51 protein-coding genes, 6 pseudogenes and 1 riboswitch (1 of these 58 cut by a window edge) are annotated in these 57,671 nt (G+C 44.9%); of the genes and pseudogenes, 48 read left to right on the top strand and 9 right to left on the bottom strand.

Annotation, left to right across the window (positions count from 1 at the left end):
* The 11 genes and pseudogenes from ACFPYJ_RS32840 to ACFPYJ_RS32790 all read left to right on the top strand — a co-directional run.
* On the top strand, nt 1-1,435 hold the 3' portion of the coding sequence (locus tag ACFPYJ_RS32840; protein WP_379192757.1) for a CehA/McbA family metallohydrolase. Its footprint begins 56 nt before the window's first position; 1,435 of the gene's 1,491 nt are visible here — the last part of the coding sequence; its start codon lies off the left edge, out of view; the stop codon is at nt 1,433-1,435.
* Between the two features lie 11 nt (nt 1,436-1,446).
* Nucleotides 1,447-2,310 carry a DMT family transporter gene (locus tag ACFPYJ_RS32835; protein ID WP_379192755.1) on the top strand — a complete coding sequence of 288 codons (864 nt, stop codon included), beginning with the start codon at nt 1,447-1,449 and terminating at the stop codon, nt 2,308-2,310.
* A 130-nt stretch (nt 2,311-2,440) separates the two neighbouring features.
* Nucleotides 2,441-3,535, top strand: a complete 1,095-nt coding sequence (locus ACFPYJ_RS32830; protein WP_379192753.1) for a Gfo/Idh/MocA family protein — start codon at nt 2,441-2,443, stop codon at nt 3,533-3,535.
* Between the two features lie 13 nt (nt 3,536-3,548).
* Nucleotides 3,549-4,361 (top strand): sugar phosphate isomerase/epimerase family protein, encoded by an 813-nt coding sequence (locus ACFPYJ_RS32825; protein WP_379192751.1) that lies wholly within the window; start codon nt 3,549-3,551, stop codon nt 4,359-4,361.
* Between the two features lie 14 nt (nt 4,362-4,375).
* Entirely contained in the window at nt 4,376-6,511 is a 2,136-nt protein-coding gene (gene bglX / locus ACFPYJ_RS32820; protein WP_379192749.1) for a beta-glucosidase BglX, read from the top strand.
* Between the two features lie 131 nt (nt 6,512-6,642).
* On the top strand, nt 6,643-7,608 hold the full coding sequence (locus ACFPYJ_RS32815; RefSeq protein WP_379192747.1) for an ABC transporter permease: 966 nt from the start codon (nt 6,643-6,645) through the stop codon (nt 7,606-7,608).
* Nucleotides 7,609-7,630: 22 nt separating this feature from the next.
* Entirely contained in the window at nt 7,631-8,578 is a 948-nt protein-coding gene (locus ACFPYJ_RS32810; RefSeq protein ID WP_379192745.1) for a carbohydrate ABC transporter permease, read from the top strand.
* A gap of 45 nt (nt 8,579-8,623) precedes the next feature.
* On the top strand, nt 8,624-10,576 hold the full coding sequence (locus tag ACFPYJ_RS32805; protein ID WP_379192743.1) for a type 2 periplasmic-binding domain-containing protein: 1,953 nt from the start codon (nt 8,624-8,626) through the stop codon (nt 10,574-10,576).
* 368 nt (nt 10,577-10,944) lie between these two features.
* Nucleotides 10,945-11,112 (top strand): annotated as a pseudogene (locus tag ACFPYJ_RS32800) (ATP-binding cassette domain-containing protein); the annotation flags it as partial.
* Nucleotides 11,107-11,495: pseudogene (locus ACFPYJ_RS32795) on the top strand (saccharopine dehydrogenase); the annotation flags it as partial. The pseudogenes ACFPYJ_RS32800 and ACFPYJ_RS32795, both read left to right, overlap by 6 nt.
* 85 nt (nt 11,496-11,580) lie before the next feature.
* On the top strand, nt 11,581-12,366 hold the full coding sequence (locus ACFPYJ_RS32790) for a DeoR/GlpR family DNA-binding transcription regulator (protein ID WP_379192741.1): 786 nt from the start codon (nt 11,581-11,583) through the stop codon (nt 12,364-12,366).
* Nucleotides 12,367-12,471: 105 nt separating this feature from the next.
* On the opposite strand, the gene ACFPYJ_RS32785 is transcribed toward ACFPYJ_RS32790, so the two are convergent.
* Complete coding sequence (locus ACFPYJ_RS32785; RefSeq protein WP_379192739.1) at nt 12,472-12,957, bottom strand: hypothetical protein; 486 nt, start codon at nt 12,955-12,957, stop codon at nt 12,472-12,474.
* Between the two features lie 76 nt (nt 12,958-13,033).
* On the opposite strand from ACFPYJ_RS32785, the gene ACFPYJ_RS32780 reads away from it, so the two are divergent.
* Nucleotides 13,034-13,414 carry a DUF423 domain-containing protein gene (locus tag ACFPYJ_RS32780; RefSeq protein ID WP_379192737.1) on the top strand — a complete coding sequence of 127 codons (381 nt, stop codon included), beginning with the start codon at nt 13,034-13,036 and terminating at the stop codon, nt 13,412-13,414.
* A 163-nt stretch (nt 13,415-13,577) separates the two neighbouring features.
* Nucleotides 13,578-15,515: a putative bifunctional diguanylate cyclase/phosphodiesterase gene (locus ACFPYJ_RS32775; RefSeq protein WP_379192735.1), complete on the top strand. Its 1,938-nt coding sequence runs from the start codon at nt 13,578-13,580 to the stop codon at nt 15,513-15,515.
* A 48-nt stretch (nt 15,516-15,563) separates the two neighbouring features.
* Here the strand turns inward: ACFPYJ_RS32775 and ACFPYJ_RS32770 are convergent, their stop codons facing one another.
* Complete coding sequence (locus ACFPYJ_RS32770; RefSeq protein WP_379192733.1) at nt 15,564-16,112, bottom strand: hypothetical protein; 549 nt, start codon at nt 16,110-16,112, stop codon at nt 15,564-15,566.
* A gap of 203 nt (nt 16,113-16,315) precedes the next feature.
* Between ACFPYJ_RS32770 and ACFPYJ_RS32765 the strand changes: the two are divergent.
* Both ACFPYJ_RS32765 and ACFPYJ_RS32760 read left to right on the top strand, forming a co-directional pair.
* Nucleotides 16,316-16,447: pseudogene (locus ACFPYJ_RS32765) on the top strand (YunC family protein); the annotation flags it as partial.
* A 497-nt stretch (nt 16,448-16,944) separates the two neighbouring features.
* Nucleotides 16,945-17,187 (top strand): hypothetical protein, encoded by a 243-nt coding sequence (locus ACFPYJ_RS32760; RefSeq protein ID WP_379192731.1) that lies wholly within the window; start codon nt 16,945-16,947, stop codon nt 17,185-17,187.
* Nucleotides 17,188-17,441: 254 nt separating this feature from the next.
* On the opposite strand, the gene ACFPYJ_RS32755 is transcribed toward ACFPYJ_RS32760, so the two are convergent.
* Complete coding sequence (locus ACFPYJ_RS32755; protein ID WP_379192729.1) at nt 17,442-17,627, bottom strand: hypothetical protein; 186 nt, start codon at nt 17,625-17,627, stop codon at nt 17,442-17,444.
* Nucleotides 17,628-18,679: 1,052 nt separating this feature from the next.
* On the bottom strand, nt 18,680-19,897 hold the full coding sequence (locus ACFPYJ_RS32750) for an ROK family transcriptional regulator (RefSeq protein ID WP_379192727.1): 1,218 nt from the start codon (nt 19,895-19,897) through the stop codon (nt 18,680-18,682).
* Between the two features lie 245 nt (nt 19,898-20,142).
* Here ACFPYJ_RS32750 and ACFPYJ_RS32745 point away from each other — a divergent pair, with 245 nt between their 5' ends.
* The 15 genes and pseudogenes from ACFPYJ_RS32745 to ACFPYJ_RS32675 all read left to right on the top strand — a co-directional run bounded on the left by ACFPYJ_RS32745 (nt 20,143) and on the right by ACFPYJ_RS32675 (nt 35,990).
* The gene (locus ACFPYJ_RS32745) at nt 20,143-20,928 is read left to right on the top strand and encodes a sugar phosphate isomerase/epimerase family protein (RefSeq protein ID WP_379192725.1); all 786 of its coding nucleotides are present in this window, start codon (nt 20,143-20,145) and stop codon (nt 20,926-20,928) included.
* Nucleotides 20,929-20,994: 66 nt separating this feature from the next.
* Nucleotides 20,995-21,981 carry a Gfo/Idh/MocA family protein gene (locus ACFPYJ_RS32740; RefSeq protein WP_379192723.1) on the top strand — a complete coding sequence of 329 codons (987 nt, stop codon included), beginning with the start codon at nt 20,995-20,997 and terminating at the stop codon, nt 21,979-21,981.
* A 70-nt stretch (nt 21,982-22,051) separates the two neighbouring features.
* A complete protein-coding gene (locus tag ACFPYJ_RS32735) occupies nt 22,052-22,792 on the top strand; it encodes an isochorismatase family protein (RefSeq protein WP_379192721.1) in 741 nt (246 codons plus the stop codon).
* A 16-nt stretch (nt 22,793-22,808) separates the two neighbouring features.
* On the top strand, nt 22,809-23,237 hold the full coding sequence (locus tag ACFPYJ_RS32730) for an RbsD/FucU family protein (protein ID WP_379192719.1): 429 nt from the start codon (nt 22,809-22,811) through the stop codon (nt 23,235-23,237).
* Between the two features lie 30 nt (nt 23,238-23,267).
* Nucleotides 23,268-24,317: an aldo/keto reductase gene (locus tag ACFPYJ_RS32725; protein WP_379192717.1), complete on the top strand. Its 1,050-nt coding sequence runs from the start codon at nt 23,268-23,270 to the stop codon at nt 24,315-24,317.
* Between the two features lie 31 nt (nt 24,318-24,348).
* Entirely contained in the window at nt 24,349-25,497 is a 1,149-nt protein-coding gene (dgoD, locus tag ACFPYJ_RS32720) for a galactonate dehydratase (protein ID WP_379192715.1), read from the top strand.
* 306 nt (nt 25,498-25,803) lie between these two features.
* Complete coding sequence (locus ACFPYJ_RS32715) at nt 25,804-26,820, top strand: Gfo/Idh/MocA family protein (protein WP_379192713.1); 1,017 nt, start codon at nt 25,804-25,806, stop codon at nt 26,818-26,820.
* A gap of 374 nt (nt 26,821-27,194) precedes the next feature.
* Nucleotides 27,195-28,685 (top strand): extracellular solute-binding protein, encoded by a 1,491-nt coding sequence (locus ACFPYJ_RS32710; RefSeq protein ID WP_379192711.1) that lies wholly within the window; start codon nt 27,195-27,197, stop codon nt 28,683-28,685.
* A 98-nt stretch (nt 28,686-28,783) separates the two neighbouring features.
* A complete protein-coding gene (locus ACFPYJ_RS32705; RefSeq protein WP_379192709.1) occupies nt 28,784-29,731 on the top strand; it encodes an ABC transporter permease in 948 nt (315 codons plus the stop codon).
* Between the two features lie 45 nt (nt 29,732-29,776).
* Entirely contained in the window at nt 29,777-30,649 is an 873-nt protein-coding gene (locus ACFPYJ_RS32700) for a carbohydrate ABC transporter permease (RefSeq protein ID WP_379192835.1), read from the top strand.
* Nucleotides 30,650-30,832: 183 nt separating this feature from the next.
* Nucleotides 30,833-32,152, top strand: coding sequence for a carbon-nitrogen hydrolase family protein (locus ACFPYJ_RS32695; protein WP_379192707.1), 1,320 nt, complete (start codon nt 30,833-30,835; stop codon nt 32,150-32,152).
* Between the two features lie 253 nt (nt 32,153-32,405).
* The gene (locus tag ACFPYJ_RS32690) at nt 32,406-33,524 is read left to right on the top strand and encodes a GMC oxidoreductase (protein ID WP_379192705.1); all 1,119 of its coding nucleotides are present in this window, start codon (nt 32,406-32,408) and stop codon (nt 33,522-33,524) included.
* 531 nt (nt 33,525-34,055) lie between these two features.
* Nucleotides 34,056-34,606: pseudogene (locus ACFPYJ_RS32685) on the top strand (recombinase family protein).
* A gap of 333 nt (nt 34,607-34,939) precedes the next feature.
* Nucleotides 34,940-35,110 (top strand): annotated as a pseudogene (locus ACFPYJ_RS32680) (IS256 family transposase); the annotation flags it as partial.
* 220 nt (nt 35,111-35,330) lie between these two features.
* The gene (locus ACFPYJ_RS32675; RefSeq protein WP_379192833.1) at nt 35,331-35,990 is read left to right on the top strand and encodes a leucine-rich repeat protein; all 660 of its coding nucleotides are present in this window, start codon (nt 35,331-35,333) and stop codon (nt 35,988-35,990) included.
* 250 nt (nt 35,991-36,240) lie between these two features.
* Here the strand turns inward: ACFPYJ_RS32675 and ACFPYJ_RS32670 are convergent, their stop codons facing one another.
* Nucleotides 36,241-37,344 (bottom strand): hypothetical protein, encoded by a 1,104-nt coding sequence (locus ACFPYJ_RS32670; protein ID WP_379192701.1) that lies wholly within the window; start codon nt 37,342-37,344, stop codon nt 36,241-36,243.
* An 897-nt stretch (nt 37,345-38,241) separates the two neighbouring features.
* Here ACFPYJ_RS32670 and ACFPYJ_RS32665 point away from each other — a divergent pair.
* Entirely contained in the window at nt 38,242-40,173 is a 1,932-nt protein-coding gene (locus ACFPYJ_RS32665; protein ID WP_379192699.1) for a fructose-1,6-bisphosphatase, read from the top strand.
* A gap of 786 nt (nt 40,174-40,959) precedes the next feature.
* Here ACFPYJ_RS32665 and ACFPYJ_RS32660 read toward each other — a convergent pair.
* Nucleotides 40,960-41,076 carry an aminoglycoside 6-adenylyltransferase gene (locus ACFPYJ_RS32660; RefSeq protein ID WP_379192697.1) on the bottom strand — a complete coding sequence of 39 codons (117 nt, stop codon included), beginning with the start codon at nt 41,074-41,076 and terminating at the stop codon, nt 40,960-40,962.
* A 164-nt stretch (nt 41,077-41,240) separates the two neighbouring features.
* On the opposite strand from ACFPYJ_RS32660, the gene ACFPYJ_RS32655 reads away from it, so the two are divergent.
* The 12 genes and pseudogenes from ACFPYJ_RS32655 (at nt 41,241) to ACFPYJ_RS32600 (ending at nt 49,948) form a co-directional block, all read left to right on the top strand.
* The gene (locus ACFPYJ_RS32655; RefSeq protein ID WP_379192695.1) at nt 41,241-41,885 is read left to right on the top strand and encodes a cell wall hydrolase; all 645 of its coding nucleotides are present in this window, start codon (nt 41,241-41,243) and stop codon (nt 41,883-41,885) included.
* A gap of 30 nt (nt 41,886-41,915) precedes the next feature.
* Nucleotides 41,916-42,113, top strand: coding sequence for a hypothetical protein (locus ACFPYJ_RS32650; RefSeq protein ID WP_379192693.1), 198 nt, complete (start codon nt 41,916-41,918; stop codon nt 42,111-42,113).
* Nucleotides 42,114-42,171: 58 nt separating this feature from the next.
* A riboswitch (cyclic di-AMP (ydaO/yuaA leader) is annotated at nt 42,172-42,324 on the top strand.
* 3 nt (nt 42,325-42,327) lie between these two features.
* Nucleotides 42,328-43,203 (top strand): C40 family peptidase, encoded by an 876-nt coding sequence (locus ACFPYJ_RS32645; protein ID WP_379192691.1) that lies wholly within the window; start codon nt 42,328-42,330, stop codon nt 43,201-43,203.
* A gap of 1,424 nt (nt 43,204-44,627) precedes the next feature.
* Entirely contained in the window at nt 44,628-45,209 is a 582-nt protein-coding gene (locus tag ACFPYJ_RS32640; RefSeq protein WP_379192689.1) for a sulfurtransferase TusA family protein, read from the top strand.
* A gap of 31 nt (nt 45,210-45,240) precedes the next feature.
* The gene (locus tag ACFPYJ_RS32635) at nt 45,241-45,636 is read left to right on the top strand and encodes a DsrE/DsrF/DrsH-like family protein (protein WP_379192687.1); all 396 of its coding nucleotides are present in this window, start codon (nt 45,241-45,243) and stop codon (nt 45,634-45,636) included.
* A gap of 20 nt (nt 45,637-45,656) precedes the next feature.
* Nucleotides 45,657-46,805 carry an MBL fold metallo-hydrolase gene (locus tag ACFPYJ_RS32630; protein WP_379192685.1) on the top strand — a complete coding sequence of 383 codons (1,149 nt, stop codon included), beginning with the start codon at nt 45,657-45,659 and terminating at the stop codon, nt 46,803-46,805.
* 13 nt (nt 46,806-46,818) lie between these two features.
* On the top strand, nt 46,819-47,046 hold the full coding sequence (locus ACFPYJ_RS32625) for a sulfurtransferase TusA family protein (RefSeq protein ID WP_379192683.1): 228 nt from the start codon (nt 46,819-46,821) through the stop codon (nt 47,044-47,046).
* 292 nt (nt 47,047-47,338) lie between these two features.
* Nucleotides 47,339-48,121, top strand: a complete 783-nt coding sequence (locus ACFPYJ_RS32620; RefSeq protein ID WP_379192681.1) for a sulfite exporter TauE/SafE family protein — start codon at nt 47,339-47,341, stop codon at nt 48,119-48,121.
* A gap of 105 nt (nt 48,122-48,226) precedes the next feature.
* Nucleotides 48,227-48,709 (top strand): DsrE/DsrF/DrsH-like family protein, encoded by a 483-nt coding sequence (locus tag ACFPYJ_RS32615; RefSeq protein ID WP_379192679.1) that lies wholly within the window; start codon nt 48,227-48,229, stop codon nt 48,707-48,709.
* 73 nt (nt 48,710-48,782) lie between these two features.
* A complete protein-coding gene (locus tag ACFPYJ_RS32610) occupies nt 48,783-49,049 on the top strand; it encodes a metal-sensitive transcriptional regulator (protein WP_379192677.1) in 267 nt (88 codons plus the stop codon).
* A 43-nt stretch (nt 49,050-49,092) separates the two neighbouring features.
* Nucleotides 49,093-49,384: pseudogene (locus tag ACFPYJ_RS32605) on the top strand (rhodanese-like domain-containing protein).
* A 222-nt stretch (nt 49,385-49,606) separates the two neighbouring features.
* Complete coding sequence (locus tag ACFPYJ_RS32600) at nt 49,607-49,948, top strand: DUF302 domain-containing protein (RefSeq protein WP_379192831.1); 342 nt, start codon at nt 49,607-49,609, stop codon at nt 49,946-49,948.
* A 576-nt stretch (nt 49,949-50,524) separates the two neighbouring features.
* On the opposite strand, the gene ACFPYJ_RS32595 is transcribed toward ACFPYJ_RS32600, so the two are convergent.
* Nucleotides 50,525-50,800, bottom strand: a complete 276-nt coding sequence (locus tag ACFPYJ_RS32595) for a hypothetical protein (RefSeq protein WP_379192675.1) — start codon at nt 50,798-50,800, stop codon at nt 50,525-50,527.
* Between the two features lie 177 nt (nt 50,801-50,977).
* Between ACFPYJ_RS32595 and ACFPYJ_RS32590 the strand changes: the two genes are divergently transcribed.
* On the top strand, nt 50,978-51,241 hold the full coding sequence (locus ACFPYJ_RS32590) for a DUF4238 domain-containing protein (protein ID WP_379192673.1): 264 nt from the start codon (nt 50,978-50,980) through the stop codon (nt 51,239-51,241).
* A 5-nt stretch (nt 51,242-51,246) separates the two neighbouring features.
* Here ACFPYJ_RS32590 and ACFPYJ_RS32585 read toward each other — a convergent pair whose 3' ends face one another.
* Complete coding sequence (locus tag ACFPYJ_RS32585) at nt 51,247-51,918, bottom strand: response regulator transcription factor (RefSeq protein WP_379192671.1); 672 nt, start codon at nt 51,916-51,918, stop codon at nt 51,247-51,249.
* On the bottom strand, nt 51,918-52,970 hold the full coding sequence (locus tag ACFPYJ_RS32580) for a sensor histidine kinase (protein ID WP_379192669.1): 1,053 nt from the start codon (nt 52,968-52,970) through the stop codon (nt 51,918-51,920). Before ACFPYJ_RS32580 ends, ACFPYJ_RS32585 begins: the two co-directional genes overlap by 1 nt.
* Nucleotides 52,971-53,103: 133 nt before the next feature.
* Between ACFPYJ_RS32580 and ACFPYJ_RS32575 the strand changes: the two genes are divergently transcribed.
* The 4 genes from ACFPYJ_RS32575 (at nt 53,104) to ACFPYJ_RS32560 (ending at nt 57,258) form a co-directional block, all read left to right on the top strand.
* Entirely contained in the window at nt 53,104-53,883 is a 780-nt protein-coding gene (locus ACFPYJ_RS32575; RefSeq protein ID WP_379192829.1) for a sulfite exporter TauE/SafE family protein, read from the top strand.
* 98 nt (nt 53,884-53,981) lie between these two features.
* On the top strand, nt 53,982-55,169 hold the full coding sequence (locus tag ACFPYJ_RS32570) for an NAD(P)/FAD-dependent oxidoreductase (protein ID WP_379192667.1): 1,188 nt from the start codon (nt 53,982-53,984) through the stop codon (nt 55,167-55,169).
* A gap of 34 nt (nt 55,170-55,203) precedes the next feature.
* Entirely contained in the window at nt 55,204-55,812 is a 609-nt protein-coding gene (locus tag ACFPYJ_RS32565) for a helical membrane plugin domain-containing protein (protein WP_379192664.1), read from the top strand.
* A 30-nt stretch (nt 55,813-55,842) separates the two neighbouring features.
* Nucleotides 55,843-57,258, top strand: a complete 1,416-nt coding sequence (locus ACFPYJ_RS32560) for an MBL fold metallo-hydrolase (RefSeq protein WP_379192662.1) — start codon at nt 55,843-55,845, stop codon at nt 57,256-57,258.
* Nucleotides 57,259-57,671 lie beyond the last annotated feature (413 nt).

The following is a 57,671-nucleotide window of genomic DNA, read 5'->3' as shown; positions in this document are numbered from 1 at the left end:
CGACCAGCCGGCGGATTGGCTGGTCGTCCATTTTCATTATGAGCGGGCGCATACGTGGAGAACCTTGAATCTGCTGGATCCAGCAGGAAGGATCCGCTTGTCGCATCTGGACTGCTATAACAGCAGAACGGTGATCGTTCACCGGAGTCCGGTCTATTCCAGTTATCTAACCGTTCCAGGGAGCATTCCCGCCGGCGAATGGAAAATTGAGTTTGCCGATCAATCCGATCCGGCAGAGGAAGTCTTCAAGTTTGAATGGGAGGCTGGAAGCGGTGATTTGCCATCGGGTATTGAAACCGCTGCCAGTGATCGGCAATGCTGGACCGGCAGCACCGGTGACCAGGCACACTACGGGCTTCATCAGTACGACTGGCAGGCGGTCAGAGAGGAAGCGGCCAGGTGGTACAAAGGCGATTTTCATACCCATACGGTTCTCTCGGACGGGAAAATGACGCCGGAGCGCAATATGGAACAAGCGGAAATCATGGGACTGGATTTCTTCGTCGCTACGGATCACAACCTGTTATCCACTTCATGGCCGGCCGGGAAGGTGCTGGTTATTCCAGGGATTGAGTTTACTTCCGAATACGGTCACTGGAACGCGCTTGGACTGAAGCAGTGGATTGATTGGAGATATCGTGCACCGGATGGGGGAATCGGCACCCAGGAAGGTATGAACCGGGTGATGGAAGAAGCAAGGCGGCATGGAGCGCTGCGCTCCATTAATCATCCGATGCTGACTCCATGGGCTTGGATGTATGAGCTAACGCCGCTTGCGATGCTCGATGCCTTGGAAATCTGGAATGATCCGACGTATCATTCCAACCCTGCTGCAACGGAAAAGGCGCTGGCGCTGTGGAGCACATTATGGAATGAAGGTTACCGCGTGACCGGCATCGGCGGCTCTGACTCCCATATGCTTCCAACAGAAAGCTATGGGGACAATAATCCGCCTTCTTTAATTGGCGATCCAGCGACCTATGTGCATGCGGAACGTTTATCCGCTGCCGCGATATTGGAGGGCGTACGCGCAGGCCGGGTATATGTTTCGCGCGGGCCCGTGCTGGATCTTGCAGTCACAGTAGACGATAAAGCCTATCCGCTGGGCAGCGATTTGACTGAACCGGTGCAGCGTTCAAAGGAAGGTCGCGTTCACTGCAGATTGACTGTTTCGAATGCTTCGGAAGGCAGCCTTCATGTGATTGAGAACGGCAAAGAAATCGAAGCCTACGCGATATCGGATACAGCGCAGACGTTCGAAATTGCAATGGATTGGAAAGAGGCGCAATACGTGTGGAGGAGAATTGAGCTTCGTTCCATGAACGGTGAGCTTCTCGCCTTCACCAATCCCGTATCGTATGGCTCGAAGGAGCAGGAGATTACAACCTGGAAGCAGCTGCTGGACAGAGCTTCATTTGAAGTTCCGGTCAATTAAGCCGTTATTCCATGGATGCAGATCATTCTTTCCTGATATCGGTGCTGCTCGTTATCGGTTCCGGCTTGTTGAACGCGATATGCGGCTTTTTTACTAAAAAAAGTATGCATAAAGGTGTTTTTCTCGGTTCCATGATCTTCATTGCATCGATCCTATTATCGCCGCACCTGTTTATGGAGCTTGCTTCCGCTGTGCTCCCCGCAGAAGGTTATGCCCTTCTGGCGCTTTCGATGCTGATTCAATTTTGCAATGGATATTTATTATCCAGAGCGTATATGTTCGGCGATTTATCCCAGGTTTATCCGATTATGAGGGGAACGGGAGTTATATTCATTCCAATCATCGGCGTGCTGTTTTTGGATGAATCTCTCCAGATGTGGGGATGGGTCGGGGTTGCGAGTATTGCAGGCGGCATCTTTATGCTAAGCGGCTGGAGCGCCCGTGCCCGCGATCATTTGGCAATACGTCCCGTTCTCTTTGCTTTCATGGTTGGCTTGTGCATTACGTGCTACACCGTGGTCGATAAAATGGCACTGCACTACATTTCACCCGTATCGCTTTTGCAAATCGGCAATTTTGGTTTTGTGCTGGCTTTTCTCAGGCCGTTATCCAGCTGGAAGCAGGTGCGCGAGGAATGGTCTGTAAACTGGAAATTCATTCTGCTCGCATCGTTTTTTTCACCGGCTTCTTATCTGCTGTTCTTGATTGCCATGGACATGGCTCCGGTATCCCACCTTGCTCCGATCCGAGAGATCGGAACCGTGTTTGCGGCACTGCTTGGAATTTGGCTGTTGAAGGAAAGACAGGGCTGGAAGCGAATCGCGACAGCGGCCGTCATCGCGGCTGGAATTGTAATCATCGGCATCAGCGGATGATTGCTGAAGCTTCGGTGAGAAGAAACGATGCGGATACGGAGCATTCTTCCTTCGGGTTATGGTTCGCGCGCATGCTCTCTGAGTGAAAGGTCACGTTCAGTATTATAAATGAAAAATAAGAGGTGTATATATGAGATTTTATATAGTTGGAGCCGGTGTAATCGGCAGAACCCATGCCGAAGCGATTCAAAAGCTTCAAGGCGCGGAAGGATTTGAAGTTAAGGTTGCGGATCCGAATCCCCAGGCATTAGCCGGTTTCGCTGAACGTTTCCCTGAGGCGGTCACGCATTCCGACGCAAAAGCAATGCTTGCCGAAGCGGCAAAGGAAGATGATATCGTTATCATCGGAACGCCTCCTTTTACCCATTTCGAATTATCGCGGCTTGCTTTGGAGTCCGGGCGCCATGCATTATGCGAGAAGCCGCTTGTGATGAACCGCGGGGAAGCGGAGGAACTGCTTAAAATTGCTGAAGCCAATAACCGCCTGCTGGGATGCTGCAGCGTTCGTTTTCTAGGCCTTCCTAAAATGGAGGAAGTCAAGAAGCTGCTGGCTTCCGGCGTGCTGGGCGACATTTATAAAGTGACTTTTGTATACCGCGGTCAACGTGGGCGTCCGGGCGTTGAGTATCAACCGGAGAGCAAATGGTTCCTGGATCGCTCCAAGGCTGGCGGAGGTATCGTCATGGACTGGGGCCCGTACGATTTCTCTGTCCTCAACAATCTATTGATGCCGGCGGCAATTGAAGTAGCCGCGGCGTGGACAAGCAAGCCGCAAACGCAAGTCGATCCTGCAGATACGGTATATGACGTCGAAGGCCATGTCGGAGCGATGCTGAAGTATCAATTGAACGATGGCAAGCCTGTATGGGTTCAATATGAGCGGGCTCACTGTACGCATGGAGAAGCTTATCATTATGTTGAGATCGAGGGTACGCTGGGGGCTGTGAAATGGTCGCCGTATTTTGAATCGGACCAGATCGTTTACACATCCGATAAGAACGGGGAAATTGAGGCAAAAGAGAGCGAAGCGGTCAATCAAAGCAAGTTCGGCGTGATGGACCATCCGGTTTATTTCTTTTACCGCAAAGTAAAAGGCATGGATTCACAGGCAGTTGTCAATGATCAGGCTGTTTTTAATTTTCTGTGCCTGCAGGCGATTTACGACTGCGCAGAAACCGGCGAGCCGCAGTATATGCAGAGCAAGCAGCGGAATCTGATCGTATAGGAGAGAGGACGGTATGATCATGAACATTAAAGGCTTTTCCACAGGGATGTACGGTTGGCATGAAAGATATGGAATGGACGGCAAGGAGCCGACCTGGGAAGAGATATTCCGCGACTGCGCCGAGTCCGGCGTCGATGCGGTTGAAATCGACCCTACCCCCGAACTTGCAGCTGCAGCTAAAGCATGCGGTTTAACGATTTCCGGCACTTATGTGGGTCTGGCGCTGCATGAACCTTTTGAAGCGCTTGACATTGAGGCGTCTGTTTTGCCGGCAGCCAGGAGACTGGCGGAAGCCGGGGGGTCGGATTTGGTCATTAATGCGGATCCCAAAGGCGGCTGGGGAATTGCGGAGCTCAAAACGGAAGAGGAGTTCAAACGGCAGGGCGATAACCTGTCCCGTATTGAAGCTGCCGTCAGGCCGCTCGGATTAAAGGTGAGCCTGCATAATCATGCAGCGGACAAGCATAACGCAGAAGGAGATCTGCGTTCCGTTATTGATTACTCAAGTCCGGAAGTAGGACTTTGTATCGATATGGGCTGGGCGCATGTCGCCGGATGCGATCCGATCGAGTGGATACGGAGATATCCGGAGCGGGTAGCTGCCTTTCATCTCAGAAATCAAATGGGCGCGATTCCAACGGAGGATCTGCTGGAAGGGGAAATCGATATGCGCCTGTTGATGGAAGAACTCGCTGCAATCGGTTACCAGGGCTGGCTTGCATTTGAACTGTGGCATCGCGATGACAATCATCCCGAGCGTACCATGGTGGAGGATGTCCGGAGATCGGCCGAGTATTTGAAGCAGTGCATCAAGGAGCTTGCATAGAAAGGCGGCTGGACATGAACGTGAAGAACTCGCCCCGGCATTTTCACAAAAATCCGGAAACGGAAAAGAAAATCGATTCCCTGCTGTCGCAAATGACGCTGAGTGAAAAAATCGGGCAAATGACCCAGCTTGGGACATTCGCGGATCAAGACAGACAGATGATACAAGAGGGGCGGATTGGTTCCCTGCTTGGCGTCATAGGGGCAGATCATGTAAATGAGCTTCAACGTATCGCCGTAGAGGAATCCCGCCTTGGGATTCCCCTTCTGATTGCCAATGATGTGATACATGGTTACCGGACGATCTTCCCCATTCCGCTGGCCGAAGCATGCAGCTGGAACCTGACTTTAATGGAGGAGACTGCGGCGATTGCTGCGCGGGAGGCTTCAGCGGAAGGAATAAACTGGATACTTGCCCCCGTGGTGGATATTGCCCGCGATCCAAGGTGGGGAAGAATCGCCGAAGGGGCCGGAGAAGATACATGCTTAGGCTCCGAAATCGCAAGCGCCAGGGTGAAGGGGATTCAGCGCAACGATTGGGATGACCGCCCGCATATGATGGCATGCCCGAAGCATTTTGCCGGATATGGGCTTGCGGAGGCCGGGAGAGATTACAATACGGTGGACGTGTCCGAAACCAGATTAAGGGAGGTTTACTTCCCTCCCTTTCAAGCGGCTCTGGAAGCGGGCGCGGGAACGATTATGGCTGCCTTTAACGAGTTGAACGGCATACCGTGTTCGGGCAGCCGATGGCTGCTCACAGATGTGCTGCAGCAGGAATGGGGATTTGAAGGCTGCACCCTCAGCGACTGGGAATCCATTGATGAACTCGTTCAGCACGGTAATGCTGAATCGAGAGAGGCTGCGGCGCGGTTAGCGGTTGAAGCAGGCATGCATATGGATATGCAAGCGCTCATTTATCAGGAGCATCTAGCGGAGTTGATCCGCAGGGGGATCGTTTCAGAAGCGGCAATTGACGATGCGGTACGCCGGATGCGGGTGAAGTTTCAATTAGGCCTGTTCGAGCAACCTTACACGGATAACAGGCTTGCAAGCTCGATAATCCTTCACTCCGATCATGTGCGTACGGCGCGGGAAATAGCAAGGCAATCCATCGTTCTGCTAAAGAATGAAGACGACGTGCTGCCCTTACAGGAAACGGTCCATAAGCTGGCTGTCATTGGGCCGCTTGCGGATAACCATGAAGCTCTGCTCGGGTGCTGGAGCGGGCAGGGGAGAAACGAAGAGGTTGTTTCAATTATCCAGGGGATCCGCTCTTTGGCCGGCCGGCATACTAAAATTATGCATGCCAAAGGCTGCGGCGTGATCGAAGGCAGCGATGAGGAGATCGCTGAAGCTGTACAAATTACGCTGCAGTGTGAAGCAGCCGTTGTGGTTTTGGGCGAAACAGCGAATATGAGCGGGGAGAACAACAGCCGTGCTTCAGTGGATTTGCCTGCAAGTCAGCTTGACTTGTTAAAGGCGGTCTATGAAACAGGCGTTCCTGTCGTGCTGGTATTGGTTAACGGCAGGCCTTTATCGGTTCAATGGGCCGAGGATCATGTTCCTGCCATACTGGAAACATGGCAATTAGGTATACAAGCAGGCACGGCCATCGCCGATATCCTGTTTGGCCGCTATAACCCAAGCGGCAAGCTGGCAGTAACCTTTCCGAGGAATACGGGGCAAATTCCTATTTATTATAATGCCAAGAAAACCGGCAGGCCGCAGATGAAACGGTATGCGGACTCGGAGCATACACCGCTTTATCCGTTCGGTTACGGTCTCAGTTACACTTGTTTTGAATATAACGATCTGCGATTGAGCAGTTCCGTTATCGGCATGACCGAAACGCTGACCGTGTCCGTAAACGTTCGCAATTCCGGACAGCGGGACGGGGAAGAAATCGTACAGCTTTATCTTTGCGACGAAGCAGCGAGTATTACGAGACCAGTTAAAGAGCTCAAGGGGTTCCAGAAAATCCTTCTTCAGGCCGGTGAGAGCCGGAACGTATCATTCGAACTGTCGGCTAAGCAGCTAGGTTTTATTAACGGAAACAATGAGTTTGTGGTGGAACCCGGCATGTTTACCGTATGGGTCGGACCCCATAGTGCCGAAGGCTTGAAGGACAAGTTTGAGGTGAAGGGGTAAAGTCCCCGTATCGCTTCAGTTTTAAATAAATGCCAATCGACGAATCGCCGAAATCATTCTTTTGAAAGCGATATCAATGAATCCTTAAAATTCGATACGCTAATGCTTACCTGAAAATGGGAGGATTTCAAATGGCAATATTCAAGAGCACCATGCAAAACGCTACCCTGAATCCCAAAAAAAGAAAAAGTTATAAGGCTCAGAATATTCATGTGTTATATCTGTTTTTGGTCCCTGCCATCGTGCTTACCTTTATCTTTTCGTATTTGCCGATGTTTTCCAACTACATTGCTTTCTTGGACTATGATTTTAATAAAGGCTGGTTTGGCTTTGGCAGTAAATTTGTCGGCTTCGACAATTTCGCGAAATTTTTAGCCGATCCTAAATTTTATACACTGGTGGGGCGGACGCTTCTCTACAGCGTTACCATGATGGTCGCAACTTTTCCGGCTCCGCTTATATTGGCGCTGATGCTCAATGAATTGAGAGGCGAGCGTTTCAAACGAGTCGTGCAGACTACGTCATATATCCCGCATTTTGTATCATGGGTAACCGTTGCAGGGTTGTTTTACATGTTTTTGACGGTTGATGCCACCGGTATTATCAACAATATCCGTCAATTGATTGACCCGGGTGCAGAACGTATTTCTTATATGCAGGACGCGAAAAATTTTCTTCCCGTTCTTGTCATTTCGGAAGTCTGGAAAGAAACGGGATGGGGAACGATCCTGTATCTCGCAGCGCTGACCGGCATTGACCCGCAGCAATACGAAGCGGCGCAGGTGGATGGAGCAAGCCGAATACAGCGATTGATGTATATTACACTGCCGGGACTAATTCCTACGATGTGCATCCTTCTTATATTCTCTTTAAGCGGGCTGCTCGCAACCAATTTTGACCAAGTGTTTAACCTGCAAAATAAGATGATTCGTCTGGATACGGACACGATCGGCGTGTATACCTATTATCAAGGATTAGTAAGCGGACAGTATTCTTATTCCGCAGCAGTCGGTCTCTTTCAAGGCGTGATCTCCTTTATTCTGATTATGCTTACAAACGCCACTACGAAGCGCCTTAGTAATGTAGGCATCATATAAGGGAAGGGAGGTTACTTCAGATATGAAAGCAATCATAAGCAGAGTTCACAGCGGGAATAAAATCAAACGGACGTCAGGTGAACGGGTATTCGATGCGGTTAACGTGTTCATCATGATCATTTGGGCTGTTTCTGCCATTTATCCATTTTGGTATATATTGGTCATGTCTTTTAACACAGGAGCGGATGCGGCAGCCGGTCCGATCTGGTTCTTCCCCCGCGTGTTTACACTTGAGAACTATGCCTTTGTTTTTCAATATGACAGGCTGCACTCAGCGTTTATCGTGACATCGCTTCGCTGCATCGTTGGGCCTGTAATCTCTGTATTTGTGACCATGCTGGCGGCGTTCGCGCTGTCCAAGCGATTTTTGCCGGGACGCAAAACAGTGCTCTTTTTCTTTATGCTGCCGATGTTTATCGGGGGTACGATCATTTCGAATTACGTGGTTATCGCAAAACTCGGCCTGCTTAACAACTTTTTAGTATACGTGCTCCCGGGTGCTTTCGGATTTTTCAGTATGATCATCATGCGTACGCATATCGAGGATCTGCCACCCGAATTGCAAGAATCCGCTACGATTGATGGCGCAGGATATGTGCGTATATTTCTACAGATTATACTGCCGCTCTGTATGCCGATCATTGCCGCATTTTCGTTTTTCGCCGTAGTGGGCAATTGGCTGGATTATTACACCAACTTGATTTATGTAACAAACCGGAGTCTAAGCACCTTACAGTATGTGCTGTATGAAATTATCAATCGCGCAGAAGCCAATACGCTGATCGATTATACGAAGACATCAGGTGCCGCACAGCGCAGACTCATGTCGATGGCGAACAACACCGTTCCAACGCCTGAAGTGATCAAGATGACGGTCATGGTCGTAGTAACTTTTCCATTACTCTTTGTGTATCCTTTTTTCCAGAAATATTTCGTAAAAGGTATGTTAACTGGAGCAGTAAAGGCATAAAGCCTCTGCAAGTATAGGTAATGAAAAAGGGGAGGAATTTTGTTTATGAAACATAAGGTAATGGCACTCATGCTCGCTGTTTTTCTATCGGTATCTCTTATTGGCTGCAGCAATGACAATGAAGAAACAAGCAAATCGGGAAATTCAAAACCAAATGAAACGCAAGGAGCAGCGGAAACCGCAGGTGCATCAACCTCTGGCGATCCTAGCCAATTTAAAGAAATCCATTTGGAGGTATTGAGCCAATTACCGACAAACCCGCGTAAGCCGGTAGAGGACCGCTTAACTCCGATTTGGCGCGAAAAAACCAAAGTCATCCCTGACTTCGTAGAAATTCCGGCGGGTACGGACTATAAAAGCTGGCTGCAGATGCAAATCCTAGCCAATACAGTGCCGGCCGTTATTGCTAATCAAAATGGTATTGCTGATGATCCGGATAATATGGCTATGCTAAAAAAAGCGGGCATGGTGCGTGAAATTACGCTGGATGAAATGAAAAAAAATATGCCGCTTACCGCTGAACGACTGGCTGATTTAGGCGTTACAATGGAACAATGGTATAAAGCAAGCGTGGATCCGGGCGATGGCAAACTGTGGGCGATTCCTTCGCTGCCAAGTCCGCTTCTCAAAGAAGAATACCGCAAGTCGCCATACGGGAATTCCAGCCTCGGAAACGGCGGTTATGGCGTTTGGATGCGTGACGATATTTTGAAGAAAATCTATCCGAATGCAATGAGCGCAGCCGAGCTGAAAAAATTGGCAGTTGCAAACAAAGGCAAACTATCACTGGAGCAGGTGCTGGATATTCCAATCAAAAATCTGGATGATCTGTACGGCTATCTGAAAAAAGTACAAGACCTCAAACTAACAGAGAACGGTCACCCCATAACACCGGGTCACCTTCAATTAGAGAATTCCAGAGCCGCGCTATATTGGTCGTTGTTCTCCGCAACTGGATTGAGTTTGAGCCAGGCCTATCCGCTTATAATCAAGGAATCCCAAAATATGTATGTGGACTATGAGCTCACTCCCGAGTGGAAAAACTACATTTCGTTCATGAACAAAGGCTTTAAACAAGGTCTGTTCGGTCAAGAGTTCTATATTCAGAAGAATGAACAGCGCGATGCGAAAATCATTAACGGTGAATATGCTGTCGTTAATATGTGGGCTCCAATTGCAGCAAACCAAGAGAAAGCCCGCAAAGAAGGCAAAACCTATGATTGGAGATTCTACCCGATCTTTGCTAATGAAATAAACCCTGATTTTCAAGATGCTGCTAATCAATACTTTCCGTTAACAACAAAATGGAATTCGAAAGCCATTAATCCTAAAAAAGTGTCTGATGATATGATTCCTCAAATTCTACACTGGATTGATTGGAACAATTCGATGGAAGCGGCAGAACTGCGTGCTTGGGGTACACCTGACATGTATACAGGCGAAGGAATGAACCGCCGATACAAGCCGGAGTTCAAAAAGGTTGAAGAATATAAGCTGGTCGGCAAACAAGATGAAACCGGCGACGGCTGGTACTACGGTATCCAAGGTCAAGACGGGACAATGACGAACCCTGAAGTATACGGTTTTGCTATGGCGGGTGAAATGGGTTATGTGTACAGCCCGTCCGTTGTATATCCATTTAGCGAGAGCAACTATGATCAAAGTACAATCGTCAATACAGCATGGCAGCAGCACAACCTGAAAAATACGACGTTGTATGCGGAGCTGCCGGTTGATGAAGCGACGCTTAAAGCGAAAGCCGATTATGAAGCTGTATCCAATGAATTAAATAACAACCTCATCTCGCCGCACAATGATGAGCTCGATAACCTTATCGTTAAGGCGATTACAGGTCCGGTAGATAAGTTTGACAGCAACTTTAAAGATTATACGGATGTGTTGGCCAGCAGCGACATTGCTGAGGGCATAACCAAAGAAAAGGAAGCTTGGATGAAGTATTACAAGCTGCGTGCCACTTTCTTGAAGAAGTTGAATTAAGGCTTTAAATCCCGATGAAATAGACAAGCCCCTGCGAGAAGGAATCCATTCCTTCCTGCAGGGGCTTGTTTACTTGATCGTTGAGGCAATTCGCTGGATCTTGATCGAATTCGACTTTTCTTCAACTCCCAAACACAACTAAAAACAACAAAAAATATAATTAAAACAATTTATTAATATGCATTTAATATTTTGAATACAAAACTCTCTTATATTTAGTCTATCGAAGCTTGAATATTCCGAGCCAACCATTAAAAGGCCTTCCAGACTTTAAAGACACGAACAGTCCGGAGCATTGGGTAGGCATCGATGCTTGGGAAACAGCTATCGTCGTTAATAAAACTGAGCTTGAAAAGAAACAACTTCCAATCCCTCAATCTTCTTATCTGTCACTGCAGCGTATTTATAAGAAATTTGATGATTTTCAGGCTCTAAATGACATTAACCTTAACATTCAAAAAGGCGAATTTATATGTTTGTTAGGACCCAGCGGATGCGGCAAGACCACACTGCTGCGAATTATTGCAGGCTTGGAAGTAAGGGGGACCTGGCCGGATAAGAATATGCAGCTGGTCCGCGCCCTCTACGATTTTGGCTTCATGCGCAATGAATCGATCCAAGTAGGCGATACTCAAATTGGTATCATGGATTGCACTTCCCAATACTTATATCATTCCTCAGAGGGTCGGCAGACTGAGCTGTACGGTTATGCCCTTCATGTCGAAGTTACGGGCCGGGGGCAGGATGGCCGTCAGGTTAGCATTACAGTCACACATACGCATCCGGCATCGGACGAATCCGTGGAAGGCTGGGAGCATCTGGAGTAACGATTCCGGAGCATGCATTTGAGCCTGAAGATATCTTTAGGGAGCTTGCGAAAAGGCAGATTCATATTCAGGAAAAGAGAGAATTTTGCTAGATACGAGTCTTACAATCAATGCCTGCAGCTCTTATAATAGAATTAACCAGTGAGTTAAATCGCGTTCGACAGGAGGTCCGTACAGATGTCGCTGATCGGAGAGGAACGGAAGGATTATATCCTAAATACACTCAATCTCGAGGGGAAAATTAGGACAAGCGATTTGGTGGACCACTTGAAAGTTTCTTCGGAGACCATCCGTCGTTACATGGAAGAATTAGAGGAGCAGAATAAGCTCAAACGCGTCTATGGCGGTGCGGTCAAAATCAATTTAACCCGTGAGGAACCGTCTCATTTCAAGCGTGAAGTCATTCATGCGGATGAGAAGAGAAAAATCGGCCGAGCGGCGGCTTCACTGGTGGAAGATAATGATGTGATCTTTATCGACGATGGATCGACGACGCAGCAGCTGATTCATTATTTGCACAACAAGAAGAATATTACGGTGCTGACCATCTCTGCGCCAGTGATGTATCTGCTTGTGGATTATCAGAACAAAGGGCTTTTCTCCGGAGATATTTATTTTATCGGCGGGAAGGTTAATGCCAAGCACTCCAGGGTGAGCGGCTCGCTGGCCGAGAAAATGGTCGAGCATTTCTTTGCGGATAAAGCATTTCTCTCGATTGACGGGATCATGCTTGAGAAAGGCATATCGACCTTTGACGCGGAGAGAGGCCAGCTGGTGAGACAGATGATGAGTCACGCCAAGCAAAGCATCATCATGTCGGATCACTCTAAGATCGGCTCGGTTCAATTCTATAAAATATCCGATGTGAAAGATGTCGACATCATTGTGAGCGACGTGCAAGCGCCTGTGGAGTGGAACATCTATCTGGAAGAGAAAGATGTCAGCTGGATACATGCACTCTGACGCACGGCGGTTGATAAATAATAAAGAAGCCTGCTTAGGCCAAAGCAGGCTTCTTTATTGGAGGAACAGGAATGATCAAATGAACGCCTCACCGGAGTAAAATCATCATTGTCCGCCCAATAAAATTCCCGTCAGGAACAAACCGATAACACCGACAGGGAGCAGGACATTGAGTACGATTCCGAGGATGGAGAAAACTTTACGCTTATTTCTGCTGCATACGCCTACAATACCTAGAATCAGCCCGATGATGCTTATTCCCGCTGAGGCTATCATCATTAGCGCGCCAAGAACGAGTGGAACATAAGTTGAGAAGTCATTCTTTTCAATGCTATCTTGAATTTCACGCTGAAGGCTGTTGCTGTTACTGAAATTCTGGTCCATAATAAACGTTGATACGATGATGATGCCTATGACAAATAGTATAATGCTGATTAAACCGATGATAAAGGAAGCAATTCCGAGCTTAGATTGAGTTACTCTCTGTTCCTCCACATATGGCGAGAATGGGGGATAGCCGCTGGGCTGCGGATTGAAACTTTCTTCGTAATTGCTGCCTGCTTGCTTATTCTCGTTTTCATTTTCGCTCATCATCTGGTCTCCTTTACTTGCGTAACTACCGTACATTTTAACCGATTTGTCAGTCATTGGAAAGGATGGTGAAGAAATGTTTAGAAAATATGGTGCTTTTGGAGCCATACATGCACTTTTAGCGGTTACACTTGGCGCATTCGCAGCACACGGACTGAAGGATCGGCTTACCGCGGATATGCTGGAAGTATTTGAAACCGGCGTCCGCTACCATATGTACCATGGAATCGGGCTTCTGTTAATCGCGCTGGCTGCTGACCGGATTGGGGAAAGCAAAGGAATTCGCTGGGCGGGACGATTGATGCATATAGGTATTTTCCTGTTCTCAGGCAGTCTCTACGCATTAAGTATGCTGGATTCCAAATGGCTGGGTATCATCACGCCGTTCGGCGGCGTTGCGTTTATTATTGCATGGGCGCTGGCGGCTAATGCAATTTGGAAGTCCAAAAATCATTAGGAGCTGTATATAGGGTGACTGGATCTCCGGAGGCATCGTTGACTTCGGGGGCACCGGTCACTTTTTGCTTGGATGAAAGTTTGAAAGTATATCCATCTGGCTGAACAATGGGTTATAATAATTCCTGTTGAGAGATTATACCATATAGAAAGGAAGATGCTGCGTGTCTGCAACTACGAAGCTGTCTCCGAGGCAACCAGAGCAACCACATCATGTAAGCGGTATCATCTCAAGGGTGGTAGCAATTGGATTAAGCATATTAGCGGTCGCCTGGGCAGCTAGCGGACATTGGTGGCTTTCAACCCCACAATACTGGCAGAGTACACCTATACTGGTGCTGGCCGCATTGGTTTATGTTTTTTGTTTTCATTACCCGATCGTCCAGAGAACAAATTCGTTTGCGCAGGATAATTTACATACACTGATCGTGCAATCCTTATTGAAATATAGTCCTGTGGCACTGGCTGTCATTGATTCGGAAGGCAAGTTTCTAGAGCTCAATGAGTCCTCCAGCCAACTGCTTGGCTACGAGCGCCATGAATTGCTCGGCAAATCTTTTTTGCATTTATTTGATGCGGAGAACCACCAGGACGTGCTGCGAAGCTTCAAAAGCATGTTGAATGGGGTCACGCAGGCTATGTCTATTCGAGTCCTGCACCGCGTCGGTTACTCCTTCGAGATCAATGTCACTACAGCGCCGCTCATTCATGGGAATGAGAGTATAGGTGCGATTATCATCAGCTATGATGTCAGTGATCGCAATCGGAATGCGGAGCGGATCCGCTATATGGCTTATTATGACGACATGACGGGGTTGCCCAATCGGCGGACATTTATGCTTCAGCTTACAGACAGCTTAATAAGTGCAGGAGACGATGACAGTTCGATAGCCATTCTTTATTTGGATGTGGATCGCTTCAAGCTGATCAATGCCTCGTTTGGACGTGAATTCGGTGATATGCTGCTGATGCAGGTGGCGGAGAGATTAACCCGCAATCTGGATGAGCAGGATGTAGTGGCCCGAATGGAGGGGGACGAGTTCGCGATTATGTTCCGCAACGCAGGTGAGGAAGCTCAAATGCTTGCGAAGGCTAAGGAATTGTTGCATTCCCTTGATGAGCCCTTCGAGCTGCAGGGCTTTCCTTTGCATGTAACAGCGAGCATTGGCATAGCGTGGAATAGGTTGGATAAAGACGATGCCGGCATTTTAGTCAAGAAGGCGGATATGGCGCTCGCTAAAGTAAAGGAAAGCGGCAAAAACAACTGCCTGCTTTATTCCGAGGAATGGGACAATAGCTCATTGGAGAGGCTCAAACTGCAGCATGACCTGAAGCAGGCTGTTCAAAAAGGAGAGTTTATCCTTCACTACCAGCCTCAATATGATTTGAGCAGCGGCAGCATTGTCGGAGTAGAAGCGCTGGTTCGATGGCAGCATCCGGTGAGGGGACTTGTTCCGCCAAGCCATTTCATCCCGTTAGCGGAGGAGAGCGGAATGATTGTTCAGATCGGGGATTGGGTGCTGGAGGAGGCATGCCGGCAAAATAAAGCTTGGCAGGATGAAGAACTGCCTTTCATTCCGGTCTCCGTTAATCTGTCGATCAGACAATTCCTGCAGCAGAATTTAACGGAAAAGGTTGCGCATATTCTGGCCAGAACAGGTCTCGAAGCACGCTATCTCGACTTAGAAATTACAGAGAGCATGACGATGGATGTGAATCATGCGTCAATCTGTTTATTGGAGCTAACCAAGCTTGGACTTAATATTAGCATCGATGATTTCGGTACTGGCTACAGCTCCTTCCATTATCTCAAGAAGCTGCCAATTGGCAGACTCAAAATCGACCGGTCTTTTGTCCGGGATATTGAGCAGGATCCAGGAGATGCAGCAATCGTGGCAGCGATCATATCGATGGCTCACAATCTTAACCTTCAGGTTATTGCTGAAGGGGTGGAGAACGAAGCGCAAATGCATTTTTTGCAGAAGCATCAATGTGATGAAATGCAGGGTTTTATCTGGAGCGCACCCGTGGAGGGCAGCCGTATTGCCGAAATGCTGAAAAGTGTTGCCGCCGTTGAATATAAGAAACAGGAGCTCTCTTAGTAGGAGGCTCCTTTTTCTTATATTCATAAAGGAATCATTGTAAAATGCTTACACGACAAAGTCATCGATTTCGTTCAAGGTAAAGCTGTATACCTGTTTTTCATCGACGTGATAGACGGTCAGCATTTGCGTGTGCAGATCAAAATTAATGATCCGGCAAGGGATATTTAATTTGACGCCAAAGCCTTTGTTGATCATGAGGCGGATTAATCGATTATCGGCTATGCAGGCTTGAATCCGTTCGTTGACGAAGGTTAACTCAGCTGCTGAATCGGCTGTTTTCTTCTGCGTCTGATGGCTCTCTGCCGGTGCACTGCTTGAGACGGCCGGACCTGACTGTGAAGGAGCCGATGGTAAGCTGGCTTGTTTAGGCGCTGCTGGCTGCTTAGCTTCTAATTCTTCTATAAGGCGGCCGAGCTCCATGCCGGATTTAATCCGGTAATCTGCAAAGCCGCATTGGTTAAGCAGATGGAGCAGGCGCTCCATCGCAAGTGCGTTTGATTCACCGTGTACCAGCAAGTCTACATTAAACAAAAAAGTAGATTGTCCAAGGGAGATGCTATCGTTTTTCATCGTGTCTATTTTGAATGCCTCCATCGCTAGCTTGAGTACCTTTACTATACCATCAACCGGCAGATTAATGGAATTGTGTAAAGCAATTTTCGCAGTGAAAGTTGAAAGAAAGAGTAGAATTTGTCCATGACATCAATCCAACACCGTACATGAATAAACAGCATATAGTGAAGAAGCAATCTGATGCTCTACATTGGCTTTGGAATGACGGGAGGAGGTGGTTATCGATGATGCGTATGGTTCCCATAACTTTAGACGGGGGAGAAACCGTACTTGGCGTGGAGGTGAAATTACCTAAAACCACTCTAATCGCCGTAACGACTAATAAAGGCTACATTATGTGCGGAGCTTTGGCCATATCACATTTTTATGACCTATAAAAAATCCTTGTATATCACCCTATCCCATACGGGACAAGCTTTCATCACGTTTTCAATTTACTGAATATTTCTGAGTGTTACTATCTAAAACTATATAATGACTGTATTTTGTGACCGCAAATGTGACTCTTTTGACCAAAGAGGAGCTAATCTGTGATTCAATAATCCTTCGAGAAGTATGATCTTGATCTTCTTATCCCACTGGCACTGTTTTCTTTTAATGTTGATTTAATCAAAAAAAAAGACCGCCGAACGAACTCGGATGGTCGAATACTATTTATGAAGCAGACATTGACATCAATACTAGTTATCCTTGGGTGAACGGTTCGACTAATAATACATTTGTTCTGATGTAGAAGATGCAACAATGTGGGCTACAATTCCGTGGACTGGTGAAATTCAGAAAAGATCATTGCACACAGATGATATTAATGGTGCAAAAAAATATTTATTAATAGAAAGGAGAGTGAGAGTTCATGAAAAAGGTATTGATAACGACGGCAGTTGCGTTTGCCCTGGGAGTAGGGGTATATAATTTCCTTCCTACGTATACAACTATACATCAATCAGGCACCATCCCACTAAGCGATAAAAGGCAATTAATTAATGATGCGGCTGTCATTGTTAAAGGGACTGTCAAAGAAAGTTCCGATACAACTTCTTGTCTTTTATCGATATATGTTTTTGTCATCCGACATTATAACCCAGAAACCACATGATTTGTTTATGTATAAAATCCAACTTTTGCAAACATGTGTTCATAACATTGTTCCATAACGCAGCGCCGTGCCTCCCAGACTGCTTACAAGGTTACATTTAATACAAATCAAGACGAACTGTTTATGAAATCCGAAAAATCCGAGTTCGGTTAATGCGTATCGTATAGGAGCAGACCAGCAGCATACTGGCCATCACCACCATCAGGGGCGTTTGAGCAAAAAATTTCCGACTAGAAATTCGTCGTATTGCCTTACTATGACGAGGCATTCATATGCAGAAAAAACAGCAAGACGGCAGCCCCGATGATTTTACTCGGTATAAGGCCGACGATTTGCACGCTGTATTCCACCAATGTTTCTTGAGGGTAAAGTTTATGTAATGTAATGGCTACGTAAACAATGAGATAACCGGCGATCGAACGATTAGCCGAGTCATCCACATATCGCGGCCCGCCACTCGTTCCGAGATGCTCGGAACGAGTAGAACCCCTGTCGAGATAGTGGTCGGGAACATCAAGAAGACCATTTGAAACGCGGTACTTTTCACTCCTTTTGTGATTATTCTGGTTGATAGATGAGTTCCTAGTACCCGTAGGCACTGCCTTTCTTCAAATTGAAATCCGTAAAATCATGTCATTAAACATAACATTAATTTTGATACTTTTGTATTTTTAGTGATTGGTAAGCTCATAAAATCATTTTCTCTATTTTTTTAGCAGAATTTCGTAAGATCATAATATTTATGTTAGATATATTGACATGAAAAACGGAGCCATCTATAATGTGACTAAACCGCATCTCTATATTCCGCAATAGGACCAGGAATCCGTCCTGAATGCTGGCAGCTCGGAATAATCAACGGGTACCAGAATGTAACATTCCGTCCCCTTTCAGTGCCTAACAAACGAATACTGCATAAACACAACAAGACCGTCCGCAACAGCGGCGGTCTTGCCAATATGGAAGCAGTCTGGTTTCAGCCAGGCCATCACATTTCCTGCAATCAATCCCACTCGCCTGCAGACCCAAAAAGAGAAGCAGATGAGAAATTATATGGAATTTACGAGGCTCTTTCGTCTGTGAGGTTGGTAGAATCCTATGAGCTCCATGACGATGAGGAATATAAGATATATTGAAGAAATTGATAAAAAATTTATCGAGCTTATTTGATCCAAGTTAAATATACTCATCGAGACTTTCTTTTTTTATTTTGAAAGGAGACAAGCATGCCATCTTCCATAAAGATCAAAGGGCCATTGTTTGTATCCCCAAGCCTTATTCGTTGGGAGTACGGTACTGGTTGCAGAGCTATTTCCCTTATTACCGTTGATAGCATCCATCAATAACTGAAAACTGCGAAGTAGTAAGCACAAAAGAGGTCAACCATTAAATACTGGCTAACCTCATAATACGAAACAGTCTGAAGCGAGGTTTATAACCCTCGCCTCATCTTTGATGTCTCCCATCAAGTCGAAAGCTTTAATTACTTGATTTAACTTGTTCCCACTCCATTATTATTGAAAAAGGTCATGGACATATTTTTATCCAGAGCAAAATTAGCGGCCCCCAATGCGCCACCGATATCTTTAAACGAAGAGGTTTTGACTTTGGTGGCTGCGGAAAGGGAGCTCATTGCTCTTTGCTTCATGATTTTCGTGGCAGTCTCCACAAAGAGCCGGCTTGAATTAGGGATCGCTCCTCCCAGAATAATGGCTTCGGGATTAAATAGATTCACAAGGTTGGCCATGGCGATACCCAAATAAGCGGCCGCTTGATTCACTACTTTGATGGCAAGCGCATCTCCTTGATCAGCGACAGCACAAATATCATAAGTTTTAAGAAGCTGCATATCGAGACTGGGGTCGGAATAAATGACTGACTTTTCGCCTGAACGCAGGAGTCTGCGGAATTCTTGTTCTATAACGGGTCCTGAACATAAAGCTTGCAGGCAGCCTTGATTGCCGCATGGACATAACGGACCTTCCGGTTCTATAGTAAAATGTCCAATTTCCCCAGCTCCCCCTAACGATCCGGATAATAACTGCCGGTCAATATAAAGTCCGGCGGCTACACCTGTACCCACACCAATATATGCAAGATTACTGAAGCTCTGACCGGATCCGTATCGGCATTCGGTGAGCCCTCTGGCACGATAGCGGTTGAGCACCACTGTGGGCCAACCAATTTCCTCTCTCATGATCTTTTCCACATCGATATGATACCAATTCAACTGTGCGGCACTCGTAATAATTGAATGACTCTCACTGACAAGTCCAGGTACGCCTATACCTAGAAGCGGAATCGGATCCCTGTCCAATGTTTTGATAAAGTCTTTAATTTCACCGGATAAAACTTTGAATGTCATTTCCGGAGAAGAAGCATTCACAGGAATTGTGATGGTTTTGATGACATTGCCTAGTAAATCGAATGCTCCGATGGTCCATAAATTATGATCAAAATCAACCCCGATAATGATGTTCGAGTACGGAACCAATTCCAAAGAAGTGGCGGGCCTGCCGCCTGTGGTCTGTCGATTGTCGGTTTCGTACACAAGATTGTATTCCATTAATTCAGCAATAGATGTTGAGATAGTTGCTCGGCTCAATCCGGTGATCCGGGTGAGTTCGATACGTGACATACTGCCTTTCATCCTTAACGTTTGCAATATGCTAGTTTTGCTTCCTTTTTGATCTCGAATTTCATTGTTCATCATTTAGGCACCTTACATTTACATAGTAGTAAGAACGTATATTATAGAATTGTAAAATAACAAATTAAGTATAAAACAATTTGTATAAAAACTCAATGAAAACATTTTAAAAGTAACAAAAAAGTGTCCTAGTTAAAGGAACTAAATTATATGGATTTTTTGTTAATTAGAATCTTGACATAAGAGAGGGTGTGACTTAATATGAAAATTGTAATTGTTAAGAGAATATATGAGGAGGAAGAGGAATGGTCAATATTGAATTTTCTGTATTTACTAAGCCTTGGAAAGATTTATCTGTATGGGCGTTGGGCAAATTTGTCAGCGAGTTAGGGTTCGACGGTATTGAACTTCCATTAAGAGACGGATACCAGCTTGAACCGCAAAATGCCAGTAAGTTACCTCAATTAGTGAAACAATTTGAGGAACACGGTTTAAAAATCTTTAGTGTGGCCAGCGGCACGGATGAGAAAATATTTGCCGGATGCGCGGAGGCGGGCATTCCGTTAATTCGCATTATGCCGGAAATTACATTAGAAGAGGGTTATATGGCATCTGAAAAGAGAGAGCGGGCCCATCTGGAGTCGTTATTGCCGTTATGCGAAAAATACGGAGTTAAAATTGGAGTTCAACAGCATTATGGAAATAATATAGTAGATTCCATAGGAATGCTTCATTTAATGGAAGAAATGGATCCGAAATATATAGGAGCTATTTGGGACTCTGCACATGATGCGCTTGCCGGACAACAGCCTGAATTTGGGCTTGATATTGTTTGGTCTCATTTGTGTATGGTGAATTTTAAAAACGCCTATTACAAGCGGGTTAATGGTCCGGAAGCGTTAACCGCAGAATGGAAGCGTTATTTTACATCAGGAAGGCAGGGGTTGGCACTTTGGACCCGGGCGGCAGAGTACTTAAAAAAGAGAAGTTATGGCGGGGTCATATGTTTGACGGCGGAGTATACGGATGAACCTGAGGTAAATCGTTTGATTAAAGAAGATATCACCTATGCCAAATCATTATTTAATTAATGTTGGGATGATCTGTCTATGAAATTAATAGTGAGCCTGTAATTTTTATTCTAAGGAGGTAAGAGGATGGGCGCAGTTGGAAAGTTTAAAGTGGTTATGATTGGTGCGGGAAGTAGGGCCAATGCAGTCATTTATCCATCGTTTGCTGCTTTGGAAGATGTTGAAATAGCGGCGATCTGTGATATTGACCATGAACGCCTCAATATTACGGCTGATAAATACGGAATCGAGAAACGTTACGGCAATTCTGTAACAGATTATCAAAGGATGATCGAAGAAGTAAATCCTGACGCCGTAATCGCTATAGGACAACCTCATACGATGTATGATATTTGGATGTGGTGTTTGAACCGAGGATTGAATCTCTACATTGAAAAACCTTTGGGCCTTACTTTACATCAAGCACGGTCTCTTACATATACAGCTGAACAGAACCATTGTATCACTCAGGTGAGTTTCCAGCGCCGCATTACCCCTATGGTAGTGAAATTAAGAGAAGAATGCCTAAAACGCGGACCCATTGTTCATGCTGTGTGCAGATTTTACAAGTCAAACATTGAGCCATTTCTGGGGGCGCGGGATCACATGATGGACGATACCGTTCATTCGATCGATACTTTGCGCTGGATTTGCGGGGGAGAAGTCGAGAAAATAGAAAGTCATACAAAGCGTGTGCAGACACCGGATATTAACTTTATTTCTGCGACCCTGCATTTTGACAATGGCTCCACCGGCTATTTAATCAACAGCTGGTCGAGCGGACGTAGAATCTTTGATGTGGAAATTCATGCGCCTAATATTTGTGTGGAGGCGGAGCATGAGGGCAAGGGTTATCTTTATGCGGATGGGGATACCAAAGGAATCGAATATGATACGAGGGAACTTTCGGGAAGCGACGACGATTATGTTTTTACAGGCGTGAGGGAAAAATGCCGGGAATTCGTGAATTGCTGCCAAGCAGGCAAACAGCCTGATTCAAATTTCACCGATGCCTTGAAAACGATGGAAGTTGCGGAGATCATTCTGGCACAAGCTCTGTTAGCCGGACATTAATTTAATTCGAGTAAAATTCATAGACATTTAAGAGGTGTTCAGTGTGAGATGTGTGGCGGAAGGTCAAAAGTTGCAATTGCAGCTGAAGAGGCAAACATTAAAACAAGATGTGAATGGTTACGAGGTATGGGAAAAGATCATCGACAACGAATGTTGGTTACCCAGTGAAACGGCTTTGATATTGTGTGATGTATGGAATGAGCATTGGTCTCGAGGGGCTAATGAGCGGCTTGCCCTTATGCTTCCACGTATAAACTATACGATAAAAATCGCAAGGGAAATGGGTGTGCAAGTTATCCATTCTCCATCGGACACGATGGACTTCTATGAAGGGACTTCCGCACGGCAGAGAATGATAGACGCGCCTGCCGTGAGGCTGCCGGAATCATTAGAACACATCGATCCGCCTCTGCCTGTAAATGCCTCCGACGGTGGATCCGATACCGGAGAAAAATCGCCGTACAATGCTTGGGACAGGCAACATGCTGCTATTGAGATCGACCAGCAACGTGATGGAATATCGGATGACGGTGTTGAGATATACCATTTTGTTCAGCAGAAGGGCATTAATAATTTGCTGATTATGGGTGTTCATACCAATATGTGTATTCTTAACAGATCGTTTGGGATTAAACAGATGGTCAGATTGGGGATGAATGTGGCATTGGTTAGGGATTTAACGGATGCCATGTATAACCCCGCAATGCCACCTTATGTAAGCCATGATGAAGGGACCCGACTAGTGATTGAGTATATTGAAAAGTTTTGGTGTCCCACGGTTTTAAGTGACGATATTATTTCGAGTAATTAGAGAGGGGGAAAGATGAATGCTAAAAGGCATACCGCGGATCATATCTCCAAAATTAATGAAGACGTTGATGGAAATGGGTCATGGGGATGAAATCATATTCGCTGATGGGAATTTTCCCGCCGCTGCTTGCGCCAAGCGTTTGATTCGAAGTGACGGGCACCTCATAACGGAATTGCTTAAAGCCATAATTCCATATTTCCCCTTGGATAAATCCGTCGATCACCCGGTTATTGTAATGTCTCTTTTACCTGGGGACAAAGAACCGGAAGTTTGGGGAGAATATCGAGGCATCATTAAAAAACACAATGACTCTTTTGCAGATTTTGAATATGTGGAACGATTTTCTTTTTATGAAAGATCAAAAAATGCCTTTGCTGTTGTTGCCACGAGCGATCAATCTTTTAAAGGAAATATGATTTTAAAGAAAGGCGTAGTAAGAGATTAATATATTTAAACAGAAAGATGGGGTGTATCTGTGCGACAAAGAAAACTGGGAAGATCGGAATTAGAGCTCAGTGTTTTAGGAATGGGCTGTTGGCAGTACGGTGGAGGAGCATATTGGGGGGCTCAAAGCCAGAAAGACGTTAATGAAGTCGTTCATAAAGCTTTAGACCTGGGAATTAACTATTTCGATACGGCTGAGGTCTATAATGCCGGCGAAAGTGAAAGATCACTAGGGAAGGCCTTGAAGGGAAAGCGGGACAAAGCGAAAATCGGCAGCAAGATAAATACATCCAATACACAACCTTCGGTTTTGCGGGAGCACTGTGAAGCTAGCTTGAAACGCCTACAAACCGATTATATCGATCTTTATATGCTGCATTGGCCCATTTCCCCTCTTTCCGTTAAACATTTTACTGATGACGAGGAGTTAATCTCAAATCCACCTTCTGTTCAGGAAGTTTTTCAAACACTGCAAACGTTACAGAAGGAAGGTAAAATTCGCTATATCGGCATTAGCAATCATGGCGTAAAACAAATGCAGGAAGTGCAGGAAACCGGGGTTTCGGTTGTCGCCAATGAGCTGGCGTATAACTTGTTTTCCCGAGCGATCGAAGACGGCATCCTGCCATATTGCATGAACAATAACATCGGAGTTATTGGTTATATGCCTTTGCAGCAGGGTTTACTGGCAGGAAAGTACCCCAGCCTAGATGAGGTGAAGCCGATGCAAGCCAGATCCCGGCATTTTCATTGCAGTAGGGGCAAGGGAACCAGGCACGGAGAAGAAGGAGCAGAGACGGAAATCAATAAGGCTCTAAAAGAAATTCAAGGGGTAGCCGACGAACTTGGGATTCATATGATCGAGCTCTCGCTGGCTTGGGCCATTGCAAACGAAGGCATTACCACGACGATTGTTGGTTCGCGCAGTATCGAGCAACTGATACTAAATGCGCAAGGGGGCAATGTTGAGCTTAGTTCTGGCGTGATTGCCAAATTGAATGAAATTACTAAACCTGTGCTGCAAAAATTGGGCAACAATCCGGATTATTATGAAGGGCGAAGTCATAGTCGGATTTTTTAAATTTGGCGTAATTAGAAAGGGAGTCTAGATTGTGAAAATTACGAACTATCATTTATACAAAGTTCAGCCGCGATGGCTATTTTTGAAAATCGAAACGGATGAAGGAATATCCGGGTGGGGAGAGCCTGTTGTTGAAGGGCGTGCCGCAACGGTAGAAACCTGTGTAAAAGAATTAATGGAATACTTAGTCGGAAAAGATCCGCTGCGGATTGAGGATCACTGGAGTCTCATGTACCGGAGCGGTTTTTATCGCGGTGGTCCAATATTGATGAGTGCGATAGCAGGAATTGATCAGGCGCTGTGGGACATCAAAGGGAAATATCTTAATGCCCCTGTTTATCAGCTATTGGGTGGTGCCTGCCGCGACAAGATCCGTGTATATTCGTGGATTGGCGGAGACCGGCCGAGTGATGTTGGTAGAGCGGCAAAAGAAATTGTGGAGGCCGGATTTACAGCTGTGAAAATGAACGCGACCGAAGAGTTACAATATATAGATTCTTATGAAAAAATTGATCAGGCGGTAGCTCGGATTGCGGCGGTTCGCGAGGCAGTCGGTAATGAGGTTGGAATCGGCATCGACTTCCACGGCCGGGTACATAAAGCGATGGCGAAAATTCTGGTAAAGGAATTGGAGCCATATCGACCAATGTTTATCGAGGAGCCCGTGCTGCCGGAAAACAACGAAGCTTTAAAGGAAATTGCAAGACATACGTCCATTCCGATCGCCACCGGGGAGAGAATGTACTCGAGATGGGATTTCAAAATATTGTTGTCTGAAGGGTACGCGGATATTATTCAGCCTGATTTATCCCATGCCGGCGGTATTACGGAATGCAAAAAGATTGCATCGATGGCCGAAGCATACGACGTTGCGCTGGCACCGCATTGTCCGCTGGGTCCAATTGCTTTGGCTGCATGCTTGCATGTTGACGCTACAGCGCATAATGCCTTTATTCAAGAACAAAGCTTAGGGATCCATTATAACCAAGGTAGTGATTTGCTGGATTACTTACATGATGCTTCTGTGTTTGCTTATAAAAATGGGTATGTCGACATCCCTCAAGGGCCGGGATTGGGTCTAGAAATCAATGAAGAGTATGTCCAGGAACTATCATTAATTGGTCATAATTGGCGAAACCCTGTATGGAGACATAAAGATGGAACGATCGCCGAATGGTAAAAGTCAGGCGGTACTTGTAATTACGCTTAATAATAAAAAAGCAATGCTTAATTTATACGGTTTTTAAATATTCTAATTAAATGTGAAGGTAGGTATTCGCAGAGAACATTAGATTATTTGTTTTGAAAATTAAGGTCTTTATTCGATATTAAACATAAGTATTTCTTGAAAAACTGCTATTCTATTGGTAAATGGCGTATTTATTGTCTACTTAATTTAAATATTTACATAATATTCAACCTGGTATATGATGGATGTATTATATAAAAACGCTTTAATAGAATCTTTGAAAGCAAATATTTTGAAATGGAACAAATGGTTTCTACTTATAACAATGGAGAGGGTCAAAATATGAGTTCAAAAGTAAGAGTAGCAATTATTGGAGCGGGAAAAATGGCGAATTCGGTTCATTATCCTTCCCTTGCCTCCTTCGATGACGTTGAGATTGCGGGGATCTGTGATATCGTTCCGGAGATTTTGAACGCTACTGCGGATCAATACGATATTCCAAATCGCTATACCGATTACAAACAGATGATCAAAGAGACTAATCCGGATGCAGTGTATGCTATCGGACAGCCCCACATCTTATACGATATTTGGATGTGGTGCCTCGAACGGGGTTTGAATTTATATATTGAAAAGCCCTTGGGGATCACGATCCACCAGGCCCGCACATTAGTACATACAGCAAATAAGCATAATTGCATCACTCAAGTGAGCTTTCAGCGACGCAGTTCGCCAATGGTGGCCAAACTGCGGAAGGAATGCCTAAAGAAAGGTCCAATTACACACGCGGTATGCCGGTTTTATAAATCGGAGATTGAACCTTTTTTAGGGGCCCGCGACCGAATGATGGACGATACTGTACATTCCATTGATACGCTACGGTGGATGTGCGGTGGCGAGGTAGTGGAAATCGAGAGTACGACCAAACGGATCCAAGTTCCCGATATTAACTTTATTTCGGCAACACTTCACTTTGATAACGGGGCTACGGGATATCTAATTAACAGCTGGTCGAGCGGGAGAAGAATTTTTGCTGTCGAGATGCATGCCCCGAACATTTGCGTTGAAGCAGAGCATGAAGGCAAAGGCTATCTTTACGCCGATGGAGATACGACGGGGATTGAATATGATGCCCGCGAAATTTCCGGTAGCAATGAGATGTATATATTGGGCGGATTTCAGGCCAAGCACCGTGAATTTATCGATTGTTTAAAAGAAGGAAAGCAGCCGCCCTCTAATTTTGCCGACGCCTTAAAAACGATGGAGGTGGCTGAGAAGATTATAGCCCAAGCTCTCTTGGATGAAAGAAAGTAAACGTTAATGTATTGTGAAGAAAACCGGTATTTTATGGTGTATGGACATAATCCAATTCTTTATAAGGAGGTGATGTAATTGGAATAAGGGAATCACTGATCAAAAAAGACGGGGTTTGCAAAACGAATTATTGTCAGAATTTTATGATAAAAGACAGGGAGGTTTGTATTCATGAAAGGTAAACCGTTAATGAAGGTCTCGTTTGTGATCTTTGTTTTAATTGCTCTTGTGACTGTCTCTGCATGCAGCAACTCTGAACCATCTCCCCCAAAGTCAGATGAATCTTCCAAAACCGGGCCATCCGAATCACAGGAAGCATCGGGTTCGCCGGTGACTATTTCTTTTTTGCTTCTCCAAATACCAACGTCATAGACTTGAAAACAAATGGATTTACAAAATACGTGGAAGAAAAATTTAATATTAAAATCAATTGGCAGACAGCGCCCGCGAGTGATTTAGCGCCTAAACAATCTCTTCTTCTAGCGAGCGGGGATTACCCGGAAGTCTTCTGGAACGGTATTTTCAGTCCCAGCGACATATTGAAATATTCTGGCCAGGGCATGCTGCTTCCCTTGAATGATCTACTTAAAGAGTACGCGCCGAACGTTTGGAAAGCAATTGAAACCGTGCCAGGATTGAAAGAGATCACCGTAGCACCGGATGGAAACATCTATGGTCTACCCAATTACAATTATTGTTTCCACTGTTTCTGGCCAGATAAATTATGGTTAGACACAACGGTATTAAAGCAATATGGACTGCAAATGCCTACCACTACCGAAGAATTTAAAAGTGTATTGAAAGTATTTAAGGAAAACAATCTGATACCGTTAACAGGCGACATCGATGGATGGCATGCAGATCCGACTATTTTCTTAATGAATGCCTTTATTTATCATGACGGGACAGATTATTTCAATATAAATAATGGCAAAGTGATCTTTGCACCAGCCCAACCGGAGTGGAAACAGGGTCTGGAATATATTCATGATTTGTATGCTGAGGGTTTGATAGATCCTCAGACTTTCAGTCAGAAAGAAGAAGTTGTGATTAGAAATATCTCGCAGGATAAAGTCGCTATAGCAGCTCATGGTGGGTCAAATATTATTATCCAGGGCGGCAGCGCGAATCCAGAGTATAAAAATTGGTTGAGTGTTCCCCCGCTTAAAGGCCCTGACGGGGTTCAATATGCTGCTTTCTATGGGAATATACCGACTAGTTTAACTTTTGCAATGACCAATAAGGCTACCAAGGAACAGCAAATTGCGATAATGAAACTATTGGATTATATTTGGACGGCTGAAGGAACGCAAACACTGAATTTTGGTGCTGAGGGAGAGTTTTGGACAAAGGCCGAACCGGGAAAATTAGGTTTGGATGGGAAACAGGCGTTGTTCAATACCGCTTGGGATAAATTTTATGCGGGCGGCTCCAGGCAAAATTCAGGTTGGGATCAAATGGGACCGATTTATCAATCTGAGGAATGGAGAAATGGAGGAGTTGCAGTTTCACCATTTTCTAAGGGTGGCGATCAAACGATGCTCCATTTGGAAACAATGAGGAATATGGCAGGACATCAACCTGAACTAGTCTACCCGGGTGCCGTTTGGATTTCTGAAGACGATAATCAACAATACTCATTGTATAAAACAAATATTAATAAATATGTGGAGCAGTGGACGGCAGAGTTCATTGTCGGATCGAAATCTATCGATAAAAATTGGGAACAGTATATTTCAGGACTTCAGAAACTAGACCTTGAGAAATATCTGGCAATAGCAGAGAAAGCGATGAATGAACCTTTTGACACCAGTGGATTTAAGTCAGACTCAGCCATTGTCAAGTATTTATTATCAATTCAGTAATTTGCAGCATTACAATGGTTTAAGGGCACAACTAAAGTGTGATCCTTAAACCATTGTCTACCATACCTAATCCATTTCTTTGGAAGGGAGACCTCATTGTGGCAACGCAAAAGATAGTTCCAAAATTCAGGAACAAATCCAGGTATCAAGAATATGCAAACAAAATTTCGCGGCATTGGCAGTTGTATTTAGTCATCGCAATTCCAATGGCATTTTTAGTGACATTTAACTATATTCCTATGTTCGGGGCTGTGATTGCTTTTAAAAATTATAATCCTATGCAGGGAATATGGGGAAGTCCATGGGTAGGCATGCAACATTTTAATGTTTTCTTTCAATCACCGTTTTTCTGGCCGGTCATTAATAATACGTTAACCATCAGTGCTTACTCACTGTTAATTGGAGTTCCGTCAGCGATCCTGCTAGCAGTGGCACTAAACGAAATAAAGCATATCCGTTTTAAGCGTACGGCACAGATGGTGACCTATGCTCCTTATTTTATATCTACGGTCGTTCTCGTAGGGATGATGCAAATTGTACTTTCACCCTCTGTAGGGTTGTATGGAAAATTCGCCCATCTATTTGGGGTTGCTCCAGATATAATGGGAAGTCCTACGGCGTTCCCTTCCCTCTATGTCTGGTCAGGCGTTTGGCAGGAAACTGGTTATGCGGCCGTTATTTATTTAGCGGCGTTATCCAGCGTAAATCCGGAATTGTATGATGCAGCTAAGATCGACGGGGCCTCACGCTTCAGTAAAATCATTCATATTGACCTACCGGCTATTCGTCCTACCATCATTGTACTTTTCATTCTAGCTGTCGGTCAATTGATGAATGTGGGATTTGAGAAGGTGTATTTGCTGCAAAACCCATTAAATTTAAGTACTTCGGAAGTCATTGCCACGTATGTCTATAAAGTGGGATTGATAGATGCCAACTATAGTTTTGCGGTCGCCGTAGGCTTATTCCAGTCCGTTATTGGCTTTATTTTAATCATTATCGTTAATTTCGTGGCACGGAAAACGACCGATTCTAGTCTGTTTTAAACGGAGGAGAGGAACTTGCAAGCTAACATAACGATTAAAGAATCTATGAACGATCGACTGTTTTTGATCGTACTATACACCATATTAAGTACTATTGTGATACTGGTATCTTACCCGCTAATTTACATATTAAGCTCTTCTTTCAGCTCTTCTGAGGCCGTTATGTCAGGTAAGGTGTGGCTATGGCCGGTTGATCCTACCCTATATGGATACGAGGCGGTTTTTCGGTACCCTGAAGTATGGAGTGGATACTTCAACTCTACTGTTTATACGGTATTAGGCTCCATTCTTAGTGTATTGCTGAGTATTATGTTCGCCTACCCATTATCCCGAAAAACTTTTTTTGGAAGAAATATTTTTATATCAATGATATTATTTGCCATGATATTCAGTGGTGGGTTAATCCCGTTCTATTTAGTGGTCAAAAATCTAGCACTTCTTAATACGATGTGGGCGGTCTTCGTACCTTCTGCATTAAACATTTTCTCGGTGATTATAGCCAAGACGTTCTTTCAATGGACGATCCCAAATGAGTTGTATGAAGCTGCGCAAATTGACGGGTGCAATGATATTCGATTTCTCTTAAAAATCGTATTACCTCTCTCTAAGCCCATTATTGCGGTTTTGGCTCTTTGGTCTGCTGTAGCTATTTGGAATTCCTATTTCAATGCGCTCATTTTTTTAAATGATAAAGACCTTTATCCTTTGCAATTGGTATTAAGGGAGATATTAGTTCTAGGTAATGTAGAGATGACAGCAATGAATCTTTCCCCAGAGGCAATCACAAAGTTTCAGGATATGAAAAATTTGTTAAAATATTCTGTTATTATTGTTGCAAGTGTTCCTGTATTAATTTTGTACCCTTTAGCTCAAAAGTACTTTGTTCAGGGTGTGATGATCGGTTCAGTGAAGGAATGATAGCTCTGGGACGAACGAATGTGCCAGGATACGTGTTCTATATCAAAAGCTCTTGAAAACAAGTGTGATTGTACGGAATATTGCACCTAACAATTATTCCATTCGGATATTTCGTTATCTCCAGAGAGTGAATCTCTTGAAAATTACGTTATACAATTATCTCAAATGAAATGGGTGAAATCAATGACAGTGTATCGGACAAATTTAATTCCCAACAGCAACTTTGCTGATGGGGACGAAGGTCAGGTCCCTAAACATTGGAAAGTTAAGGGTCCACGTCAAGCCCTTATCCCTAATTTTGGACTGGTGATGGAAGATGATAGGAATATCCTCCTGACCAGCGGGAACGGAAACGAAAATTGCATTGGTTGTATATACGCAAGATTTACATTAAACGGTGGAAAAACCTATCATATGAAAGTTCAGTTTCAAGTATCGGATGATGTAAATCCTCATAAAAATATGCTTTTTACCTTTTATTCTGATCAGGGATTCAATAATGGTATCTTTGATTTTAAACGGATGGAAGACGGTTGGATTGAAGGAGATAACCGATTTTTCGTTCCCGATGATGGAGAAGTGGTAGGGGAAGTAAGCATTTGTTTCCGGTTGAGCAGAAGCGGGAAGGCCTGGATCAGACAAGTCTCTTTCGAGGAATGCGAGCCCATACTACCGAGAAATGTCAGCGTGGCGTGCGTGGAAGGTACGGCACCATTAGAAGTATGGGGGCAGGTGATGGATCTTGCAGGAAGTCAGAAAGTGGACTTGATTCTTTTGCCGGAGATGTTCAACAGCTCGGATTATAAACAGGATGAATCGCTGGACGGACCTGCCGTCATGCTGATGTCCCAAAAAGCTAAGCAATATGGTATGCATGTTGCGGGCACTTTTTATCATATGGATGTATCGGCGGATTCCTTATATAATACAGGTCTTTTGTTCGGTCGCCAGGGGGAAATTATAGGCAGATACGATAAAAATCATCTTTTTAGTCCGGAATTATTAGAAGGCGGGGTAAGGCCGGGTTCCGATATCCCGGTGTTTGAAACTGATTTTGGCAAAGTGGGGATGATGATTTGTTATGACAGTTGGTTCACGGATGTGGCGGAACTGTTGGCATTAAAAGGAGCGGAAATTATCTTATTTCCCAATGCGGGATATTACCAAAGCCTTATGCCGGCACGCGCATCGGATAATTGTATAAGAATTGTCGCCAGCAGTTTGGGAAGTCCTTTAGGGATTTGGGATACGTCTGGCGCCGAGGTCCGGAGTCCGGATGCGGACCTCACCAGGCACGCCAATTGCGATACAACGTTCAGTGATGTTCACCAGGATGAGTTCAGCGGAATCAAGATCTTGTTCGCCACTTTAGATCTAAGTCAATCCCCGTCACCCCACAATTGGGGAGGGCCGATGAAATCCGCCCCGGGAGGAAGGCGCAATCGGAGGGAACAAAAAGATTTATTGTTAGATGAGATCAAAACTCATATCAATAACTGGTAAATACTTGGGTAGACGGCTCCACGGCGACCGGCGATCTGCTCATCGGCGTTGACGGCGCCAACTCCCGGGTACGCCGCCAGTATCTGCCTAAGGCCGAACGGGTCGACACTGTTGGCATCGGCGGCAAGCTGGAGCTGACCGAGGAGGAGCTGAAGCTGGATGGGACTATTATCTGAATATCTCAAAGGAATTGCCCGGCTCATATCCGGATTACTTGGGAGCAAGACAAGTTTTCGCTTTGGGCGGAAGAACATTGTTCTGGGATGCCGTCGCCACTCGAATCCAAACATCTTTGTTAATGGAATATCCGGTACCCCTCCGTGAGCTGGAATCGTATTACGAGATCGCCGAGCGGGTCTTGAAGGTTTCGGACAAATTTTTCGAAGGCGCGCAATTTACGGAGATTCTGCTAAATCGTATTGAGGAGGGCGGTTTTCCTGAGGCCGTCATGCTTCCTATGGCTGCCGATCTGAAGCCGTCCTCCTATAGAGAGGTTAATTCCGACGTTATTACAAGCTCTTTCTCTTTCCTGGCAAAAGCATTAAATGCCAGGCCGTTTGACTTGGCTGTCCAGTCCCGTGCCGTCCAAATACTCGTCGATGACGGAAAGGTAACCGGCGTAAAGGTGATGTCTTCGGATAAACGTTCCTTTACGCTTAAAGCAAAGAAGGTCGTGTTGTCGGCAAGCACATTTGAAACTCCGCGCCTGCTGCTTCATTCGAACATTCAAAACGGGGCAATCGGGCATTATTTGATGAATCAATCGTTCCTGATGGCCAGAGGAATGGTGGACCGCAAGGAGTTCTCCGAACAGCTTGGAACGCTCGGAATTTATATCCCTCAAACGACGGAAAGGCCCTATCAGGTTCGTTTGTACGGTCCCGATAGTTTCTGGTATTCCGTTCATCAACAAAGGCGGTTAACAGAGGAATTGACAGTTGACATTCTGACTTTCGGGGCGATAGAACGGCGCTATGAGAACCGGATTACGCTGCAGCAGGACAAAAAAGACGAATATGGGGTTCCCGAAGTGCAAGTCCATTTTTCTTTTACGGAAAAGGATCGCGATGTCATGCAGCAGATGATGAATGAAATACGCCTTCTTGCCGTCGCAGCGGGGATCCGTCCCATAAATGGACAGAATTTCTTTTGCCAGGTTCCCCAAGGGGATTTGCAGCATAGTTCCGGAACATGCCAGATGGGCGATGACCCTTCCACATCCGCCACGAACGGGTATGGCCTGGTTCACGGGCTTTCCAACCTTTATATCGCCGATAACAGTGTCATCCCTTCCATTGGGGCCGGAAATCCCACTTTGACGACTGTTGCGCTTGCCATTCGAACAGCAGATCACATCTTTCGGATGCATTAGAATTAGAAATCATCTATTTCTTCAAACCAAGACGATACGCTAAGCCTACAATCATCACCGGCTTAGCGTATTTTCTTACTCTTAAAGCAATCTACACCTTATGTTTTCGGGATGTCTCCTGACCTTCTTCTATTAGGGGTACCACCAAGGGTACCGCCAACAAAACGCTAAGCTAAGTAAAAATATAATCAAACAAGCCATTTCAGAAGAAATCATGAAAACTAAATCAGCCGCGGGATTCGCGACTGATCTTGTCCTATTCAATTACATTCTGAAAATCAGAAGTTCACAGCTACTTGTTTTGCGCGCGCAATACCATCAACGGAGGATGTGCCGTAGCGCATCCTGGCTTTTATTATATCAGTCTGATGTATCTATTTATTATCTAAAAAACGATCGTTTTTTAGACTTTATATACATCAGCTTAAAATACCCTAAATTGATCATTGTTTCAGTCTATTAAATCGTCTAATATTCAAAGTGTATTAAACATACTCAACGAAGGTTTAATAGACAAAAGGAGATTGGAAAATGACTAAAATTGGGTATGCACGTGTTTCTACTTCCGATCAGTCCATGGATTTACAAATCGATTCTTTGAAAGCATCCGGATGTGAACGTATTTTTGAGGAAAAGGTCTCCGGGAAGAAAAGTGATCGACCGGAGTTAGCTCGCTGCTTGGAGTATTTGCGTTCCGGGGATACATTAATTATCTGGAAATTGGATCGCCTTGGTCGGACGACAAAGCAGTTAATGAGCTTTCGCATGATCTTAAAGAAAGAGGAATCAGTCTGCAGATCATCACATTGGGAGTAGATACCAGCACACCGGCAGGCAAGCTTTTTTTTGCTATTATGGCTGGCTTGGCTGAAATGGAGGCAGAGACGATTCGAGAGAGAACCCAGGCCGGCTTACAAGCCGCTCGGGCTCGAGGTAGAAAAGGAGGAAGACCGCCATTGGATAAGAGCAAAGTTGAAATGGCGTTGCTTCTATATGATAGTCGGAAATATACCATAAAAGAAATAACCGAGCAGACCGGAGTGTCTAAAGCAAAGCTATATCAAGTTATTAATGTCAGGTAATGTATAGTATTACCTGTATGTTAGCAGTAAAAGAGCCGAGGGGATCTCTGTTTTTGTCGAAATAAAATAAAATATTGGCCGGGTACGTCATTAAGCTCCCATGGAAGAACACATTACTTCCATAATCTGTGGTGTCGCGTGAGCGGCATGGATGGCTAACGGGCAGGAGGTGTCCGCACCGTCGGGCACGGCGGGTCGGCGAACCAGTGTTTCCAAAGCAAAATTATATCAAGTGTTGAAGAGTCGTTAAATTGCCGGTGGAGTCTGTAAAATAGATTGTGTAAACTCCTAAACCCATTACAATGGAAGAATAAGAGAGGTTGGGGAGAACACATGGGATTATGGACGAAGCAGCAACTCCGTCAGTTCATCAAGGAAAATAAGTTGGTCTCGGCACAGGATGCACAGAACGCGTTGAAAGAGTTGTTTGCCGAAACGCTGCAGGAGATGCTGGAAGCCGAGGTGGATGAACATCTGGGCTATGAGGAGCACGACATGCAGAACAATTGACAATCCGTCTATCCAAAAAAAACTGGTTGAAGTCAACCATAACGTACGTCTCGATGAGGAAAGAACGACTTTAAGACAAATATACCCCACCACAATTAAAATGTGGTGGGGTATATTGTTGAACATTACTTATCAAGTTGATTAGCGGCGAAGGTTATGCATTGTTTACCGCAGTTGTCGTATTGGAAGCAACATCACTAACATTGGTGACCGCTTGATTAGCCGTAGCGCCAACCGGAGCTGTCGTCGTGGAAGCAACATCACTAACATTGGTGACCGCTTGATCAGCCGTAGCGCCAACCGGAGCTGTCGTCGTGGAAGCAACATCACTAACATTGGTGACCGCCTGATTAGCTTTAGCGCCAACCGCAGCTGTCGTAGTGGAAGCATCGCTTACATTGGTGACCGCTTGATCAGCCGTAGCACCAACCGCAGCTGTCGTAGTGGAAGCAATATCGCTAACATTGGTGACCGCCTGATTAGCCGTAGCGCCAACCGGAGCTGTCGTAGTGGAAGCAACATCACTAACATTGGTGACCGCTTGATCAGCCGTAGCGCCAACCGCAGCTGTCGTAGTGGAAGCAATATCGCTTACATTGGTGACCGCTTGATCAGCCGTAGCGCCAACCGCAGCTGTCGTAGTGGAAGCAATATCGCTTACATTGGTGACCGCTTGATCAGCCGTAGCGCCAACCGCAGCTGTCGCTTTGGAAGCCGTATCACTAACATTGGTGACCGCTTGATCAGCTGTATTGTCAACAGCAGCTGTCAGCTTAGAAGCAATATCACTAACATTGGTGACCGCCGGATCAGCCGTAGCGCCAACCGCAGCTGTCGCTTTGGAAACCGTATCGCCTATAATGGAACTACCTGAAACACTAATTCCATTCAGCAATCCTAATCCAAGACTGCTCGAAGAATTATCTGTTTGAACAGTATTATTTGCTTGAACAGTAGTTTGTGTCTTTGATTGCAATTCTGCTGCAAATGTCGTATGCGAAATAGTAAAGATCCCTACAGCCATAACACCTGCGAGCATAGATATTTTCAGTACGTTTTTCACTTCGATCATCATTGTTTAAAGTCCTCCTTCTCAATTTGGGAAAATGTAATTACATCCAGGTTTATGAGAAGAAGGTACTTTGTGGTGGTTTCACCGGTGGGGGCTGAGACCATTGATTTATTCCTATGTCCCTTCGGTTAAACAACTGCCCCGTATATTGCGGCAAAGATACATCGAGCAAAGGGCTTTCTACCATCGACTGTTTGCCAAACGAATTTGAACCACCATTATCCCTGGAGGAGCTGCCAGAACTATGATTCTCTCCGCGTAGGATAGGTGCAGGTGGTAAAACAGGCACGTCAGAATGTTTTTCCGGTAGGGATTTCGGAAACGGTTGTTGCTGTCGCTTACTTCCATTTAAAGATTTGATGGTGACTGAATGCATATCAGCTTTTGAATTCTTTTTGTTTTTTCCTTCGCCCATCAGGGGTTCACTCATCTTAGTTTGCTGTAGGTAAGCAATTGCTGGAGAGCTTCCCGAAGATTTTGGTATTGGAGAAACAGGTTCAACAACTGGAGGTTTGGAAGTCATATCGCTTAAATTGGTTACGGCTTTAGCAGCCGTATTGCTAACCGCAGCCGTGGTTTTAGAAGCAATATCGCTTACGTTGGTGACAGCCTTAGCAGCCGTATCACTAACCGCAGCTGTGGTTTTAGAAGCAATATCGCTTACATTTGTGACAGCTTTAGCAGCCGGATCGCTAACCGCAGCCGTTGTTTTAGAAGCAATATCGCTTACATTTGTGACAGCTTTAGCAGCCGGATCGCTAACCGCAGCCGTTGTTTTAGAAGCAATATCGCTTACATTGGTGAGAGCCTTAGTTGCCGTATCGCCAACCGTCTCTGGAGTTGTTAAGTTCACGACAGGAATGTCCACTTTGAGCTGTGGGACGGCCTGCTTGACTCCTAACGCTTGTATCGGCTCTTGACTCGTATTCTTCAGGAATGAACTGTTAGTCTGTATTTGACTTTCAGGTTTTTGTTTCCTCTGATCTTGGTCTGTGACCTGAACAGATCCAACAGAGTTTCCTAGTGGTAACAGTCCACCATCTGCCGCTTCTGCTTTCTTGGAGTCAAGATTCAAACAGAATAGACTTATAAACGTCGCAACTCCAATTGCAAACAAACGTGTTCGATTTTTAAAAAGGGTAGAACGAAGATTCACCTGAGATTCACCTCCTTTCAGAATGGAGTTTTATTAAGGCTATCCATTACGGATTTTTTAAATAAATTCGAGTAGGCGTTCTATGTCAAGTCCGAGGGATTGACTAATTTCTAAAATGTCTAGTTCAATCCGTGGATCTTTATTGATAGATATAATAAACTCCTCCTCACTCTTTTTATTTGATCCTAGTTGATTATACAGAAGGGAATTGTAGAATTGTGCAACATTAAAGATTTTTTAGATAATATCGAAATTACGAAGAAGGAAATTCTCGCTCGTCATGCGAATCAAACAAAGTGGCGCAAAAAAAATGATTACAAGAAAGAAAAGAACCGTAGCATTGTGGGCTGCGGTTCTTTTCTTTTCATGTTCCGAGAGGATCGGATATCTGCACAAAATATGGAGTTTGGTAAAGTGAGTAAAAACTTCGCGTTTAAAGTTAACGATTTATGTAATGCTGATGAGCGAAGAAGAACGTACGCGTCTTGTCCATGATGGAGGTCCGAACACGTCAAGGTCGTTCGTATCGTAATTTGTTTTACGTATGGCAAGTGAAGTCATCCCCCATCGTAAAATTTTTCGATTTGATTATAGATGCCATCTAACTGTTTTCTTAAATATTTAACATCGTCTGCACTTACATAATCCACTTCGTTAACCTGGGCACGTTAGTTGGGAGCTTGCCGCGCGGCAGCTCCTTTTTCTTTTGTTGAAGTAACTGGCAGGATAGCGTGGGAAGTTTCAGTTATAATAGCTGTTAGTAAGAGTACCAAAGGGAACCTCGGAAACCTAATGTTTTTCCCTTTACTGTTTACACTAAGCTTAAAGGTACGCGGCTAGCCCCATTTAAAAAACCTCTTATACATCACCATATTTCCTTGAAGTGGGACATCTGTTTTGGATGCGCAGTTTCTAGATTTATTGGCCCAGAAATATGATACGAAAGAAAAAGTTGTAACAGAAATCATTAACCTTGAAGCAATCTCCAATCTTCCCAAGGGAACTGAGCATTTTGTCAGTGATTTGCATGGGGAGTTCCAGGCTTTTCAGCATGTACTAAGAAACGGTTCGGGTACCGTAAAAGAGAAAATCAAAGCCTTGTTCCGTGAGGTTTGGACGGATCATGAAATCAATGATTTTACGGCGTTAGTTTATTATCCGGAAGAAAAAATACAGCTGGTTAAAGGAGATCTGTGCAATAAACAAGCCTTGAACCGATGGTACAGACAAACGATTGAACAAATGCTTAAGCTCATTTCTTATGCCTCTTCCAAATATACGCGCTCGAAATTGCGTAAAGCTCTGCCGGAGCAGTTTGTATATATTGTAGAAGAGCTTCTATACAAGACGGATTCGACCAACAATAAGGACCCTTATTATGAGGAAATATACCGGCAAATTATTTCCTTGGGCCAGGCGGACAAGCTCATTATCGGCCTTGCTTATACGACCCAGCGCCTGGTGGTTGACCATCTTCATGTGGTCGGAGATATCTATGACCGCGGGCCGGACCCCGATAAAATTATGGACACGCTGATCAACTACCATTCTGTAGACATTCAGTGGGGGAACCATGATGTCCTGTGGATAGGCGCCTATGCGGGTTCCCTGGTCTGCCTTGCGAATATTATCCGGATCTGCGCCAGATACGACAATCTGGACATCATCGAAGACGTATATGGAATCAATCTTCGCCCACTGCTGAACTTGGCGGAGAAATACTATGATGACAATCCGGCCTTTAGACCGAAGCTGCAGACCGACCATAACGGTTCGGAGCAGGAAATCCTGCAGATTACCAAAATTCATCAAGCCATTGCCATGATCCAGTTTAAGCTTGAAATCCCGATTATCAAGAGACGCCCATACTTTAATATGTCTGAAAGGCTTTTGCTTGAGCAGATCGATTACGACAAAACTGAAATCAAGATCGGCGGAAAAACTTACCCGCTGGAAAACACCTGTTTCGCAACCGTAAATCCGCAGCAGCCTGAACAATTGCTGGAGGAAGAACAGCAGGTGATGGAAAAGCTGCTGTTCTCCGTTCAGCATTCCGAAAAGCTGGCCAGACATATGAATTTTCTTATGAAAAAGGGCAGCCTTTATTTAAAATACAACGGGAATTTGTTATTTCACGGCTGTATTCCTTTGGATGAAGAAGGAAACATGGAAGAAATGCAGATTGAAGACAAGACGTATTCGGGCCGTCAGCTGCTCGATGTTTTTGAATATTATTTACGTTACGCCTTTGCGCATCCGGAAGAGACGGATGATCTGGCTACGGATATGGTATGGTACATCTGGACAGGGGAACGTTCCTCGCTCTTTGGAAAGAGAGAAATGACCAGCTTTGAACGGTACTTTATCCAAGATAAAGAAACCTATAAGGAGAGAAAGAACCCTTATTACCAATTGCGTGAAAATGAGGAGATCTGCCGGAAAATCCTGCTGGAGTTTGATATGAATCCGGATCATGGACATATCATTAACGGCCACACGCCAGTTAAAGAAATTCGTGGAGAGAACCCCGTTAAAGCAAACGGGAAAATGGTTGTCATTGACGGCGGTTTTTCCAAAGCCTATCAATCCACAACGGGCATCGCCGGATATACCTTATTGTATAATTCCTTTGGCATGCAGCTCGTTGCCCATCAGAAATTTAATTCAAAAGAAGATGTGTTATGTAACGGAACGGACGTATTGTCTGTAAAAAGGCTGGTGGACAAAGAACTGGAGCGGAAGCTGGTGAGGGAAACCAATGTCGGGGAGAAGCTGCTGCAGAAAATCTCAAATTTGAAGAATCTCCTGGAATATCGCTACATGAAATGAAACAACTGCTAAATGAAACAACTGGTACAGCCGCGTTACGCTAACGATCCATCTACTTTGCCCTTGGTGTCAGCGACGATGGTATTACCCCTTGTAGAGTAAAGGGTCCGGTTTTTCATGTAATGAATTGCTTAGCGTACGATTTTTTCCTTTTCGTGAGGTGACCCCTACAATGAAGAACGGATCCAATGCGGCTTAAACAACAAGAGCCCAGTTGAAGGCTCTTGTCGCTTAATGGTTTTGAGGGTTATTTTCTTCATTGTCTACTTGACAGGGGTAAGTTCAACAGGGGTAAGTTCAAGGTGGGGGCTATTTGACGCTTACTTTAAACATAGTTTAGACATTAGAATCCGTTCATTTGTAGAGTGAGATCATTTTTTTGATCAGGCTTGCCGTATTCATTTACTGCGTTCAAGGCTGCCACATCGATCCCGCGGCAGCTTCGATGAATACTACTAACTACGCGTTTTTCATAATGACTTGGGGGGCATTCAGTTTTTATTTCTCAAACTATAAATCAAAATAAAAATGATTAGTAAATATTAATACTTACTGTACATGTATGCATAACCAGATTCTTCGCAGTGACAGATAAGCTGACGTAGTATATATTAAATAACTGTGAACGAGATGATTGAAGAACATCGAGTTCATTTCATAACCTTTTTTACTCCTCCGGTGTTTGAGAGTCACCAGAGGAACCTTCGCCCCAGCCCTAATAAGTTGGGGTTCTTTTTTAAAATAACTAAAGCGGCTGCTGTCATCGATCGAGACCGTTGCCACGGATTAATCATCTTCCTCCTCTCTGGCTGCTTCCTGCTTATCTGGATTGCCCCGTGAACCGTTCATAATAACGGCCCGAATCCGCTCGTCTTCCTCCGTTAATTCGACGATTAACCGCAATATTTCCTATTCACTCCGCATTTTCGCCATCATCTGCTGCCCCTTCTGAGAAAATTTTAAGGAAATTATATTTTTTTTAGAATGTAAACAAACTCGCCCCGCTGTGTTAGAATCGGAAATTGATGAAGAATGTATAATAACGAATTGGAGGGGCATCACTCATCATGTACAAGCTTCCAACTCTGCTCGTTCTTTTCTTAATTATTACCACAGCCTTCGTTAGCACGGAGGCGGCGGCTGGACCGTACCCCTATCAAAAGCCCGGCAGCAAAGACCCTCTAACGGAAGATCTCCAGTTCCGGCTGCAGACGCTCGGATATTTCAACGGTCCGATAACGGGCAATTTCGGAAATATCACCACCGGCGCATTAAAGCGGTTTCAGAAGTATAACGGACTTGTCCCCGACGGGGTTGTCGGCCCCATGACATGGCGGAAACTGAAAAAGCTGACCGTTTACCGAGGAGAACTGTCCATGATGGCGCGCGTTATTTACAGCGAAGCCAGAGGCGAAAGCTTCAAGGGCCAGGTGGCGGTTGGCGCGGTCATTCTGAACCGGCGCCTGTCTCCCTTATTTCCGAATACGATTAGAAGCGTCATTTTTGAGCCGAAAGCATTTTCCGCCGTTAACGACGGGCAGTATTGGCTGCTGCCGGATCAAACAGCGTTCCAGGCGGCCAGGGCCGCGATCAAGGGGTGGGACCCGACCGGCAATGCGCTTTTCTATTATAATCCGAAGGTGTCCAAATCGAGCTGGTTCAAAACGCTTAGCTTCACGAAGCAAATCGGCAATCATCAGTTTTACGTTTAGCCAGACACTTAGGAAGGAGGCCTCTATCGAATGAACCTTATCGTCAGCGACCATCATCAAGAACGGGTGGAAGCTGTCGTTGATATTATAAAAGCGGTCACCGGACATGATTCCGTCTCGGATACGTTCATCGACAGAATGAACAAGATGAATTTCGAGGAGCTGGGCCGGCTTGTCATGAAAATAGCCGCAACCCGGACCGTGGACGATAGCATTGAGATGCTTTAGGGCTAGCGTTTTCGTCGAAATCGGCCTAAGCAATGTTATAACTAGTATTATACATAGTGAAAATATTATGCCGAATCCGGCCATGCAGAATGACCGGTACGGGGGAATTTATTTTATGGGGTGAATGCTCGTCCAGCTGTTAGCCGGCCAGCTAGGGAATTCCTCTTCCCGAACCCGTCAACTAACCTCGGAGGCAACATGGAGGCGAATTATTTTGAACCGATTGTTCAAGACCGCTTTTTTGGCTTGCACGGTATGGGCTGCCGGAGCCGCAATGCATGCAGCGACCGCCCATGCTTATTCCGCTCAACACGGAGTGAAAATCCAGATTAACGATTCGATTGTTGCGTTCCCGGATTCGGCGCCGTTCGTTGACGGCAATGGGGGCATGCAGGTGCCTATTCGGTCCGTAGCCGAGCAAATGGGATACAAGATCGACTGGCGCATCGATGGATCGGAGGTACAAATAACACTCCAAAACAACGGCCGAACCATTAAGATGAAAACGGGCTCTAAAGACGCCGATGTGAATGGCAAGCGGGTGACAATGACTTCGCCGCCGGCACTGTTCAAGGATAACCATATGTTCATACCGGTGCGCTTCATCTCCGAAAGCTTCGGGTACAGGATACAATGGGACAACAAGAACGGTATCGCGATCATTTGCAAGGACGGCAAATATCATGCGCCGGCTTGGCATGCTCCGGCACCGCAGCCGAAGACGCCCCCTCTATCCGCAAAGCTTATTAAGAAGGCCAAGACACTGCTCGGCATTCCTTATGTGTGGGGTGGAACGTCGACCTCCGGATTCGACTGCTCCGGATTCGTCAATTATGTGTTCCGGCAGCAGGGGTTGGATTTGCCCCGAACCTCCCGCCAAATATTTCATACCTCGGGGAACCGGGTTACCACTTCGAATCTGAAGCCGGGCGATCTTGTTTTCTTCTCGATTGGTTCCAACTCGCATGTCGGCATCTATCTGGGCAACGACAAATTCATTTCCGCCACCTCGTCGCACGGCATTCATATCGATTCGCTGGCCAGCAGTTATTGGGGATCGAATTACATAGGCGCCAAACGGATTGTATAAGGTTTTCTACAAAAAAAGAGAACCTGATACATCAAAGTCCACAATTATCTGAATAATTGCGCTAATGCTTGAAGGGGTCCCGCCAACATTTTAACGATAATATACGCTAAGCCTTCAATCGTATCTGGGGTTTGGCATTTTTTTTACTCTAAAGGGTACCTCCAGCAAAACGCGGATTTACAACGTTAAGGAGATATGGATACAAAAATAGCCGCTTCTCACCACGCTAAGGGTGCAAAAGGATGTACCTGTATTCGCCCATGATAAATATTGATAATAAGGGGTCCTGCCAACATTCAGAAAAGGGGCAGTACCAGCGTAGCTGTCATGAGAGGTATTCGTATGTTAGTTCTTGGTAACACTTTGCGATCTTTGTCAGCTTCGCTGGTTCCTTTTTATGGATAATAAATGGAAGGGTTTACATCCATTTTGCTCCTCATAACAGCTACGCTGGTATCGGGCCGTATGAGAACTTCCTCCGGAACCTTGGTAACGGTCGGCATAGGGATCAGGAAGTTGAAACACCGTTGAATCCAGAATACGAATACGATGAAAATACGCGTTACATTCACAAGGTAGTGAGAAAGAAGTCATGATTTTTTCTCGGAGAAGTGTTGAAAAAAGGGATTGAAGGAAGGCTACTTGCAGAAGGATTGAACCGCTGGTTCAATCCTTCTGCGCTCATCGAAAGATGATTGGATGCATCAAGTTGACTGCATAATCGTGCGAGGGGGGTCACTGATACAGGATCATTTAAAAAGACACATAAGGAAACCATATCCTGTGCAGTATATTTGCTTTTACGTTGGACAAAGCCGGCTTTTCTAGCGAGCTCTTCAAGCTGAGAAGGAGAAAAATGACGTTGTAATTGCTAGCAGTTGCATTTCTTCGCTGATAGAAAGTGGATTAGACTTCATGACAAACCATCCTTTCTATGGAATCATGCCTGATATAGAAAGGATAGCTTATTTTTCCATTTTGGGGTATAGATTCATTTTAGCTTGATGGGCATGTGGCGGGACCCCTTTATTATAAAAACAACAAGTTTAAACCAAGTAACCATGCCGAAACCTTAAGTTAGTGCCTGTTTATAAGAGGAAATGGAAGATAATCAGAAAAACACGTAGACCCCACAACAGATTCATGTGGGGTCCTATTTTTTGAGTGAGGCGCGGTCAATGTCCAGTGATATCGCGTCTGACATCCGCCCGGTTCGCGAGAAAGTTGGATGTTTAAGGTGGTAGTGTTGACAAGGGCAAATCTCTCGCTTATTATAATACCCATAGGGGTATACGTATAAATAATAAATATCCCTTGGAACTTGTCTTCACTATCTGACCGTAAAAAGAAATATTTTCCCCCTGCTGGGCACATTAAACAAAGGCCAAATGGGGTGAAGACCAAAACATAAGGAGGTTATTGATATGTCTTTACCATCAGGTATCCAGGCAGATAAGACACTGGATTGTAAAGGACTTGCGTGTCCCATGCCCATCGTAAAAACGAAAAAAGCCATGGACGAACTAAAAGCAGGCCAGGTGATCGAGGTTCTGGCTACGGATAAAGGTTCATTGGCCGATATGCAAGGCTGGGCTAAAAACACAGGCCATCAATACCTAGGGACCATTGAGGAAGGCGAGGTTTTGAAACATTACCTTCGCAAATCGAATCCGAATGAAACCAAAGAGGATGAGAAGTTTCCTTTTACCATAACAAATGAGGATTTGCAAAAAAGGCTGGCTGCCAATGAAAATATAACGGTTTTGGATGTGCGCGAACCGGCGGAATATGTCTTTCACCATATTCCCGGAGCAAAGTCCATCCCACTGGGGGAATTGGAAAGCCGCATTCATGAGTTGGACCCTAATGAAAAAATTCAAATCGTCTGCCGCGTTGGCAACCGAAGTGATCTGGCTTGTAAGCTGTTAGCGGAAAAAGGATTTACAAATGTGAAAAATGTACTTCCTGGCATGTCCGGCTGGAACGGGCCAACCGAGCAGAACTAAATTAAAAAAATAAGTATCGGAGGAAATACTCATGTCTAGTAAAGTAGCAATCATTGCAAGTAACGGCGGATTGTTTGATGCCTACAAGGTATTCAATATCGCGACGGCATCGGCGGCAACAGACGCCGAAGTCGCTATATTCTTCACGTTTGAAGGACTTAATTTGATTCATAAAGAGGCGCATCATCAATTACCCCTTCCAACCGGGAAAGAGCATTTCGCGGAAGGATTCAAAAATGCCAATGTTCCCTCCATACCTGAACTGGTGGCGATGGCTCAAGAGCTAGGTGTCAAGATTATTGCTTGCCAAATGACCATGGATGTCCTGAACCTCAAAAAAGAAGATTTTATCGATGGAATTGAAGTCGGGGGCGCTGTTACATTCCTGGATTTCGCAAAGGATGCCAACGTTTCACTAACGTTCTAAGTTAAGGGGGAGAGCAAGCGATGACAACCGCAACAGGATTAAACACGATGACATCAAGAGAACTGACCCAATTCGTGATGAATAAAGAAGAACTCTTTATTCTGGATGTTCGGAATGAAAGTGATTTTAACGATTGGAAAATCGAAGGGGAACGTATTGACGTGATCAATATCCCTTATTTCGAGTTGTTGGATGGTGTGGACCTTGCACTTGATAACATCCCCAACGGTAAAAACGTGTTGGTCGTTTGTGCAAAAGAAGGATCGTCCAAATTTGTCGCCGAACAGCTTGTCGAAGCCGGGCGAAGCCCCGTTTTTTACCTGGAAGGCGGCATGCAGGCTTGGAGCGAACATTTGGAACCGGTCAAGATTGGCGAATTAAAAGATGGGGGCTCCATTTATCAGTTTGTCCGGATCGGCAAGGGCTGCTTATCCTATATGGTTGTGTCCGGTGGTGAAGCGGTTATGGTAGACACACTCCGAATGACTGATGTGTTTGAAAACTTTGCAAACGAACAAGGTGTGAAGATTACGCACACCATTGACACTCATCTTCATGCGGATCATATATCAGGCGGTAGGAAGCTCGCCGATCAAGTCGGGGCCACCTACTGGATTCCTGCAAAAGATGCGACCGAAGTCACGTTTGACTATGCCAAGCTGGAAGAAGGCCAGGCGATTACCGTAGGCAAGACCACGATCAACATTCAACCGGTATATTCTCCCGGTCACACCATTGGAAGTACATCGCTGGTTGTAGATGGTCAATATTTACTGACCGGGGATATCTTGTTCATCGAGTCGATCGGGCGACCGGACTTGGCCGGTCAAGCCCAGGATTGGGTAGGAGATCTCCGGCAGACGCTGTATGACCGTTATAAAGAACTGTCACAGGACCTGATTGTACTCCCGGCTCATTTTGGCAAGGTGTCCGAACTCGGTGAAGGAGGCCGGGTGTCCGCTCGTTTGGCCGATTTATATGCCAACAACCGTGGTTTAAATATCGCGAATGACACGGAGTTCAGACGTATGGTGACCGAAAATTTGCCGGAGCATCCGAATTCGTATCAGGAAATCCGGCAGACCAATATGGGCAAAATCGCCCCAAGTGATGAAGAGCAGCGCGAAATGGAAATTGGTCCGAACCGCTGTGCCGTTCACGATAACTAAGGAGGAATGACGAATGCAAGCAGATCTGATTGTCGATACCAAAGGAATGGCATGTCCGATGCCAATTGTGAAAGCGAAGAAGGCACTCGATGGATTACAGCCGGGGCAGGTCATGGAGGTACTCTCAACGGACAAAGGTTCCGTAAACGATTTTCAAGCCTGGGTGAAACAAACCAAACACGAACTCATCAAACATGAAGAAGAAAACGGGATTTATAAATTTTTCGTAAAAAAGATCTGATTGGGTCAACTATAAAAATAAGCGAACACAATTAGTGTGTTCACTTATTTTAAGCCGTCATATAGGATTCTAACCCCCAAGGAGCAGTAGCTTTCTTCTTTATAGTGTCCTTGTGGACAAACCTTTGTACAACAAAGGGACTGATTTATGGGGGTTAATCGTTGATTGCACGTGGGACAATTATCTTCAAATATTTTTTTCAAAACGCTTATCATAAGATATCACCTTATTTCTGATGAAATTACTTGGTTTAATTATAACCTATTGTTTAAAGCAGAACAAGGAGGGAATTATGGACATTCTCCTTTACATGGTCATGACGTCACTGGGTTTTGTCGGATCGTTCTTCTCCGGCTTACTCGGCATAGGCGGAGCTATTATCAATTATCCCCTTTTGTTATTTGTTCCATCCACTCTCGGCGTCGCTCAATTTACCGGGCAAGAAGTCGCAGCCATTAGCATGTTCCAGGTGTTCTTTGCATCCTTAGCCGGATTGATTGCATTTCGGAAGAAGGGCGAGAAAACGATTCATAACGGACTTGTGTTATATATGGGAACCAGTATATTGCTGGGCAGTCTGATTAGCGGTTTTGGCTCACGCTTTTTACATGGGGACGTTATTAACATCATTTATGGAACATTGGCCATTATAGCCGTCGTGTTGATGTTAATGCCAACCCGAGTAAAACAAGCAGATCCAGAGGGCGTGATCACGTTCAATAAATGGATCGCAGCTATATCCGCCTTTATTGTGGGAATCGTATCCGGTGTTGTCGGTGCCGGTGGCGCGTTTATTCTGATCCCGATTATGCTGACGGTCTTAAAAATTCCAACACGTATTACGATTGCTTCCTCACTTGCCATCGTATTCATTTCCGCCATTGGCGGTGTGATCGGTAAAATAACGGCGGGGCCGTTCCCCATTTTACCTACAATATTTGTGGTGCTCGGCAGCTTGATCGGCGCTCCGCTCGGCTCCCGAGTGAGTTCAAAAATAAACGTACGGTTTTTGCGCTACGCGTTGGTCATTTTAATATCATTAACCGCCGTAAAGGTCTGGTCATCTATTTTGTAACGGCTCCTGGATAGGATTTTCTTGCGCTCTAGTCTTGCATTCATTTCGTTTGTCTTGAATTATACCTATAGGGGTATAAGTATATAAAAAGGAGGCATTTATAACATGGAAGCCACAAAACAAAAAACAACCATTGTCCTATTCAGCGGTGATTTAGATAAAGCAATCGCGGCCTTCATTATTGCCAATGGCGCTGCGGCTTACGACCACGAAGTAACCATTTTCTTTACGTTCTGGGGATTAAATACGCTGCGCAAAGATGAAGTGGTGAAAACCAATAAAGGGTTGCTGGAGAAGGCTTTTGGCTGGATGATGCCAAGGGGCGCGAAGCGACTCGGATTGTCCAAAATGAATATGGCCGGTATGGGACCACAAATGATTAAGCATGTGATGAAAAAGCACAACGCGCTTTCTCTTCCGCAGCTGATCGAATTGGCACAAGAGCAAGGCGTAAAGCTTGTTGGCTGTACGATGACGATGGATCTGCTTGGGCTGCAGCAAGAGGAACTGATGGATGGCATCGAATATGGTGGGGTGGCCGCTTACTTGGGAGATGCGTCAGAGGGTAAAGTAAATCTGTTTATCTAATATCGTGTTTTTATTTTTTGACTTATAATATACCCATACGTGTATATGTGAAATGAAAGGTAGGGGTAAACTTATGGAGTACAATTATACCGATGAATTGAAAACACGCTTGAGAAGAATCGAGGGTCAGGTGCGCGGCGTGCTTCGCCTGATGGAAGAGAACAAGTCGTGTAAAGAGGTTGTGAGCCAGCTGTCGGCTGTTCGTAATGCATCCGATAAGGCCATCGCCCAAATCGTTGCCGAGAATTTGCAACAATGTTTGTTGGAAGCGCAAGCCGCTGGAGGAGATACAGACAAGCTTGTTAAGGAAGCGGTTGAACTACTTGTGAAAAGCCGGTAAATCATATTCTAATGAATATTTCGAACGCAGGAGGGATTTGATCATGACGTTTCAAATACCAAAAGAGATAACACCGCAGGAAGTCTCCACACGTTTAAAACAAGACGAGTCGATCTTGATTGTGGACGTGAGGGAACCGAACGAATGGTCCGCCGGGCACATCGCCGGTGCTAAACATATTCCGCTGGGACAATTGATCGAAAGACAACATGAACTGGACCCTAAACGCGAGTGGTAACCGAAGCGGACTTGCGTGTGAATTGCTAACCGAAAAGGGATTCGATGTCGTGAATATGACCGGTGGACTCAACGCGTGGACGGATGAATTGGTTTAAATTGAAGAAAAGTTGTGATGCCTGAAAAGCTGGCAACAGCAGTCGCTGTGCGCTACTTTAACTGTAGGGAGCTGTGGAAGGTAAAGGAGGACAGTAATGCCAATTCTTTTCTTACTGCTCGGTTTCGGTTTTTTTTGGTGGATACGAATGGTTTGGTCGGTTAAAGGCCTTTTATTCGTAGACCCGAAGGTATTGAAAGACGTATCGAAGACAAACTTGAAAATGCTTGATGTCCGGGATAAAAAATCGCCCGAAAAAGCCATCGCAGATCTTCAAGAAAGCTTGAAGGAAGAAAAATTCGGTGTGTTATGGCAGCTCGACATGAAAGAAAAGCTGAACGAGAAAGGTGTGGAATTCGACCAGACCTATCACATCCTTGAAGTCTGCAATCCGGTGGAGGCCAAATGGGTTTTGTCTGAAAATGCGCTGGTTGGTTATTTTCTGCCCTGTAAAATTGCGGTCTATGAAGAAAATGGTACAACAAAAATAGGAATGCCAAAACCTACGGCCTTAATCGGGCTCGTGGAGAACGAACAGTTGATGGCTCTCGCACAGGATATCTAAAACCGTTTGGTTATCTGTATTGATAGTAGTCTTTAAGGGAAGAGTCGCTTGAAATTCTGCCTGTCAGTTCAGGCTACCATACAAATATTGAAACAGGACAGCTCATACGAGCTGTTTTTTTACTTTTCCGATTTAAACGGTATATGCAACCGGATCGCCACAATGAAACAGGGTGATCTTGTATTTTTTCTGGGGACCGATGTTGCTACTGATATTCTTTTGGGTGGTTTTAGCTGCTCTTATTTTTGGAGTAAAAACAAAAGGTAGCGAAGGACCGGTGTGCTAGGCAGCAAGAGGCAGCATAAAAAACCTTTAGTGGCTGTTTTGTTTGTCTTGCGCCCTTACCGGGGACTCGAATTGTGGCTTATTTTGCAGCCTTTTTTTCTGCAAACACTTTTTTAAGTTCTTCTATCATAAAGGTTCCCTTAATGCCGGAAACATTCACTTGCAACTTATCATTGTTGTATTCTGTTTGTGAGAGTCCGTCAGAGACGACATATTGACCAATATCGGATTTAGGTTAGGAACAACAGATACTTTTGATTGGCTTTTACTTTATCAGTGGATTGGTAGAGTTTAACGGTTACGTCCTTGGCTTGGCCGTTCTTCGACGTGTAAAACGGCTTCTTGATGGGAAGCTTCGGGATCGCCTTGGGTGCTGTCTTTTACGTTGCTCACCGATTCCACATTCGCCAGGACAACCAGGTCTGTTTTCCCCTTCATCATCTGATCAATACTGTACATAGGAACGTCTACTTGTGCGGGTGGGACCGTTGAATCGGAAGCATTGCTTGCTCCATTTGCTGCGGAACATCCTGCGAGTATCAGTCCACAAACCGTAATGATTGTCAAAAACCTTGTTATCTGCTTTTCCCTCCCTTCTATAAAAATCGACGTCACTGTCAGAAAAAGGTTGCAATTTAGGTAATATTTAGGGCTAACCCTTACCGGGTTTGTGCCTTGATAACATTTCCACGTACTGTAATATTATTCGCCCATGTGTTATTTTTAGAAAACAGGTAGTTCTATATGGAACGGGTGAATAAATTGAGCGATCTCGTAAAAAATCAGCATTGTATACCGCAAAGCGTATTAAAACATTTTTCTTCCAACGAAAAGGTCTTTGAAGCCTTAGTGGATGAAAACAAAGAGCCGTATCCGACCCACTACCGTAATTCAATGTCGGAGCGATTTACATATGAGCATCCAAACCTGGCTCGAAATCAATTAGAGAAATTTTTTCAGGAAGTCGAAGCCGATTACGGCCCCGCGATCATCGATCTATCGAAATGAACTCGTTATTTTTCTTCTTCAAGCGATTTTAGAGATTCGATATAACCATTTTTTAACGCGTAATTTACTAGATCCGCTCTGGACTCCAAGTGCAATCTTCTCATGATATTGGAACGATGTGTCTCAACTGTTTTCACGCTAATATATAATTTGCTGGAGACCTCTTTGTTTGTAAAGCCATTTGCAAGAAAAATCAATACTTCTGTTTCTCTGGGAGATAGGTTATCAAACAACTCGGCCTTCCTAGATTTCTTCAATATTCTCTCTCGAACTTCATAGGGCAACCGGCTTGGGAGGTAAGGGTAGCGTGAAGTTCCAGTTCGAAGTGCTTCCAAAATTTCTTTACTATCATCATTTTTAAATACAATTCCATCAACACCGACTGCAATCATTCTTTCGATATGTGCATTGTCATCGAACATGGTTAACATGACCAGGCGTATTTGAGGATGTAATTCACGAATATGCCTTGCAGCGGTAACACCATCCAGTCCATACGGCATGTGTACATCCATTAAAATGGCATCTGGATTCAACCGTTCAGCCAACAGGACAGCCTCTTCCCCAGAAGATCCCTCTCCAACAACTATGATATCAGACTCCTCTTCGAAAATGAGCCGTAATCCTTTTCGCACTAATGGATGATCATCAATGATGACCAATTTTTTCTTATTCATCAGAATTCCTCCCCTCGTGTGCTGCTATTGGCTCTCAAAGAATTAGGGAATTGAAGCTCCACTCTTGTACCTTGATCGACTGAAGAATTAATAATAAGTTGACCATTTAATGCCACCACTCGTTCTTTCATATTTTTTAATCCGTAACCGGGAGATTCTATTATAGATTCGGTGTCAAATCCTTTGCCATTGTCCTCGATTTTCACAAGACAAACCTTATCGCAAGAAAGAGAAATGAGGATTCGGGAGGCATCTCCATGTAGAATTGCGTTATGCAAAGCCTCCTGTACGATTCTGTAAACATGCACGGTGCTTCGGCTTAATTCATCTTGTATCCAATCAGAGTCAATATTTACTTCGATCACGCGTTTATTTGTTTTCATCTGATCAGCTAGGGTTCGAATGGCTGCAGTTAGTCCTAAATCGTATAGAACAGCAGGGTACAATGCTCGTGACATAGTTCTCACTTCTTCGGCACAAAGTTTTACCTGGTGCTTAATTTCGTCAATTTTAATTTTTTGATCCTGTGAATGGTTTCTCAGATGCTCCAGGCTTAGGTTAATGCCGTATAAAGTTTGAGAAATGCCGTCATGAAGTTCCTGAGAGATCCTTTTCCTTTCTTCTTCCTGCACCTCCAATGTCCGTTGATTTAATTGGGCTCGTCTCTCCAATTCTTTAGATTGACGTTCAACAGTGACATCTCGAATGGTGATGACCATATCTCCATTCGGTGCATTGCGGGGGGACGATAAAAATGTTCGACTCATTCCTACCGATACAGGCGTTCCCATTTTTGTTGGAAGATCAGATTCGAAATAGCTCTGCTTTGGTTGGCTTGCCAAAAAGCATCGTTCTTCTCCAGGGGGGACGGGTCTGTTTTGACAGTACGTACAATATGGGATGACATCTCCCAACTCCCATCCAGTAATTCGGGTTGCTGAAGGGTTGATAAAGACAATAATCCTGTTTTGATCCATAACGATAATTCCATCGTTCAACAAATTAAACAACTCGCGAAGTCTGCGGGTATCCTGGTCAGGTGCGTCTGACATGGTTTTATCCTCCTACCTGGAATTATAGGGTACTACCTATTCGTTACCAAACAAATCAGGGATTTCCCCGATTTATTCGTTTCTCTTTTGATTATACATTTACATCATGAAAGGGGGAGAGTCATTGTCTGCAGTGCAGGTAGTTCTTGCTGTTCTATCAGGTGGCACGGTCGGGTTTACCTTGGGATTGCTTGGTGGTGGCGGATCCATCTTAGCCGTTCCTTTGTTGCTGTATGTTGTGGGCATTCAGGACCCGCATGTCGTAATCGGCAGTACTGCTTTCGCGGTGGCTGTTAACGCATACCTGAATTTAATTCCGCACGCAAAAAAGAAGCATGTGAAGTGGAAGGTTGCCGTTTCTTTTGCAATTCCAGGTTCACTCAGCGCGTATGCCGGATCCGCCGTCGGAAAATTGGTTCCTGCTAATCAAATTTTATTTTTGTTCTCTATCTTGATGATTGTCATGGCGGTTCGAATGATATTGCCAAGGAAAGGTACAGGTCAAAAAACATTAACTGAATCTGTAGCATCCCCTAAAATGGTTCTGGTTATTGCGATGGGTGTATTAGTCGGATTTATCTCTGGTTTTTTCGGCATTGGCGGCGGATTCCTTATTGTGCCAGGCCTCATGTATTCTGCGAGTCTACCGATGATTGAAGCTATTGGATCATCCTTGTTCTCAGTTGGAACATTTGGGCTTACGACTGCTGTTAACTACAGTATTTCAGGATTGGTAAACTGGTGGGTCGTCATTGAGTATATCACAGGGGGGATCATTGGAGGGCTAGTCGGTACTGTTTTAGCGTCCAGGTGGAGTACGAAACAGAAAACGTTGAATTACATCTTTGCTGGTTTTGTGTTTGTTGTTGCCATTTATATGCTTGTCCTGAACGTGAAAGCCTTGCATTTCTAATAATAAATCAGGGATTTCCCCGATATATCTCTACCTGTCAACGCAGTACGGTTAAAGCACTCGACATTTGTCGAATTAAGAAAAAGGAGTGAAAGAACATGCATTACAAGGTAGTTATCGTAGGCGGGGGAAGCGGCGGAATTAGCGTGGCAGCCCGCTTGCTGCGCGAAGCTCGAAATTTGTCTGGTCAAATTCTTATCCTTGATCCGGCGGGGAAACATTATTATCAACCGCTCTGGACATTGGTAGGCGGCGGGGCCGTCAACCGGGAGGCGTCAGAGCGCGAAGAGTCTTCTGTGATCCCGGAGGGCGCCGTTTGGCTTCAAGAGGCCGTTCAATCGTTCAACCCGGAGGAAAACAAGGTGATGACTTCTTCCGGAAAGGCAATTTTGTATGATTATCTGGTTGTTGCCGCGGGCATCCAAATTGACTGGAATAAAATCAAAGGATTAAAAGAGTCCATGGGCAAGGATGGTGTATGCAGTAACTATTCGTACGATTATGTGAATAGTACTTGGGAAAATTTGCGTAACTTCAAAGGCGGGAATGCCATTTTTACGGCTCCCAGCACAGTCGTTAAATGTGGAGGTGCCCCACAAAAAATTATGTATCTTGCGGATGACTATTTCCGTAAGTCGAAGGTTCGCGACAAGGCTAAAGTGATGTTTGTTTCGGGAGGTACGAAAATTTTTGGTGTAGAAAAGTATGCCGATTCCTTAAATAAAGTCATTGAGCGCAAGGAGATTGAAACACATTTTAAGCATAATTTAATTGAAATTCGGGGTACAGAAAAAATCGCAGTGTTTGAACAGCTAGATACCAAACAACATGTTGAGATTCCATTTGACATGATCCATGTCGTGCCTCCTATGAGCTCACCTGATTTTATTAAATCGAGCGCTCTTGCCAACGCAGAGGGATGGGTTGATGTAGATAAATTTACACTACAGCATAATCGGTTCTCAAATGTGTTCGGAATTGGCGATTGCGCAAGCTTGCCAACTTCGAAAACGGGAGCGGCCATCCGTAAACAAGCCCCCGTTGTAGTGGCAAACCTTCTTAGTATGATGCACAAGCAACCCGTAGTGAAGGAGTATAACGGATATACATCATGTCCTATCGTGACAGGCTATGGGAGTCTCATTCTAGCAGAATTTAATTACACCAACGAACCGGACGAGACATTTCCGTTTGACCAAGGAAAAGAAAGATGGAGTATGTATCAGATGAAAAAGGAATTGTTGCCTCTGATCTATTGGAACGGAATGCTCAAGGGCCTGATGTGATTATTTGATTAACGTAAAGGAAGGAGGGTGTTCGATGTCAGAGACTCAAAACTCGAACAATCCAAATATCAATCCGCTTGAGGAAGCTTTATCCAGACCTGAAATTCAATCCAGCATAGCAAATGCATTAGAGAATCTGACTGACTTCTTGGAAAAGTATGATGCTGTTAACCGTATGCTGACGTTTGCCAATGAGGTCATGAAGGATAAGGAATCTCTGAGTCATTTGCTTAACGGTTTAAAGGGGGAGTTTCCTTCTGTACACCTCAGCCGAGAAACGCTCGAATCTGCTCTCATCCTTCTGGATAAGCTTCCAAAAATCACAAAATATGTACAGATAATGGAACAAATATTCGATACGTTTGAATCTGTTGCTACGGATAAACAATCCCTCGGGTATCTCTTTAACAGTGCGAAAGAGATTGTAGAGCCCTTGAGCTCAAAAGTACAAGATGGAGTTTCCATGATCCAAGAAGTTCAAATTAGGGCAGAGAGCATTACGAGGCCAGTTACGGTATTCTCGGTCTTGAAACTTCTAAAAGACCCTTCTGTGCAGAGAGGATTTCAGCTATTTAGCGCATTCCTGGAAGTTGTTGGAGAGCGTCAGGTTCAGGTCAACGCAGAAAGTCGTAATCAAAGGTGATGCATTAAGATTTTAATTGGAGGGATTCGAATGTTATTGAAATTTTTTTATGATGAAAAGTTAGCCCAAGCCTCCTATCTTGTTGGTTGTCAGGCTACAGGAGAAGCGATTGTGATAGATCCGTCCCGCGATATCAAACCTTATCTCGAGACTGCGACAAAGGAAGGGGTTCGTATTGTTGCGGCAACTGAAACTCATATCCATGCGGATTTTGTATCTGGAGCAAGAGATTTGGCGGCTCAAGCAGGGGTGAAGCTGTATCTGTCCGATGAGGGGGGAGAGGGCTGGAAATATCAGTTTATGGACCAATATCCCTCACAAAAGCTGAAGGATGGCGACAAATTCAGTATTGGAAATATCCACTTTGAAGTCATGCATACACCGGGGCATACACCGGAACACATCTCGTTTTTATTTACAGATGGCGGTTCGAAGGCAACAGCGCCGCTGGGTATTTTTACAGGTGATTTTGTCTTCGTGGGTGACGTAGGGCGTCCGGATTTGCTTGAAAAAGCAGCGGGCGAACAGGGTACATCAGAGGAATTAGCCAGACTGATGTTCCGATCATTGAGAAAATTCAAAGAACTTCCTGACTTTATACAAGTGCTGCCGGCACATGGTGCAGGGAGTGCGTGCGGCAAGGCGCTAGGAGCTGTGCCGTTCAGTACGGTCGGATATGAGAAGCTGGTCAATTGGGCACTTCAGTATAACGATGAAGAAGAATTTGTTCAAAATTTATTGTCGGGTCAGCCGGAAGCGCCTAAGTATTTTGCGATGATGAAAAAGCTCAACAAGGAGGGCCCCGCTTTACTTTCCCATGTTGAGCAGCCTGTAACGGCGCCTGTGGACGTAGAAATAGTGTCGAACTGGGTAAAAGAAGGCATCGTAGTTGATACGCGTCCTTCCAAACCATTTGCTGAACATCACATCGCGGGTACGATTAACATTCCATGGAATAAGTCATTTGTCAATTGGGCCGGCTGGCTGCTTTCGTACGACATACCCATCTATGTATTAGCGGGAGAAGATCATGTTGCAGAGATTGCCCGCACTCTCCAGTCCATCGGACTGGATAAGTTGGCAGGAACCATGAACCCATGTGTGGTCGATTTAGTGGGATCGGATGATCAAGCATACGATTATGTCACGATTCAAGAGGCGCGCGAAGCCATTCAACGCGGAGAGGTATACGTGTTGGATGTTCGGAATAGCAATGAATGGGCAAATGGGCATATAGCTGAGGCTCATCATATAATGCTTGGACAGTTGCCAGAGCGTTTAGGTGATTTGCCGACTGATAAACCTATTCTGGTTCACTGCAGGAGCGGCGGACGGTCAGCAATCGCTGCAAGTATCCTTCAGGCTAATGGCGTCAATAAGGTTTTGAACCTTCTTGGCGGATACGATGAATGGACGAAAAGAAGTCAGGATTTTCAAGTGCGTTGATTTTTGAACGATTGTAGGTCCCAAGACACTCATCACGTTCATCGGATTACAACCTAATCTCGAACAATGGAAAAACGTGGACGGCTATTTTAAGTGTTTTACCCGCGAAATATAACGCAAAAGACATAAAAAAAGGAATACAAAGCCTCCGCTAAGGGGGTTTTTGTTTATTTTCCGATGTTTACGAATGGTACAGAGCCGTTATCGGCACCAGAGGAGTTTTCCCACCTTTCGAGCATAAAGGTTTGTTTTTTTTTTGTTATGAATATTTAAAAAGGAGATGAAAATAATATGTAGAAAAACTATACAATGGGGTTTAGCAATGACAGATCAATGGATTGCAAGTGTCATCGATGGTGGGGTGACTACTCTAGGGGTATGGATAATAATTCGTACTTTTAAAGAGTTTAAGA

The sequence above is a fragment of the Paenibacillus solisilvae genome, from assembly GCF_042656405.1.
Classification (GTDB): Bacteria; Bacillota; Bacilli; order Paenibacillales; family Paenibacillaceae; genus Paenibacillus_Z; species Paenibacillus_Z solisilvae.
The sequence above is the reverse complement of the archived record's forward strand: the minus strand, read 5'-3'. Positions and strand labels throughout refer to the sequence as shown.

What these genes read in the sequence shown, in the direction of transcription:
- ACFPYJ_RS32835 (WP_379192755.1), top strand. Translation starts at nt 1,447, where the DNA reads ATGGATGCAGATCATTCTTTCCTGATATCGGTGCTGCTCGTTATCGGT.
- ACFPYJ_RS32830 (WP_379192753.1), top strand. Translation starts at nt 2,441, where the DNA reads ATGAGATTTTATATAGTTGGAGCCGGTGTAATCGGCAGAACCCATGCC.
- ACFPYJ_RS32825 (WP_379192751.1), top strand. Translation starts at nt 3,549, where the DNA reads ATGATCATGAACATTAAAGGCTTTTCCACAGGGATGTACGGTTGGCAT.
- bglX (WP_379192749.1), top strand. Translation starts at nt 4,376, where the DNA reads ATGAACGTGAAGAACTCGCCCCGGCATTTTCACAAAAATCCGGAAACG.
- ACFPYJ_RS32815 (WP_379192747.1), top strand. Translation starts at nt 6,643, where the DNA reads ATGGCAATATTCAAGAGCACCATGCAAAACGCTACCCTGAATCCCAAA.
- ACFPYJ_RS32810 (WP_379192745.1), top strand. Translation starts at nt 7,631, where the DNA reads ATGAAAGCAATCATAAGCAGAGTTCACAGCGGGAATAAAATCAAACGG.
- ACFPYJ_RS32805 (WP_379192743.1), top strand. Translation starts at nt 8,624, where the DNA reads ATGAAACATAAGGTAATGGCACTCATGCTCGCTGTTTTTCTATCGGTA.
- ACFPYJ_RS32790 (WP_379192741.1), top strand. Translation starts at nt 11,581, where the DNA reads ATGTCGCTGATCGGAGAGGAACGGAAGGATTATATCCTAAATACACTC.
- ACFPYJ_RS32785 (WP_379192739.1), bottom strand. Translation starts at nt 12,957, where the DNA reads ATGAGCGAAAATGAAAACGAGAATAAGCAAGCAGGCAGCAATTACGAA.
- ACFPYJ_RS32780 (WP_379192737.1), top strand. Translation starts at nt 13,034, where the DNA reads ATGTTTAGAAAATATGGTGCTTTTGGAGCCATACATGCACTTTTAGCG.
- ACFPYJ_RS32770 (WP_379192733.1), bottom strand. Translation starts at nt 16,112, where the DNA reads ATGGAGGCATTCAAAATAGACACGATGAAAAACGATAGCATCTCCCTT.
- ACFPYJ_RS32760 (WP_379192731.1), top strand. Translation starts at nt 16,945, where the DNA reads ATGAAAAAGGTATTGATAACGACGGCAGTTGCGTTTGCCCTGGGAGTA.
- ACFPYJ_RS32750 (WP_379192727.1), bottom strand. Translation starts at nt 19,897, where the DNA reads ATGAACAATGAAATTCGAGATCAAAAAGGAAGCAAAACTAGCATATTG.
- ACFPYJ_RS32745 (WP_379192725.1), top strand. Translation starts at nt 20,143, where the DNA reads ATGGTCAATATTGAATTTTCTGTATTTACTAAGCCTTGGAAAGATTTA.
- ACFPYJ_RS32740 (WP_379192723.1), top strand. Translation starts at nt 20,995, where the DNA reads ATGGGCGCAGTTGGAAAGTTTAAAGTGGTTATGATTGGTGCGGGAAGT.
- ACFPYJ_RS32730 (WP_379192719.1), top strand. Translation starts at nt 22,809, where the DNA reads ATGCTAAAAGGCATACCGCGGATCATATCTCCAAAATTAATGAAGACG.
- ACFPYJ_RS32715 (WP_379192713.1), top strand. Translation starts at nt 25,804, where the DNA reads ATGGAACAAATGGTTTCTACTTATAACAATGGAGAGGGTCAAAATATG.
- ACFPYJ_RS32700 (WP_379192835.1), top strand. Translation starts at nt 29,777, where the DNA reads ATGAACGATCGACTGTTTTTGATCGTACTATACACCATATTAAGTACT.
- ACFPYJ_RS32695 (WP_379192707.1), top strand. Translation starts at nt 30,833, where the DNA reads ATGACAGTGTATCGGACAAATTTAATTCCCAACAGCAACTTTGCTGAT.
- ACFPYJ_RS32655 (WP_379192695.1), top strand. Translation starts at nt 41,241, where the DNA reads ATGTACAAGCTTCCAACTCTGCTCGTTCTTTTCTTAATTATTACCACA.
- ACFPYJ_RS32650 (WP_379192693.1), top strand. Translation starts at nt 41,916, where the DNA reads ATGAACCTTATCGTCAGCGACCATCATCAAGAACGGGTGGAAGCTGTC.
- ACFPYJ_RS32640 (WP_379192689.1), top strand. Translation starts at nt 44,628, where the DNA reads ATGTCTTTACCATCAGGTATCCAGGCAGATAAGACACTGGATTGTAAA.
- ACFPYJ_RS32635 (WP_379192687.1), top strand. Translation starts at nt 45,241, where the DNA reads ATGTCTAGTAAAGTAGCAATCATTGCAAGTAACGGCGGATTGTTTGAT.
- ACFPYJ_RS32630 (WP_379192685.1), top strand. Translation starts at nt 45,657, where the DNA reads ATGACAACCGCAACAGGATTAAACACGATGACATCAAGAGAACTGACC.
- ACFPYJ_RS32625 (WP_379192683.1), top strand. Translation starts at nt 46,819, where the DNA reads ATGCAAGCAGATCTGATTGTCGATACCAAAGGAATGGCATGTCCGATG.
- ACFPYJ_RS32620 (WP_379192681.1), top strand. Translation starts at nt 47,339, where the DNA reads ATGGACATTCTCCTTTACATGGTCATGACGTCACTGGGTTTTGTCGGA.
- ACFPYJ_RS32615 (WP_379192679.1), top strand. Translation starts at nt 48,227, where the DNA reads ATGGAAGCCACAAAACAAAAAACAACCATTGTCCTATTCAGCGGTGAT.
- ACFPYJ_RS32610 (WP_379192677.1), top strand. Translation starts at nt 48,783, where the DNA reads ATGGAGTACAATTATACCGATGAATTGAAAACACGCTTGAGAAGAATC.
- ACFPYJ_RS32600 (WP_379192831.1), top strand. Translation starts at nt 49,607, where the DNA reads ATGCTTGATGTCCGGGATAAAAAATCGCCCGAAAAAGCCATCGCAGAT.
- ACFPYJ_RS32590 (WP_379192673.1), top strand. Translation starts at nt 50,978, where the DNA reads ATGGAACGGGTGAATAAATTGAGCGATCTCGTAAAAAATCAGCATTGT.
- ACFPYJ_RS32585 (WP_379192671.1), bottom strand. Translation starts at nt 51,918, where the DNA reads ATGAATAAGAAAAAATTGGTCATCATTGATGATCATCCATTAGTGCGA.
- ACFPYJ_RS32580 (WP_379192669.1), bottom strand. Translation starts at nt 52,970, where the DNA reads ATGTCAGACGCACCTGACCAGGATACCCGCAGACTTCGCGAGTTGTTT.
- ACFPYJ_RS32570 (WP_379192667.1), top strand. Translation starts at nt 53,982, where the DNA reads ATGCATTACAAGGTAGTTATCGTAGGCGGGGGAAGCGGCGGAATTAGC.
- ACFPYJ_RS32565 (WP_379192664.1), top strand. Translation starts at nt 55,204, where the DNA reads ATGTCAGAGACTCAAAACTCGAACAATCCAAATATCAATCCGCTTGAG.
- ACFPYJ_RS32560 (WP_379192662.1), top strand. Translation starts at nt 55,843, where the DNA reads ATGTTATTGAAATTTTTTTATGATGAAAAGTTAGCCCAAGCCTCCTAT.